Origin of the sequence: Micromonospora sp. CPCC 205554 (genome assembly GCF_036902745.1) — a bacterium.
In the GTDB taxonomy this organism is placed as follows: Bacteria; Actinomycetota; Actinomycetes; order Mycobacteriales; family Micromonosporaceae; genus Micromonospora; species Micromonospora tulbaghiae.
This window is the reverse complement of sequence record NZ_JBAKHP010000001.1, coordinates 337,279-394,251: the sequence shown is the minus strand read 5'-3', so window position 1 is coordinate 394,251 and position 56,973 is coordinate 337,279. Positions and strand designations below refer to the sequence as shown.

Here is a 56,973-nt window from a genome sequence, read left to right as displayed (position 1 = left end):
GCCGCCGGTGGCGGTACGTGCTGGCCGCCGCGCTCGCCGCCCTGCTCGTGGCGGCAATGCCGCCGGGGCGGGCCGCGCTCGCCGGTGCGGTGACCGGGCTGCTGCGGATCTCCGGGGTCGTCGTCGACACCGCGCCCGCGCCGCCACCCACCGGTACGCCCTCGCCGCTGCCCGCGCAGCACGAGGTCGCGCTCGCCGAGGCGCAGCGGCAGGTCCGCTTCCCGATCCGGGTGCCGGCCCGCCTCGGCCCGCCGGAACGCGTGCTCGTCGCCGATCCGGACGGCGCCGGCGCCCACCGGGTGGTCAGCCTGCTCTACCGGGGCGGGACGGTGCGGCTGGACGCGTTCGACGGCTCACTCGACATCGTGTTCCACAAGCGCTCCGCCGGGGCGGACGTGACGCTCACCCAGGTCGGCGGCGAGTTCGCGATCTGGGTGGGCGGTCCGCACGCGCTGGCGTACGTGGACCGGTCGGGGACGGAACGCGTCGCCACCGCACGGTTGTCCGCCGCCACGCTGATCTGGGAGCGGTCCGGGGTGAGCTACCGGCTGGAGGGCGATCTCACCCGGGAGCAGGCGCTGGACGTCGCGGCCTCGGTGGGGTGAGCGCGGCGGGAACCTCGCGACGCCGGGCGGTGTCCTGAAGACGGGAGTCGTCGACGGGGAGGCCGGATGTCCGTTCCGAGAAGAGTCCTGCTGGTGCCGGTCCTGCTGCTGGCCGGGTGCTCCGGCCCGGCCGCGCAACCGGCCGACGGGCCGGCCACGGGCACCGTGCCCGCCACCGGGCCGTCCGCGCCGACGGCCTGCGCCGAGCGGCTGGAGACCGGACGGCTGCCGGACTGGGCGGACGCCGGGTTCACCGGCGACACCCGGGTGCGGCACGTCTTCGGAACCGGGGGCGACATCGTGGCGATCCTGTTCGCGTACCCGCTGGTGCACGCGCGCGGCGACGGCGCGAACAACAAGATCCTCTGGGTGGCGCGGCCCGAGCCGGGCCGGTCCGAGCCGGCGCAGCGGACGCCTCTGGTGATCACCGCGACGCGGGACGGGACGGACACCCCGGTCGTCCGGGAGGTGGCGGGCGGACCCGGGCCGTCCATCGTCGACCTGCCGGCCGCCGGGTGCTGGCGGCTGCGGCTGGACTGGTCGGGGCGCGCCGACACGATGGATCTGGTCTACCGGCCGGCGTCCGGCTGACCGGCATGGCCGCTGCCGGTCCGGGTAACGCTGCGTCATGGCGAAGTACACCGAGCCGGAACTGCGGGAGCGCCTCAAGGCCGAGATCCGCGCCTCCGACAAGGGCGGACGGCCGGGGCAGTGGTCGGCCCGCAAGTCGCAGCTGTTGACGAACGAGTACAAGAAGGCCGGCGGGGGATTCGAGGGCCCGAAGGACGCGCGGCAGCGCTCGCTGCAACGCTGGGGCGGCGAGAAGTGGCAGACCCGCAGCGGTGACACGCGCGCCCGCAACGGTGGCGAAACGCGCCGTTACCTGCCCGAACAGGCGTGGAAGGAGCTGTCGGAGAACGAACGGCGCGCCACCGACACCCGCAAGCGCCGCGCGTCGCGCTCCGGCCGCCAGTACGTGCCGAACACCGGCCCGGCGAAGCGGGCCCGCCGGGACGCCACGGCCGCCGAGCAGATCAACGAGCTGCCGGTGACCGAGGCGGTCAAGCTGGTCCGCGACCTCGACACCCGCCAGCTCGGCGCGGCGCTGCGCCGGGAACGCGGCGGCAAGGCCCGCAAGACGCTCATCGGGCGGCTGGAGTCGGAACTGGGCCGGCGCCGGGCGGCGTGAGCACGCACCCCCGTGGCGCACCGCGACGGCGGGGCCGGCTCGCAGGCCGGCCCCGCCGCGCGACGGTCAGCGGCGCGGGTGCTGCGGGATGCGCGGCAGCACGTAGGGCGGACCGGAGAAGATCAGGTCCGACTTCAGTTCGTGGTACGCGAGCTTCGGCTGGTAGTTCTCGTCGTACACGGTGGCCAGGCCCTCCGGCGGGTCGGAGAACGCGCCAGGCACCCAGGAGTGCTTGTCGGTGAAGCCCCAGAGGGTGAACGACAGGCAGTGCCGCTCGGCCAGGCAGGCCTGCATCAGCACGCTGAAGTTCGCCGCGGACGCCTGCAGGCGCGGGTTGATCTCCGCGGAGTCGCCGGCCTCCACCCCTTCGGTGATCTGGCTGCGCACGTCCACCTCGGTGAGGGCCGTGGCCAGCCCGAGCCCGGCGAACTTGCGCAGCGCCGCGGCCACCTGGAGCGTGCTGAAGTTTCCGTACTGGGTGCCCAGGTGGCCCTGTGCGCCCACGCCGTCGATCGGTACGCCCTTGGCCCGCAGGTCACGGGCCATGTTGTAGACGAACTGCGTCTTGTCGTCGGCCGGGTTGCCGGAGCCGAACGCCTCGATGTTGTAGTCGTTGTAGAACAGCAGCGCCTTCGGGTCGGCGGCGCGGGCCCAGCGGAACGCGTCGGCGATGTAGCCGGGCCCGAGGTTCTGCGCCCAGAACCCCTTGTAGTGCAGGGTGGACGGGGTGTCCCAGGGGTCGCTGACCGCCTCGTTCACCACGTCCCACTGCCAGATCTTGCCCTTGAAGTGGGTGACCACGGCGGTGATGTGGTTGCGCAGGATCTGGCGCAGCTCGGCCTTGCTGATCGAGCCGTCCGCGACTCCGCTGGTCAGCCACGCGGGCAACTGGTTGTGCCAGACCAGCACGTGGCCCCGGACCCGCTGGTTGTTCTTGCGGGCGAAGTCGATCAGCTCGTCGGCCGGGCCCCAGTTGTAGGTGCCGCGGGTGGGTTCGAGGCTCTCCCACTTCATCACGTTCTCGGCGGTGACCGTGGAGAACTCGGACGCGGCGATCTGGCGGTACTGCGGTTCGGCGGCGTCGTTGAGGGCGGCCATGTCCACTGCGGTGCCCACGTACAGGCCGTGGCGCTTGGCCAGCTCGCGCAGGCTCTGCGCGGCCGGGTCGTACGGCCGTCCGGCCGTCGCGGGGACGACGTTGAGGGCGGTGGCGGTCGCGACGGCGACGGCGCCGGCGGCGAGCCAGCGTCTCAGCTTCATGGTCGTTCCTTTCGGGAGGGTGCGCGCGGCCGGAGGGCCGGCGGTGGCGGTGCCGGGAACGCCGCGGCGTGGAACGGACCGGCGGGCGCCCGGGTGGACGGTCGGTGCGGGCTTCCGAAACTTCCGGTCTGACTTCCGGAAGTAGCCCGAAACCTTACGGACGCCGATAGCCGTCCGTCAATCACCCGGATCGGGAGGGTGAGGTGGCGTCTCAGCGCAGCGGGCGGCAGGAGGCCCGGACGACCAGTTCGGTCGGGAGCTGGATGTGCGTGTCCCGCTCGACGCCCGCGATGAGGTCGATCAGCAGGCGCAGCGACTCGGCGCCCATGCGTTGCAGCGGCTGCCGGATCGTGGTGAGCGGTGGGTCGACGAGCGCCGACTCCGGGATGTTGTCGAAGCCGATGACCGACAGGTCGTCCGGTACGCCGAGGCCGAGGCCGCGGGCGACGTCGACTGTGGAGATGGCCGAGAGGTCGTTGCCGGCGAAGATCGCGGTCGGCCGGTCGGGGAGCGCGAGCAGTTCGGCGGCCGTGCTGGCGGCGGTCTCGGTGCGGAAGCCGCCGACCCGGACGAGCTGCTCGTCCACCGGCACGCCCGCGTCGGCCATCGCCTTGCGGAACCCGGCCTCGCGCAGGCGGGCCGACTCCAGGTCGGGCCGGCCGCTGATGTGCGCGATCCGCCGGTGGCCGAGTGACAGCAGGTGGTCGGTGGCCAGCACCGCGCCGGCGAAGTTGTCGGAGTCGACGGTGGGCAGGCCGGACGGGCCGGTGTGCGGGTCGACGGCCACCACGTGGAAGCCGTGCTTGGTCTCGACCACTGTCGGTGTCACGATCACCGCGCCGTCGATGAGCGTGCCGGACAGTCGCGCGAGGGAGCGCCGCTCCCACCCTATGGCCGCGCCCTCGCCGTCACCGCTGGAGTAGGCGAGCAGCTGGTAGCCGCTGCCGGCGACCTCCCGGGACGCGCCCTTGAGCAGCTCGGTGGAGAACGGCTCGAACTCGGCGACCAGGATGCCCAGCACGTTCGTGCGGTGGCTGCGCAGGCTCTGCGCCCCGAGGCTGGCCTCGTACCCGAGTTCGTGGATGACCTGCTGGACGCGCTCGACGGTGGCCTGCGCGACGCCGTACCGGCCATTGACAACCTTCGATACGGTTGCCACCGAGACGCCGGCCGTACGTGCCACGTCCGACATCTTGACGCGCTGCTCGAACACCACGCCGACGATGATAGAGGGCTCTCCCGGGGCGATCGAAGACGATGTCGAAAACGTTATCGATACCGATTGACTTCACGTTACGGCCCTGTAAAACTCCCCCGCAGGTAACCCGGCTAAGTGGTCGAGGAGACATCTATGGCGATGAAGCGCCGTGCTGGTGCCGTCCTGGCACTGTTTGTGACAAGCGCTCTGCTGGCCTCCGCGTGCAGTGGCGGTGGCGAGGAGGAGAAGGCCGCCGAGAGCGAGCTGTACAAGAACCCGGTGACGTTGACCTGGTGGCACAACGCCTCGCAGGACGGGCCCGGCAAGACGTACTGGGAGAAGGTCGCCAAGGACTTCTCCGCAGCCCACCCGACCGTCAAGATCGAAATCGAGGCGATCGAGACGAACCAGCTCCAGCGCACCCGGCTCCCCGCCGCGCTGCTGAGCAACGACCCGCCGGACGTCTTCCAGGCATGGGGCGGCGGCGAGATGCGCGAGCAGGTCGAGGCCGACTACCTCAAGGACATCACCGACCAGGTGAAGGACGAGGTGGCCGACATCGGTAGCGCCTCGGAGATCTGGCAGGTCAACGGCAAGCAGTACGGCCTGCCGTACCGGATGGGCATCGAGGGCATCTGGTACAACAAGGACATGTTCGCGAAGGCGGGCATCACGGCGCCGCCGACCACCTTCGAGGAACTCAACACCGCGGTCACCAAGCTCAAGGCCATCAACGTCGTCCCGATCGCCCTCGGCGCCGGTGACAAGTGGCCCGCCGCGCACTGGTGGTACAACTTCGCGCTGCGTGCCTGCTCGGTCGACACGCTGAAGAAGGCCAGCACCGACCGGACCTTCGACGACCCGTGCTTCGTCAAGGCCGGCCAGGACCTGAAGGCGTTCATCGACACCAAGCCGTTCCAGAACAACTTCATCGCCACGCCGGGCCAGAACGACCCGACCAGCGCCAACGGCCTGCTCGCCAACGGCAAGGCCGCGATGGAGCTGATGGGCGACTGGAACCGGGGCACCCTGGACACCGTCGCCACCGACAAGGCGGCCCTGGGCAAGTTCCTCGGCTGGTTCCCGGTGCCGGCGATCTCCGGCTCCGCCGGTGACCCGAAGGCCGCCCTGGGCGGCGGCGACGGGTTCGCCTGCTCCAAGAACGCCCCGGCCGAGTGCGTCGAGTTCCTCAAGTACCTCGTCAGCCCCGAGGTGCAGAAGGGCTACGCCGCCACCGGCACCGGCCTGCCGGTCGCCAAGGGCGCGGCCGACGGCGTCACCGACCCGGCCCTGAAGTCCATCCTGGAGTCCACCTCCTCGGCCACCTACGTGCAGCTCTGGCTCGACACCGCCTTCGGCAGCACCGTCGGCAACGCGATGAACGACGCGATCGTCGCGATCTTCGCCGGCAACGGGACACCTGAGAAGGTCGTCTCGGCCATGAAGGCGGCCGCAAGCAAGTGACGTCCGCATCGCAGACCCGTATGCCCGCCGGCGGCGTGACCGCGCCGCCGGCGGGCCTCCGGCCCGGCGCACGAGCCGCCTCACGCCGTGCCGAGACCCGCCGCAAGTGGTACGAGATCATCGGGCTGACCACGCCGGCGGTCCTCATCTACGTCCTGTTCGTGCTGGTGCCGATGGGCTTCGCGTTCTACTACAGCCTGTTCCGCTGGCGCGGCGTCGGCCCGCCCACCGAGTACGTCGGTTTCCGCAACTACACGCTCGCGTTCCAGGATCCGATCTTCCTCGACGCGCTGCGCAACAACGCGATCATCGTCTTCGGGTCGCTGCTCATCCAGGGGCCCGTCGCACTCGGCATCGCCCTGCTGCTCAACCGCCGCTTCCGCGGACGCTCGGCGTTCCGCCTGCTGGTCTTCGTGCCGTACGTGCTCGCCGAGGTCACCGTCGGCATCATGTGGAAGCTGATCCTGACCGACGGCGGCACGCTCGACGCGCTGCTGCGGTCGATCGGACTGGGCGGCTTCGTGCAGGCGTGGCTGGCCGACCTCGACGTGGTCATCTGGACGCTGCTGTTCGTCCTCACCTGGAAGTACGTCGGCTTCGCCATCATCCTCCTGCTCGCCGGCCTGTCGAACGTGCCGCCGGAGCTGAACGAGGCCGCCGAGATCGACGGCGCGAGCTGGTGGCAGATCCAGCGTCACGTCACGCTGCCGCTGCTCGGCCCCACCATCCGGATCTGGATGTTCCTGTCGATGATCGGCTCGTTGCAGGTCTTCGACATGGTCTGGGTGACCTCCGTGCCCGCGGTGCGCTCGCTCGGCGCCTCGGCCACCATGGCCACGTACATGGTGGACAACGGCTTCTTCGCCCGGCTCTGGGGCTACGGCAACGCGGTGGCCGTGATCCTGTTCGTCATCTCCTTCGTCGCGGCGCTGCTGTTCCAGCGGTTCCTTCTCCGCCGTGACATCGAGGGCGCCATCACCCGGAAGGGGAAGTGACAGTGGCCGTGAACTCCGTACCCGCCCCCTCCGCCGGGCGCCGGCCGGTGCAGTGGAGCTCGCCGCTGACGTACGCGCTGGCGCTCGCGATCGCGGCCGTGTCGATCGCGCCCGTCGTGTACGTCATCGTCGGTGGTTTCCGGACCACGCCGCAGATCGTGGACGACCCGGCCGGCCTGCCGGACCCGTGGGTCTGGGAGAACTACGCCCGGGTGCTCACGCAGAGCGGGTTCTGGCGGCAGGCGTTCAACAGCGCGGTGGTCGCGCTCGGCACCACGCTCGGCGTGGTGGTGCTCGGCATGGCCGCCGCGTTCGTGCTGGCCCGGTACACGTTCCGGGGACGCGAGACGCTCTACACCTTCTTCACCCTCGGCCTGCTCTTCCCGGCCGGCGCGGCGATCCTGCCGCTGTACCTCCTGCTGCGTGACCTGAACCTGATCAACTCCTACTACGCGGTGATCCTTCCGCAGGTGGCCTTCTCGCTGCCGCTCACGATCGTCATCCTGCGGCCGTTCCTGTCGGCCATCCCGCGGGAGCTGGAGGACGCGGCCGCCATCGACGGCGCCGGCCGGCTCGGCTTCCTCTGGCGGATCGTGCTGCCGCTGTCGCGGCCCGCGGTCGTCACCGTCGGCATCCTCGCGTTCGTGGCGAGCTGGAACGCGTTCCTCCTGCCGCTGCTCGTCCTCGGGGACGTCAACCTGCACACCCTGCCGCTGGGCGTGCAGAACTTCTCCAGCCAGTACACCACCGACACCGCGGGGGTCCTCGCCTTCACGTCGCTGGCGATGTTGCCGGCGCTGCTGTTCTTCACCCTGGCGGAGAAGCAGATCGTGGGCGGTCTCCAGGGCGCGGTCAAGGGCTGAGCGGCAGCGGTACCAGCACAACCAGTGGAAAGGCACACCATGACAGAGGTCCACGCGGTGGTGGACGGGCCGGTACCGGCTCAGGCAGGTTCGGACCACGACCGGCCGGACGGACACGACCCCGAGACGCGCGTACGGGAACTGCTCGCTCGCATGACGATCGAGGAGAAGGTCGCGCAGCTCGTCGGGTTCTGGGAGAAGGAGGACGGTGAGGCGGTCGCGCCCCTGCAGGGCGAGTTCGCCGACAGCGGCCGGCTCGAGGACTTCTCCCGGCACGGGCTGGGTCACCTGACCCGCGCCTACGGCACCCGTCCGGTCGACGCCGCCGCCCGCGCGGCCTGGTTGTGGAAGTTCCAGCGGGACCTGGTGACGGGCACCCGGCTGGGCATCCCGGCCATCGTGCACGAGGAGTGCCTGACCGGCTTGTCGGCGTGGAAGGCGGCCACCTTCCCGACGCCGCTGGCCTGGGGCGCCGCGTTCGATCCCGACCTGGTCACCGAGATGGCGGCGGCGATCGGGGCCTCGATGCGCGCGCTCGGCATCCACCAGGGACTGTCCCCGGTGCTGGACGTGATCCGGGATCCCCGCTGGGGCCGGGTCGACGAGTGCATCGCCGAGGACCCGTACCTCGTCGGCACGATCGGCACCTCGTACGTGCGGGGACTCCAGTCGCAGGGCGTGCTCGCGACGCTGAAGCACTTCGCCGGCTACTCCGCCTCGCGGGCCGGGCGTAACTTCGGCCCGGTGCACGCCGGTCCCCGGGAACTCGCCGACGTGCTGCTGCCGCCGTTCGAGATGGCGCTGCTCGACGGCGACGCCCGCAGCGTCATGCACTCGTACGCCGAGATCGACGGCGTGCCGGTCGCCGCCGACCCGACCATGCTCACCGACCTGCTGCGGGACCGGTGGGGCTTCGACGGGACGGTGGTGGCCGACTACTACGGGGTCGCCTTCCTCAACCTGCTGCACCACGTCGCGGCCGACAACGCGGACGCGGCGGTGCAGGCGCTGAGCGCGGGCCTCGACATCGAGCTGCCCACCGGCGACGCCTACCTGACCCTGACCGAGTCGGTGCGGGCCGGCCGGGTCGACGAGGCGCTGGTCGACCGGGCGGTGCTGCGCGTCCTGCGCCAGAAGCAGGAACTCGGGCTGCTCGACGCCACGTTCGACGACGAGCCGCCGGGCGCGATCGATCTCGACTCGCCGGAACACCGGTCGATCGCGCGCCGGCTCGCCGAGGAGTCGGTCGTCCTGGTCGGAAACGAGGGCGTGCTCCCGCTGCCGGCGGGCCGGCGGGTGGCGGTCGTCGGGCCGAACGCGGACCGGCAGGGCGCGCTGTTCGGCTGCTACTCGTTCCTCAACCACGTGCTGGCCCACCACCCGGACGTGGAGACCGGCTTCGAGGTGCCGACCGTGTTGGAGGCGGTGCGCGCCGAGTTCGGCGCCGACTCGGTCACCTTCGCGGCGGGCTGCGCGGTGGACTCGGCGGACCGGTCCGGGTTCGACGAGGCGGTCGCCGCCGCGTCCGCCGCCGACGTGGCAGTGCTCGTGATGGGCGACCACGCCAGCCTGTTCGGCCGCGGCACCGTCGGCGAGGGCTGCGACCGGGACGACCTGGAGCTGCCCGGCGTGCAGCGCCAGCTCGTCGAGGCGGTGCTGGACACCGGCACCCCGGTCGTCCTGGTGCTGCTCACCGGCCGCCCGTACGCGCTCGGCTGGGCGCTGTCCCGGTGCGCGGCGGTGGTGCAGACGTTCTTCCCGGGTGAGGAGGGCGCCGGGGCGATCGCGGGCGTGCTCTCCGGGCGGGTCAACCCGTCCGGCCGGCTGCCGGTCAGCCTGCCCGGCTCGGCCGGCGCGCAGCCGTACTCGTACCTGCACCCCGAGCTGGGGGAGGGCATGAACGGCACCAACCTGCCGGCGACCCCGGTGGCGCCGTTCGGGCACGGGCTGTCCTTCACCACGTTCGCGTACACCGAGCTGACCGTGCCGGCCGAGGTGCCGACCGACGGGACGCTGCGGGTGTCGGTGCGCGTGACGAACACCGGCCCGGTCGCCGGTGACGACGTGGTGCAGCTCTACGGCCGCGACCTGGTCGCCTCGGTGACCCGGCCGGTCGCGCAGCTGCTCGGCTACCGGCGGGTGCGCCTGGAGCCGGGCGCCTCGGTCACGGTCGAGCTGACCGTGCCGACAACGCGGCTGGCGTTCAGCGACCGCACGCTGACCCGTGTGGTGGAGCCCGGTGAGGTCGACGTCTGGGTCGGCACGAGCGCCCGGCGCGACGCCCAGGCGCGGACGACGCTGACCGGCGACACCGTCGCGATCACCGCCGACTCGCCCCGCTGGACGACGACCGACCTTCGCTGAGCCGGGTCCGCCGGTCGTCCACGGGGCGGTCGGCGGACCCTTTCAGCTCATATTGGCGTTATGTCGTTTTCGACTCAGTAGGCTCCAGGATGTCATCCAGCCCGTGACCCGGGACGGTGCCGCCCGCCGCGCGCGGGTCGCGTCTCGCCGCCCGGCCGGCTGGTCCCGGTCGCCGGCACCCACAGGGATGCGTGAGTCACGATGATGGACGCGGACACCATGATCCTGCCCCGGCTCGGGGACGCCGCGGTCGAGGACCCGTGGGGCGAGGACCGGCCGCACCGGGCCGCCGCCGCCCGCGCCGCGACCGGCGTGCTCCGGTGGCGGATCGCGGCGTGGCTGGTGCCCGCGGTGCTGATGGCCGCGCTCGGCGCCGCCCGGATCGCCACATCGGGCCCGAGCGCCGGAGATTCGGCGACCCGGCGCGCGGCCACGTCGCCGTGGCCGGGGATCGCCGCCGCGCTGACCGGCGACGACGTCGCGCTCGGGCCGTACCACCTGCTCGTGTGCGGCTGGGCGGCGCTGTTCGGCGCGGCGGACCTCGCGCTGCGCGTACCGTCCCTGCTGGCCATGGTCGGGGCCGCCGCGCTCGTCGGCGCGCTCGCCGCCCGGATCGCCACGCCCGCCGCCGGCCTCTCGGCCGGGGTGATCTTCGCGGTCCTGCCGACCTCCGTCCGGTACGCGCAGGAGGCGCAGCCGTACGCCCCGGCGGTGTTCGCGGCGGTGCTCGCCACCTGGGTGCTGGTGCCCGCGCTCGACCGGCCGGGTCCGCGCCGGCTCGTGCCCTACGCGGGCGCGGTGCTGTTGCTGGGCCTGTGCCAGCCGGTGGCGTTGCTGCTGCTCGCCGGCCACGGCTGGGTCGTGCTGGCGTTCCGTCGCCGCGCTGCTCTCCGGTGGCTCGCCGCCGTGGCCCTCGGGCTGCTCCCGGTCGCCGCGCTGCTCGGCTACGCCCTGCGCGACGGCGGGCACCTGGGGTCCGGCGCGCGTCCCGCCGCCGCGGTGCTCGCGGCCACGCCGGGGGATCTGTTCGGCGTCGCCGCGCTCGGCGGTGTGCTGGCCGGGCTGGCCCTGTTCAGCCTCCCGCTGCGGTACGCGGCGGCGATCTGCACCGCCTGGGCGCTGGTGCCGGCGCTCGGCCTGCTGGCGCTGGCGCAGGCGGTGCCGGTCTGGTCGGCGGGGAACCTGCTGTTCACGGTGCCGGCCTGGGCGGTGCTCGGCGGGGTCGCCCTGTCCCGGGCGCGTGCCGCCGGAGCGCTCGCCGTGCTGACGCTCGTCGCGCTGCTCGCCGCGGCGGCCCAGCTTCCCGCGTGACCGTGCGACCCGTCGACGAACGGGCGATGTCTGCCTGATTCGACCTTTTTGCGGTTGATTGTCGGCTTAGCATTCGGTCGGCTCCTGAGCCGGATGCAGACCATGGGGGAAACGTGGCCGTCGCCGCCGATACACGCCCGTCCCGCGCCACGACGGCCGGGACACCGGGCGCCCGCCCGATCGCACCCGCCCCGCCCGGGGCGCCGGCCGATCCGGACCGCCGGCAGCGCAACGTCCGCGCCCGCCTCGCGTACGCGCGCTGCGGGGCCACCGCCGGCCCGCTGCGCCCGCCCCGCCGCCCCGACGCGGCGGTCGAGTTCCGCCCCACCGCCTCGGCGGCCGCGCGGCTGGTGCTGACGCTGCTGGTGCTCGTCAACAGCGCCGCCGGCCTGGTCTTCGTCGGCTGGCTGCTGCTGCCCCAGCACGTGCCCGGCCCCGGCGTCGTCGGGCTCGGCGGCTGGCAGACCGTCGCCGCCCGGCTCGCGTTCTGCGTCGTCGTCGGCGTCGAGCTGATCCGCCTCGCGCAGAACGTGGTGGTCTGGATCTTCGCGTTCCACGCCCGGGATCCGGTGCCGGTGGACCCGCCGGTCGGCCTGCGGGTCGCGCTGCTCACCACCATCGTGCCGAGCAAGGAGCCGATCGAGGTCGCCGAGCGGACGCTGCGCCGGTTGCGGGAGATCGTCTACTGCGGGCACGTCGACGTGTGGATCCTCGACGAGGGCGACGACCCGGCGGTACGGGCGATGGCCGCGCGGCTGGGCGTACGCCACTTCACCCGCAAGGGCCGGCCCGAGTACAACCGGCCCGGCGGCGAGTTCCGGGCCCGGACCAAGTCCGGCAACCACAACGCCTGGCGGGCCGAGCACGAGCACCGCTACGACGTGGTCGCGAACGTCGACCCGGACCACGTGCCGCTGCCGAACTTCCTGGAACGCACGCTCGGCTACTTCCGCGACCCGGACGTCGCGTTCGTGGTGACCCCCCAGGTGTACGGCAACATGCATCAGAACTTCGTCGCCCACGGCGCCTCGGTGCAGCAGTACCTCTACAACGGGCTGATCGCCCGGGGCGGCAACGGCCTGGACGCGCCGCTGCTGACCGGCACCGGGCACCTGTACCGCCCGGCGGCCTGGCGGACCGTCGGCGGCTACCAGGACTCGATCATCGAGGACCACCTCACCAGCATCCGCGTGCACGCCGCCGTCAACCCGGCCACCGGCAACCGGTGGAAGGGCGTCTACACCCCGGACGTGGTGGCCCTCGGCGAGGGACCGACCTCCTGGGCGGACTACTTCAACCAGCAGAAGCGCTGGGCGGCCGGGATCTGCGAGATCCTGCTCCGGCGCGAGCTGCGCACGCCGCGCGACCTGCCGTCGCGCCGTCGCTGGCAGTACCGGCTGCTCCAGTTCTACTACCCGAGCGTGGCGGTGAGCCTGCTGCTGGGCAACGCCGCCACCGCGCTGTACCTGCTGACCGGCGTCGACGCGGGCCGGCTCGACCCGCAGGTCTGGGCGACGCTGTGGGGCTCCACCATCGGCACCTGGTTCCTGCTCTGGCTGTGGCTGCGCCGCTTCAACATCGCCCCGCACGAGCGGGAGGAGGTGGGCATGGTCGGCATGGCGCTCGCGTTGTTCGCCGGACCGGTCTACGTGGCCGCGGCGGTGGGCGCCCTGCTGCGCCGCAAGCTCGGGTTCGTGGTCACCGCCAAGGGCGCGCTGCGCACCGTCGAGTCGCCGCGTACGTTCCGGCTGCACCTGTGCTGGGCGCTCGCCGCGGCCGGGCTGCTCGCGGCGAGCTTCGCGCTCGACCACGACTACCCGCTGCTGCGGGTCTGGCCGGCGTTGACGCTGCTGACCGGGCTCGCGCCGCCGCTGATCTCCTGGGTGGAGTGTCTGCGGGCCCGCCGGGACCGGACCGCCGACGTGGCCCGGGAGCCCCAGGTGGTTCCCCGGCCCGCAACCGAGGGCGGTGTGCCGTGCTGAGGCCGACGCTGCCCCGGATGGGCCTGGCGCTGGCCGGGTTGCTGCTGCTCGCGTACGCCTTCGTGGTGGCGCCGGGCACGTGGCGCGACCAGGGCACGGGCGCCTCGGCGCAGCGGTCCGCCCCGGCGACGCCGCAGGCGAGCACCGACGTGCCGGCGGCGGTCGTGCCGAGCCCGCGCGGCGGCCCGTTCCCTCCGGCCGGGCAGGCGTTCTTCGGGGTGATGACCGACAAGGGCCCGTACGACTTCGCGCCGGTGGACCGGTTCGCCGAGGCGGCCGGGCGATCCCCGCAGGTGATGCTCTTCGGCGCCGACTGGGCCTCGGCCGCGTTCGACCGGAGCCTGTTCGACCGGATCGCCGAGCGGGGCATGATGCCGATGCTCGGCTGGGAGCCCTGGGACCACACGGTCGACCGGGCGGCCCGTCGTACCGCCCTGACCGACCGGCAGATCGACCGGCTGCGCGCCACCCAGCCGGACTACCGGCTGGCCCGCATCGCGCGCGGCGACTTCGACGCCTACCTGCGCTCCTGGGCCGACGGCGTCCGGTCGCTGGGCTACCCGGTGGCGATCCGCTTCGCGCACGAGATGAACGGCGACTGGTACCCCTGGTGCGAGCGGGCCAACGGCAACCGCCCCGGCGACTACGTCCGTGCCTGGCGGCACGTGCACGACGTCTTCGCCGAGGCCGGCGCCACGAACGTCACCTGGGTGTGGAGCCCGAACGCCCGCTGGGACAAGACGACCGCCGGGCTCACCGGCCTCTACCCGGGTGACGAGTACGTCGACTGGGTCGGCGTCACCGGCTACTACGGCAGCGGCGCCTTCACCAAGACGTACTGGTCGTTCGACCAGATCTTCGGCCCGACGATCGCGGAGATCCGCAAGGTCAGCGGCAAGCCGCTCGTGGTCACCGAGACCGGCGCCGCCGACGCCGCCGGGCACAAGGCGCGGTGGATCCGGGACACGTTCCGCGCCCTGCCCCGCTACCCGGACCTGATCGGGCTGATCTGGTTCGAGGTGGACAAGGAGAAGGACTGGCGCATCGCCGGCTCACCGGCGGCGGCGACCGCGTTCGCCGAGGCGGTGGCCGCCGAACGCTACGACGTGACCTGGTCGGCGGCGTCGAGGCCGCGCGCCGGGCCCTGACCCCGTCCGCTGCCGGCCACCCTCCATGTCGGACGGCGCGGCTACTCTCCACGATCATGAACGAGAGAGATCAATTCCGGCGGGCGGCGATCGAGCAGGGCGTGCCCGAGGACGAGGTGGCCCGTTTCGCGGAGCTGATCCGGTTCCAGATCCACGCCTGCCGGCGTGCGGAGGGCGTGCACGCCGGGCGGCGGGGCGGGCGGCCGCGGCTGCCGGTGGGCATGCCGTGGCCCACGTGCTCGGAGGGGTTCCCGTTGCCGTTCCTGCTCCGGCTCGACTGCGCGGCGCTGCCCCGGGTTCCCGACCTCGCCCTGCCGGCCGACGGCACGCTGCTGTTCTTCCTCGACCAGGAGAGCGCACTGGACGCCTGCGGTATCGAGGCCGAGCAGGAGTTCGCGCGGGTCGTGTACGTCCCGGCCGGCGCCGAGACGGTGGACGGTGAGTACGTCGTGCCCGCCGACACCGAGATGGAGCCGTTCCTCGCCCCCGAGCACGAGATGTACGCCGGGCTCCAGGCGGAACTGCCGGACTGGCTCGACCGCTCCGAGACCTGGCTGAGCGCCACCGAGATCCAGCTCCTGCGCGACATGCCGCACCTCAAGGAGATGAGCGCGCTGGTCGAGCGGCTCTGGCCGGAGCGGAACGGATGGCTGGCGGAGGACGTCTTCATCGGCGGCTACACCGTCTCGGCCCAGGACCCGCCAGAGGTGATCATGATGGACGCGGAGCGGAGGCGGCAGGCGAGGTCCCTGCCCCGCGCCGAGCAGATGGTGGCCCTGTACGAGGAGCGGCAGCGGGTGATGCGCGAGTGGGTGCCACTGGCGCAGTTCGGCGTACCGGACGAGGAGTTCGTCAACGCGCGGTTCCTGATCCGCCACGAGGACCTCGCCGCCCGGCGGTTCGACAGGGCGCTGTCCTTCTGCGAGTTCACCGAGTGAGGGCCGGTCCGGCTCAGACCAGCGTGCGGACCGCCCGCAGCGCCGCCTCCACGTCCTGCTCGCCGTTGGCGATCGTCGCGCCGAAGCGCAGGTACGACGGCCGGTAGGGGGTGCTGCTGGCGACCACGCCGGCCGACCACAGCCGGCTCACCGCCTCGCCCACCGGCACGCCGGGCACCTCGCAGCAGACCACCCCGGCCGACAGGTCGGCGGAGCGCGGCGTGACCAGCCGGACGCCCCGGATCCCGGCCAGCCCCTCCTTGAGCCGGTCGGCCAGTTCCCGGGTGCGTTCGGCGACCCGGTTCCGGCCGATGCGCCGGTGGAACGCGAACGCGTCGGCCAGCGCCCAGCGGTGCTCGAAGCTGTGGTAGCCGCCGGGCGTGTGCGCCAGGCCCGGCGGGACCGGCGCCCCGCCGGTCCCGCCGGCCATCCAACGTCCGATGGCCCGCCCGTCGAAGGTCGGGACCACCGGCGTCATCCGCGCCCACGCCCGCTCGGCGGCCCAGACCAGGCCGGTGCCGCGCGGCCCGAGCAGCCACTTGTGACAGCCGGAGACCAGCACGTCGCAGCCGAGCTGCTCGGGTGTGGACGCGTCGGCGCCGAAGCCGTGGACCGCGTCGAGGCAGAGCAACGCCTCCGGGCTGCGCTCGCGTACCGCCTCGGCCAGCCGCCGTACCGGCAGCTTCACGCCGGTGCCGGAGTGCACCCAGGTCAGCGCCACCACCCGGGTACGCGGGGTGAGCGCCGCGGTCAGGCCCGCGACCATCTCGTCCGCCCCGGCCGTGGCCGCGTCCCGGTAGAGGCGGGCCCGGCGCACGGTGACGCCGTCACGTTCGGCGCGCAACCGCAGCGACTCGTGGGTGGCGTAGAAGTCGTGCTCGGTGGTCAGCACCTCCTCGCCCGGTCGCAGCCGGATCGCGCTGTAGACCAGGCCGAGGCCCATGGTGGTGGAGTCGGTGAGCGCGATGTGGTCCGAACGGGCGTCGAGGTGCCCGGCCGCCGCGGCGAGCACCGCGCGGTCCAGCCGTTCCTCGTTCGCGGCCAGGTAGCCGGAGGCGTCCCGGTCGAGGCCGGCGCGGTGGGCCGCCACGGCGGCCCGTACCGGGGCCGGGTGCGGGGCGAAGACGAACGTGGCCAGGTGCGCCCGGGAGCGGTCGAGTGCGAACTGGGCGCGGACGCTGTCCCAGCTGGCCGGATCCAGGGCGGGCGCGTCGCCGGACGCATCGGTCCCGCCCGCCGGGCGGTCCGGTTCGCAACCGGTGGCCAGGCCCGTGACGCCTGCCGCCGCGGTCGCGCCGAGCAGGTGCCGCCGGGTCAGGCGCCGTCGGGTCGGATGCATGCAGCCCATCGTCCGCCCCGCATGTCACGACCGGATCACCGCCCGGGACCGGTGATTTCACCGATGCGCGCCGGCGGCCCGGACGCGGATGCTGACGCATGTCGATGTAATTCCGGCGCAAGGAGTGACCGACGTGCCCACCACCCGTTCCCGTACCCCCGTCCGTGCCCTCGCCCGCCTCGCCGTGGCGGCACTGCTCGCCACCGGCGGCGCCCTCGCCGTCCCGGCCGCGGCGAGCGCCGCCGGCCCCTACGAGCGCGGCCCGGCGCCCACGAGCGCCATCCTGGAGGCCAGCCGCGGCCCGTTCGCCACCTCGTCGATCAACGTCTCCTCGTTGAGCGTGACCGGCTTCGGCGGCGGCGTCATCTACTACCCGACCAGCACCGCCGAGGGCACCTTCGGCGCGGTCGCCATCTCGCCCGGCTACACCGCCTCCTGGTCCAGCCTGAGCTGGCTCGGACCGCGGATCGCCTCGCACGGCTTCGTGGTGATCGGCATCGAGACCAACACGCGGCTGGACCAGCCGGACAGCCGGGGGCGCCAGCTCCTGGCCGCGCTGGACTACCTGACCCAGCGCAGTTCGGTGCGGGGCCGGATCGACTCCTCCCGGCTCGCGGTGGCCGGGCACTCGATGGGTGGTGGCGGCAGCCTGGAGGCCGCGGCGGCCCGGCCGTCGTTGCAGGCCGCCGTCCCGCTCGCGCCGTGGAACCTGGACAAGACCTGGTCCGAGGTACGGGTGCCGACGCTCATCATCGGCGGCGAGACCGACAGCGTGGCGCCGGTGGCGACCCACTCGATTCCGTTCTACAACAGCATCCCGGCGTCCTCGGAGAAGGCGTACCTGGAGCTGGACGGCGCGAGCCACTTCTTCCCGCAGACGACGAACACGCCGACGGCGAAGCAGATGGTGGCCTGGCTGAAGCGGTTCGTCGACGACGACACCCGCTACGAGCAGTTCCTCTGCCCGGGCCCGAGCGGGTCGGCGATCCAGGAGTACCGCAACACCTGCCCCAGCTCCTGAACCCCACATCTGTCGGGGTGGTCGCCGCGCGGCGACCACCCCGACAGCGTGTCCGCCTCTTTTCCGACGGGTTGCCCATAGGTGACACTGGATGCATGGTTTCTGCATCGACAGTGCATATAGCCTTGTGGGGCCGGGACGACGAGTGCGACGCGATCCGCCGCCTCCTCGACCGCGACGACGGCGGCGCGCTGCTGTTCCACGGGCCGCCCGGCTCCGGGCGCAGCGCCCTGCTGGCGTACGCCCGCCGGTGGGCCGAAAGGCGCGCGGTGCTCGCCGGCGCCGGTCTGGCCGACGAGGCGACACTGCCCTACGCCGGGCTGCACCGCCTGCTCGACCCGGTGCTGGACGCGGACGCGGCGCTCCCGGTGCGGCAGCGGCGGCTGCTGCGCCGCGCGCTCGGCGGCGACGGGTGCCCGGCCGAGCAGCGCCTCGCCCTGGCCGCGGCGGTGCGGTCCCTGCTCGCCGCCGTGGCGGCGGACCGGCCGCTGCTGTGCACCGTGGACGACCTCGACGCCGGCGATCCGCAGAGCGCCTGGACGCTCGCCGTGGTGGCGCGCCGGCTGCGCCGGCTGCCGGTGGCGATGCTGCTGACCGCGACCGCCCCGGCCACTGTCGACGGCGTGCCGGCCCACGGGCTGCGCCCGCTGGACGCCCACGACTGCCACGGGATGCTCGCCGGGCTGCGGGAGCGGCCACCCGCGCCGGTGGCCGCCGCGCTGGCCGCGCTCAGCCGGGGCAGCCCGGCCGCGCTGGCCGACCTGGCGGGCAGCCTCACCCCGGCCCAGTGGCGGGGCGAGGCGCCGCTGCCCGACGCGCCGCCGGTGGACGGCGCGCTCGCCGCCGCGTACCGGGCCCGCCTGGACCGGCTGCCGGTGCCGACCCGGCGGATGGTGCTGCTCGCCGCGCTCGACCCCGGCGACGACCCGGGCACCCTGGTCCGCGCCGCGTGGGCGGCCGGACTGACCGTCGAGGCGCTCGCCCCCGCCGAGGCCGCCGGCCTGTTGCGCACCGGGCCCGGCGGGGTGACGTTCCCGCACCCGCTCGCCCGCACGATGATCACCGCAGTCGCGCCGCTCGCCGACCTGCGCGCGGCCCACCTGCTGCTGGCCGGCACGCTCGCCGAGGGCGCGCTTGGCCGGGCGCTGCGCCACGCCACCGCCGCCGGCTGCCCGTCCGACGTGCTCGCCGCCGAGCTGACGGCAGCCGTCGACGAGGTGCCGGACCGCGCCGCCGCAGCGGTCGTGCTGCGCCGCGCGGCCGAGCTGAGCCCCGACCCCGGCCGCGCCGCCGAGCTGACCGTCGCTGCCGCGCGGTGCGCCTGGACCGCCGGTGACCCGGACCAGGCCCGAGGGCTGCTACGCCGCCTGACCGCCGGACCGGCGCACGGCCGGGCCGACCTGCTCCGCGGCGACATGCAACTGCGCTGCGACGCGCCCGCCGCCGCGGTCGCCACGCTGCTGGCCGCCGCCGACGCGGTCGCGCCGGCCGACCGGCGGGCCGCGCTGCTGGCGCTGGTCCGGGCCGGCGAGGCCATCTGCGTCACCGGCGACCAGTACCGGTACGCCGAGGTGGCCCGCCGGGCCGAGGCGCTGCGGCGGCCCGCCGACCCGCCCGAACTCGACCTGCTGGCCACGTTCGCCACGGGCGTCGGCGCCACACTGCGGGGCGACCACGCGCGCGGCGGCCCGGCGCTGCGCCGGGTCGTCGTCATCGGCGGCCGGCTGACCGGGCCCGCGCTGACCCCCGGCGCGCTCGTCTGCGCCGCCGCGGCCGCCCTGCTGGTGGCCGTGGACGGTCCCGCGCACCGCCTCGCCGGCCGGGCGGTGGAGGTGGCCCGCTCGCGCGGCGAGCTGTCCCTGCTGCCCCGGGCGCTGGAGCTGCGGGCCGTCGCCGAATACTGGCTGGGCCGGCACGAGGCCGCGGCGGAGACCGCCCGCGAGGGCGTGCGCGCCGCCCGCGCCGGCGGCCAGCACGTGTGCGCCCAGGTGCACCTCGGCATCCTCGCCGTGCTGGCCGCGGTGCGCGCCGATCGGGACGCCGCGCTGGCCCGGATCGCCGAGATCGGTGACGGGGCCGCACCGGGGAGCCGGCCGGACGCGTACGCCCGCTGGGCACTGGGCGTGCTGGACCTCATCGACGGCCGGTACGCCGACGCGGTGGCCCGGCTGTCCGCGCTGGCCCGCACCGGCACCGGCCGGGGGCAGGTGCTGGTCCAGGTGATGGCCACGCCGTACCTGGTGGAGGCCGCCGCCCAGGACGGCGGGCGGCCGGCCGCCGCGCTGGCCGTGTTCGACCACTGGGCCAGCAGCACGGCGAGCCCGTCGCGGCGGGCGCTCGCCGCGCGCTGCCGGGCGCTGCTCGCGCCGCGCGGCGGCCCGGAGGCCGAACGGGAGTTCCACGCGGCGCTGCGGCTGCACCCGGCCGACACCGACCGGTTCGAGCGCGCCCGCACCGAGCTGCTGTTCGGCCGCGAGCTGCGCCGCCGGCGCCGGCCCCGGGACGCCCGCGCGCACCTGCACCGGGCCCGGGAGGCGTTCACGCTGCTCGGCGCGACCGTCTGGGCCGACCGGGCGGGGGAGGAGCTGCGCGCGGCGGGGGAGTCGGTCGGGCCGGTGCGGCACGGTCCGGAGCAGTTGCTGACCGGGCAGCAGCTGCACATCGCAAGGCTGGTCGCGGAGGGGGCGACCAACCGGGAGATCGCCACCCGGATGTGCCTGTCCACCCGGACCGTCGACCACCACCTGCGCAACGTCTTCCACCGGCTCGGCGTGCGCTCGCGTACCGAACTGGCCCGCCTGTTGTCCTGATCGGGCGGGCCGGTTCGGTGCGTCGTGTCGCGGCGGTGGCCGGGCCCGGTCACGCAAGGGCTGTGCCGAGCCCCGGCGGCGGGTCGGGCCGGGCCGCGGGGCGAGCGGGGTCCGGCCGCGACGCCGTCAGCGCAGCGCGGCCACCGCGGCGTCCCCGCCGCCGCGCCAGAGCACGCCGGCCTCGGCGAAGCCGGCCGCGCGCAGCGCCTCCAGGTGCCACGCCGCGGGCGGGGTCCACTCCGGGCTGTGCCCGGTCGGGTAGATCTGCCGCCGCTTCTCCACCAGCGGACCGAGCACCGGATCGTCCCCGGCCCGAGCCCACCAGTCCGACCAGGACAGCGCCGCGCCGGCGCGGTGCCGGGCGGCCCGCAGCTCGACGGCCCGCGCGTGCAGCCGCTCGGCGAGCGCCGGCATCGCGTCGTCGGGCATGTGGTCGGCGTTGACGAACACGCCGCCGGGGCGCAGCACGTCGCGGATCTCGCCGTACAGCTGCGCCAGGCGCGGCCCGTCGAGCCAGTGCAGCGCCGTGGCGGTGAGCACCGCGTCGTAGTCGCGGTGCGGCAGCGTGGCGGCCCAGTCGGACCGGTTGAGGTCGGCGGTCACCACAGAGGCCCGTCCGGCGAGCGCCGCCTCGGCGAGGGTGAGCAGCACCGGGTCGAGGTCGAGCACCGTCACCTCGGCGTCGGGCCGGCGGGCCAGCGTCCGCAGGCTGATCGAGCCGGTGCCGCCGGCCAGGTCGAGCACCCGTGGCGGCGGGTCGTCGGTGACCGCCTCGACGGCGTCGAGCATCGCGTCGAAGCGGTGCTCCCGGTCCGGCATGAACGTCTCCTGCTGCCGGTCCCAGCTCTCCTGCCAGGCGCGCACATCCAAGTCGTAAGGAGTCATGACGCTCACGATAGTTACCGGTAGGCGACCCTGTCGAGGCTTGTTGCCAAACTTTTGCAATAAGCGCGGGCGTCCCGGCGGCGTCACCGGGACCGGACGTGCGGCGGGTCGACGGTGACGAGCGGGTGACGCGCGCTGCGGCAGGGTCGCGGCACGACGACGGCACCGTTCGAGGGGGCTGCATGATCAGGACGATGCTCCGGCTGCGCGCGCGCACCGGCTGCGAGCCCGCGGTCGGACCGGCCTTCGAGACGGTCGCCGGGCAGCTCGGCGCATTGGCCGGCAACCTGCGGCACGAGCTGCTGCGCGACGCCCTCGACCCGCGCGGCTTCGTCGTCGTCACCGAGTGGGCCGACGAGGCGGCGCTGCGCGCGTACCGGCGCGGGCCGGTGGCGGCCCGCCTGGCCGGCCTGCTCCGGCCGCTGACCGAGCCGGCGGGCGGCCCCGAGTACCCGCTGATGCGCGAGACCGGGGACGGAACGGGCCCGGTCTACGTGGACGTCGAGCTGACAGTGCCGCTCGACCGGCTCGCCGAGTTCCACCGGGGCTACCCCGAGGTGGTCCGGCGGATGACCGCGATACCCGGCTACCGCCGCGAACAGCTGCTGCGCGAACCCGGCTCGGACATCCACCACATCTTCGCCGAGTGGGACGGCGCCGCGCCGTTCCTCGCCTGGATCGGCGACCCGGCCCACGCCTCGGCGCAGGCCGGACCGATCGCACCGTTCCTTCTCGACATCCGGCGCCGGCTGTTCCACGTCGTGCCCGACGCGGACGACCGCCGACACCCCACCACGGGCTGGGAGGCCGACGTGCACAGGACAACAGACGTACTCGTCGTCGGGGCGGGGCCCACCGGGCTGACCGCCGCCGTCGAACTGGCCCGGCGGGGCATCGACTGCCTGGTGATCGACAAACAGGTCACCCCGCCCGGCCACGCCGACAAGGCGATCGGTGTGCACTGCCGCACCATGGAGATCTGGGAGGAGCAGGGCGTCGTCCGGGAGGCCATGGACGCCGGCATCTGGCTCACCGGCAACATGGTCTTCGTCAACGGCGAGCAGACCCACCGGATGAGCTGGGAGCTGCCCGGCCTGCCGTACGCCCACCTCGGCCTGCCGCAGTACGAGACCGAGCGGATCCTCACCACCCGGCTGGCCGCGCTCGGGGTGCGCCCGCAGCGCGGCGCCGAACTCGTCGACTTCACCCAGGACGCCGACGGCGTGACCGCCACCGTCCGGACCGCCGACGGCGGCACCGAGACGGTACGCGCGGCGTACCTGGTCGGTGCCGACGGCGCGCACAGCCGGGTACGGGAGCGGCTCGGGCTCACCTTCACCGGCGGGCTGGGCCGGTTCCCGCAACTGTTCATGCTGGTGGACGTCGACGTGAACTGGGACATGCCGGACGGGCACCTGCTGCGGTTCCTGCACATGACCGACGGGCAGATGGACGGGATGCTCGTCTGCGTACCGCTGCGCGGCGAGCACCGCTACCGCATCGCCACGCTCGCGCCGCCCCGGTTCTTCGCCCAGACCGGCGGGCGCGACGCCCCGCCCGGGTTCAGCGAGGAACTCGACGAACCGACCATCGAAGACGTGCAGGCCGCGCTGGACCGCCTCGCGCCGGCCGGCACCCGGGCGAGCAACCTGCGCTGGTCCTCGGTGTTCCGGATCAGCCACGGCATCGTCGACCGCTACCGCGACGGCCGCGTGTTCGTCGCCGGGGACGCCGCCCACCTGCACCCGCCGGCCGGCGGGCAGGGCATGAACACCGGCATCCAGGACACCTGGAACCTGGCCTGGAAGCTGGCCCTCGCGGTACGCGGGCTCGCCGCGCCCGGCCTGCTGGACAGCTACGAGACCGAGCGGCGCCCGGAGGGCGAGGAGATCGTCGGCCGGGCGGTACGGATGGCCGGCACCGAGGAGGTGGACCGCGCCGACCTGGAACGGCAGTTCCTCCAGGAGATGTCCATGCTGCTCAGCTACGCGGGCAGCCCGCTGGTCGGGGAGACGGTCGCCGACCCGGCCGCGCTCGGCGACGCCCCGCGCCCCGGCGACATCGCGCCGGACGTCGACGGGCTGCGCCGGCGCGGCGTCGGCCACCCGCTGCGGCTGCGCGACCTGACCCGGGGCACCCGGCACACGCTGCTGCTCTACGCCGACCGCACGGCCGGCGCCGGGGACCTGGCCGCGTTCACCGGGCTGTGCGCCGACGCGCGGCGGCTGGCCGGCGGGGAACTCGACGCGTACCTGCTGCTCGACCCGGACGCCGACGAACCGCGACTGCTCGACCCGCCGGTGGTGCGCGACGCCGAGCGGCGCTTCCGCGCCGCGTACGGGCTGGACGGCACCGGCCTGTACCTGATCCGGCCGGACGGGCACGTCGGGTTCCGGGGCGCGCCGGTCGACCCGGACGCGCTGCGCAAGCACCTGCACCTGGTTTTCGGGAGCGCCAGGTGAGCCGGGTCCGGACCGTGCTGTCGATGCGGACCCGGGAGGGCTGCGAGGAGCGCTTCGAGGCCGAGTGGCTCACCGCCGCCGAACAGATCCGCACGCTGGACGGCTGCCTGCACCAGGACCTGGTCCGCGACGCCGACGACCCGCGCAGCTACCTGATCATCAGCGACTGGGCGGACCGTGAACGGCTCGACGCGTTCGGCCGCAGCACGCACCGGGACCGGCTGCTGAGCATCATCCGCGAGCTGCGCGAGTCCGCCGACCGGCACACCTACCAGGTGCTGCACAGCGTGGCCGGCGAGCCGGGGGAGGGGCGATGACCGACGACGTGATGCCCGCGAGCGAGCTGTACACCGACGCGTTCGCCGCCGACCCGTACCCTGCGCTGGCCCGGCTGCGCGCCGAACGGCCGGTCTGCCCGGTCGGCTCGCCGCGCTTCGACTCCTGGCTGATCACCCGCTTCGACGACGCGCGCACCGCGTTGACCGACCCGCGCCTGTCGAAGGACCTGTACGGCCCGGAGCAGCACTATCTGAAGATCTTCGGCCCGAACTCGGAGGGCCTGAACCGCAACATGCTCAACTCCGACCCGCCGGAGCACACCCGGCTGCGCCGGGTGGTGTCGCAGGCGTTCGCGCCCCGGCGGATCGAGGCGTTGCGCCCCCGGGTGGCGTCGATCGTCGACCAGCTCATCGACAAGATGGCGCCGCACGGCGAGGCGGACCTCATGCACGACTTCGCCATCCCGCTGCCGATGACTGTCATCTGCGAACTGCTCGGCGTACCGCCGGCCGACCACGGACGGGTGCTCGACTGGACCCAGGTCATCCGCACCTCCGGCTCCACCAGCCGGCCTCCGGCGCAGGAGCGGGCGGCGGTGCAGGAGGCCCAGCTCCGGCTGCACCAGTACCTGGCCGGGCTGGTCCGCGCCAAGCGCGACGACCCGGCCGACGACATCATCGCCGCGCTGATCAAGGCCGTCGACCAGGACGGGACGCTGTCCGAGGCGGAACTGGTCACCACCACGTTCCTGCTGCTGTTCGCCGGACACCAGACCACCGCCGACTTCCTCGGCAACGCCGTGCTGGCCCTGCTGACGCATCCCGAGCAGATGGAGCTGCTGCGCGCCACGCCGCGCCTGCTGCCCGCCGCGATCGAGGAGCTGTTGCGCTTCGACGGGCCGCTGCCGGTGGCCAGCCCGCGCATCGCCACCGAGGACGTCGACTACCAGGGGGTACGCATCCCGCGCGGCGCGATCGTCGGGGTGGCGATCAACGCGGCCAACCACGACCCGGCGCACTTCGCCGACCCGGACCGGCTGGACCTGCGCCGGGTCCGGGGCCCGCACCTCGGGTTCGGTCACGGCGTCCACTACTGCCTGGGCGTCTCGCTGGCCCGGATGGAGGCCGAACTCGCGCTCGGCGCGCTGCTGCGGCGGCTGCCCGGGCTGCGTCTCGGCGTACCGCTCGCCGAGGTGCGCCGGCTCCCCGCCGCCTCGCCGTTCCGTGGCCTGCTGGAACTGCCGGTCACCTTCACCGCCTGACGGCGCCGCCGCCTCGCGCCGCCGCCCCCGTCGCAACCATCAAGGAGCAGTCATGGTCTTCCGCAACGTGATCGTCTGTCACATGGTCCCCGGCAGCGAGCAGATCGTCGGCGGCGTGTTCGGCCACTACGACCAGGCCACCAGGCCGCAGGACCTGGGCGTCATCGGCCGGTACCTGCTGTCGCACCACGACCTCTACATCCACGTGATCGAGCGGGAGCAGGACCCGCGGATCTCCGGGCAGACCCGTGGCCTGCCCGCCTTCCAGAAGATCGCCGAGGAGATCGGCCCGTACGTGACGCCGTACCCGCGCTACTGGAAGAACCCGTCGGACTCGGTGGCCAAGGAGTTCTACCACTGGGCGCCCGAGGGCGAGCCGCCCGCCGACACCACGCTCACCGTGATCGTCGGCCGGATCAAGCCCGGCGCCGAACCGGACGTGGCACGGGTCTTCGCCGAGTCCGACGCCGGGTCGCTCCCGGCCGACCTCGGCGTCACCGGGCGCTGGCTCTACTCGATCGACGACGTCTACGTGCACCTGCTCGAACAGGAGTCGCCGGCGGCCGAGGCCACCCGCGACCGGCACGGCGACAAGCCCGCCTTCGGCAAGGTGATGCAGGACCTGGGCCCGTACATCGAGCCGTACCGGCCGGAGAAGTGGCAGGGCCCGCAGGACTCCGTCGCCGGCGTCTTCTACCGCTGGCAGGCCCAGGACTGACCCGATCCGCGCCCCCGCCCACCGGGTGGCGGGGGCGCGGAAACGCCGCCCCCGCGACCGGCCGTACGCCAGGCTGGTGCGGGGGTGCCGGTGTCGACGAAGGAGATCGTCCAGCACGTCGGGGCGCTGCTGGACCTGGCCGGGGTGCTCGTCATCGCGGTCGGCGTCGCGGTCGCCACGGCGGTGTTCGCGGTGCGCTGCGCCCGGACCCGCCAGGTGGTCGCCCACTACCGAGCGTACCGGCAGGGGGTCGGCCGGGCCATCCTGCTCGGCCTGGAGTTCCTGGTCGGCGGCGACATCATCCGGACGGTCGCGGTGTCGCCCACGTTCACCAGCGTCGGCGTGCTGGCGCTGATCGTGCTGGTCCGTACGTTCCTCAGCTTCTCGCTGGAGGTGGAGCTGGACGGCCGCTGGCCCTGGCAGGGCCGGACTCCCGCCGACCGGCCGAGCGTCGGCGCCCGCCCCCAGCGCTGAACGTCGTACCCCTGCGGCAGCATGCCGGGCATGGCGGAGTTCCGGATCGTGCGCGGCGACGCGACGAGCCCGCAGGCGAAGGGCCCCAAGATCGTCGCGCACGTCTGCAACGATCTGGGCGGCTGGGGAAAGGGCTTCGTCCTCGCCGTCTCGCGGCGGTGGCCCGAGCCGGAACGCGACTACCGGGAGTGGCACCGGCACCGGGCCGGCAACGACTTCGGGCTGGGCGCCGTCCGGCTGGTCCGGGTCGCGCCGGACCTGTGGGTGGCCAACATGGTGGGCCAGCGCGGGATGCGCCGGGGCAGCGCCGGGCCGCCGATCCGGTACGACGCGGTGGAGCGTTGCCTCACCGCCGTGGCCGACCGCGCCGAGGAACTGGGCGCGTCGGTGCACATGCCGCGCATCGGCTGCGGGCTGGCCGGCGGCTCGTGGCAGCGGATCGAGCCGTTGATCCGGCGGGCGTTGTCCGAGCGCGGCATCCCGGTGACCGTCTACGACAGGTAGTCACCTCCGCTGTTGCCCACGCCACTTCGCCGAGTCGATGTGGACAGGTACCCCCAGGGGGTATGGTGAGGTCATGGAGCACGGATCCGGTCACGACACCGGCGACCACGGCGGCGGACACGGCTCGCACGCCGGGCACGACCCGGAACAGTTCCGCCGCCGGTTCTGGCTGAGCCTGGCGCTCACCGTGCCGATCGTCGCCACCAGCCACATGGTGATGGACTGGTTCGGCTACTCGCTGGACTTCCCGGGCGTGCGCTGGGTCGGCCCGGTGCTCGGCACCGTGGTCTTCCTCTACGGCGGCTGGCCGTTCCTCACCGGCGGCCTGCGTGAGCTGCGCGAGCGTACCCCCGGGATGATGCTGCTGATCTCGATGGCGATCGTGGTCGCGTACCTCGCCTCGGCCGCCACCAGCATCGACCTTTTCGACCTGGACTTCTGGTGGGAGCTGGCCGCGCTGGTCACCATCATGCTGCTCGGCCACTGGCAGGAGATGCGGGCGGTCGGGCAGGCGCGTGGCGCGCTCGGCGCGCTCGCCGCGCTGCTGCCCGACGACGCCGAGCGCCTGGACGACGCCGGGCGGCCGCATCCGGTGCCGGTCGGCGAGCTGCGGGTGGACGACCTGGTGCTGGTGCGCCCCGGCGGGCGGGTGCCGGCCGACGGGCGGATCGTCGAGGGCGCCGCCGAACTGGACGAGTCGATGATCACGGGAGAGTCGCGGCCGGTGGCCCGCGCCGCCGGGGACCGGGTGGTCGCCGGCACCGTCGCCACCGACTCCACCCTCCGGGTACGCGTCGAGGCGGTCGGCGCGGACACCGCGCTGGCCGGCATCGGGCGGCTCGTGGCGCAGGCGCAGGCGTCCGGCGGACGCGCGCAGGTGCTCGCCGACCGGTTCGCCGCGCTGCTGTTCTACCTGGCGGCGTTCGCCGGCCTGGCCACGTTCGCGGTCTGGGCGCTGCTCGGCGACCCCGACCAGGCGGTGGTACGCACCGTGACGGTGCTGGTGATCGCCTGCCCGCACGCGCTCGGCCTGGCGATCCCGCTGGTGGTGGCGCTGTCCACCGCGCTGTCGGCCCGCGCCGGCATCCTGGTCAAGGACCGGCTCGCGCTGGAGCGGATGCGCACCGTCGACACCGTCCTGTTCGACAAGACCGGCACGCTCACCACCGGCCGGCACACGGTCACCGGCGTGGCCACCACCGGCGGGCTGGACGAGACCACCGCCCTGGCCCTGGCCGGTGCGGTGGAGGCCGACAGCGAGCACCCGCTGGCCCGGGCGCTCGTGGCCGCCGCCGACGCCCGCGGCGCCCGTCCCGCCGCGCGCGGCTTCCGGGCGCTGACCGGCCGGGGCGTGCGCGCCACTGTGGACGGCGTCGACTGGGCGGTCGGCGGGCCGGCGCTGCTGCGCGAACTCGACGCCCCGGTGCCGGACGACCTGGCCCGGGCCGCGCAGGAGTGGTCGGGCCGGGGCGCCGCGGTGCTGCACCTGGTCCGACTGCCGGAGGGTGGCCCGCCGGAGGTGACCGCCGCGTTCGGGATGGAGGACCAGGTCCGCCCGGAGGCGCGGGCCGCCGTGGCCGAGCTGCGCGACCTCGGCGTACGCAAGATCGTGATGATCACCGGCGACGCGCGCCCGGTGGCCGAGGCGGTGGCCGCCGACCTCGGGTTCCGGCCCGGCGTCGACGAGGTCTTCGCCGAGGTGCTCCCCGCCGACAAGGACAAGGCGGTGGCCGAGCTGCGCGATCGGGGACTGACGGTGGCGATGGTCGGCGACGGCGTGAACGACGCACCGGCGCTGGCTCGTGCCGACGTCGGGCTGGCCATCGGTGCCGGCACCGACGTGGCGATCGAGTCCGCCGGGGTGGTGCTCGCCGGCTCCGACCCGCGCGGTGTCGGCGGCGTGATCCGGCTGTCCCGCGCGTCGTACCGGAAGATGCGGCAGAACCTGGCCTGGGCGGCCGGCTACAACGTGGTGGCGATCCCGCTCGCCGCCGGGGTCCTCGCGTGGGCGGGCGTCGCGCTGAGCCCGGCGCTGGGCGCGGTGCTGATGTCCGTCTCCACGATCGTGGTCGCGCTCAACGCCCAGCTGCTGCGCCGGGTCCGGATCACCCCGGCCGACTGAGCCGCAGTTCCGGGCCGGCGACCGCCCGGAGGCTCGCGGCTGCGAGCGAGAATGCCCCTTCCGGCCCGCACCTGCGGGCCGCTAGGGTGGGCGCGTGACGGTGTTCCGGATCGGCGAGGCGGCCGAGCTGCTCGGGGTCAGCGCGGACACCGTCCGCCGGTGGATCGACGCCGGCAAGCTGCCGGCCACCCGCGACGAACACGGCCACCGGGTGCTCGACGGCGCCGACGTGGCCGCGTTCGTCCGCGCCCCCGGCCACCCCGAGCTGTCCTCGGCCCGCAACCGGCTGCGCGGCATCGTCACCGCCGTCGTCAAGGACACCGTGATGGCCCAGGTCGACATTCAGGCCGGGCCGTTCCGGGTGGTGTCGCTGATGAGCCGCGAGGCCGTCGACGACCTCGGCCTCCAGGTCGGCTCCGTCGCCGTCGCGGTGATCAAGTCGACCACCGTCGTGGTCGAGCGCGCCTCCACCCCCAGGGGAAGGACCAGTCCGTGACCGTACGGCGGATCCGCGCCGCGCTCGCCGCCGCGCTGGTGGCGGCACTCGGCCTGACCGGCTGCGGCGGCGCGGACGAACCGGCCGGGCCCGACGGCGCCGGCCCGGTGACCGTGTTCGCCGCCGCCTCGCTCACCGAGTCGTTCACCCGGCTCGGCGAGGAGTACGAGGCCGCCCACCCGGGCCGCACCGTCACGTTCAACTTCGGCGGGAGCTCCGGGCTCGCCACCCAGATCACCCAGGGCGCGCCTGCCGACGTGTTCGCCGCCGCCTCCCCGGCCACCATGAAGACGGTCACCGACGCCGGTGACGCCGCCGGCGAACCGGCCGTGCTGGTCCGCAACCAGCTCGTCGTCGCCGTGCCCCGGGGCAACCCGGCCCGGGTCGGCGCCCTGGCCGACCTCACCCGCCCCGGCGTCAAGGTGGCGCTCTGCGCCGAGCAGGTGCCCTGCGGCGCCGCCGCGCGCACCGCACTCGACGCGGCGGGTGTGCGGCTCACGCCCGCCACGCTCGAACAGGACGTCAGGGGCGCGCTGGCCAAGCTGCGCCTCGGCGAGGTCGACGCCGCGCTGGTCTACCGCACCGACGTACGCGCCGCACCCGGGCTCGACGCGGTCGAGTTCCCCGAGTCCGCCCGTGCGGTGAACGACTATCCGATCGTGGTGCTGCGCGCCGCCGGCAACCCGGCCGGCGCCCGCGCCTTCGTCGACTTCGTCCGCTCCGACGCCGGGCTCGCCGTGCTCACCGCCGCCGGGTTCCAGGCGCCGCCCGGCGCATGAGCCGCACCGTACGCCGGCAGCGGGTGCCGATCGCCCTGCTCGTGCCCGCCGGGCTCGGACTCGCCTTCCTCGTCCTGCCGCTCGCCGGTCTGCTGCTCCGGGCGCCCTGGACCACGCTGCCCCGGCGGCTGACCGAACCGGGTGTGCTCACCGCGCTGCGGCTGTCGCTGGAGACCGCCACCGTCGCCACGCTGCTCTGCGTCGCGCTCGGCGTACCCCTGGCGTGGCTGCTGGCCCGGGTGGAGTTCCCCGGGCGGCGGCTGGTCCGGGCGCTGGTCACGGTGCCGCTCGTGCTGCCGCCGGTGGTCGGCGGCGTGGCGCTGCTGCTCGTCTTCGGCCGGCGTGGGCTGATCGGGTCGTGGCTGGACGAGACGTTCGGCGTGACGCTGCCGTTCACCACCGCCGGGGTGGTGCTGGCCGAGGCGTTCGTGGCCATGCCGTTCCTGGTCATCGCCGTCGAGGGCGCGCTGCGCGGCGCCGACCCCCGGTACGAGGAGGCCGCCGCCACGCTCGGCGCCGGGCGGTTCACCACCTTCACCCGGGTCACGCTGCCGCTCGTCGCCCCGGGCGTGGCGGCCGGTGCGGTGCTCTGCTGGGCTCGCGCGCTGGGTGAGTTCGGCGCCACCATCACGTTCGCCGGCAACTATCCCGGCCGCACCCAGACCATGCCGCTGGCGGTCTACCTGGCGCTGGAGACCGACCTCCAGGCCGCGATCGTGCTGAGCCTGATCCTGCTCACCGTCTCCGTGGTGATCCTCGCCGCGCTGCGCGACAAATGGGTCGGCAGCACATGACCGAGCTGCTGGACGCGCACCTGGTCGCCGAGCGGGACGGCTTCACCCTCGACGTACGGCTGCGCATCGCCGCCGGTGAGGTGGTGGCGCTGCTCGGCCCGAACGGTGCCGGCAAGACCACCGCGCTGCGGGTGCTCGCCGGGCTGCACCCGCTCGCCGCCGGGCACCTCACGCTCGACGGCGCCGACCTGGACCGGCCCGGCCGCCGGGTGTGGACGCCGCCGGAGCGGCGGCCGGTCGGCGTGGTGTTCCAGGACTACCTGCTGTTCCCGCACCTCAGCGCGCTGGACAACGTGGCGTTCGGGCCGCGCCGCCGGGGCGCCGGCAAGCGTGCCGCCCGCGCCCGGGCCCAGGAGTGGCTGGACCGCGTCGGCCTCGGCGACCAGGCCGGGCGCCGGCCCCGGCAGCTCTCCGGCGGGCAGGCGCAGCGGGTCGCGCTGGCCCGCGCGCTCGCCGTCGACCCGGCGCTGCTGCTGCTCGACGAGCCGCTCGCCGCGCTCGACGCGCGGACCCGGCTGGACACCCGCGCCGAACTCCAGCGCCACCTCGGCGCGCACCCCGGCGCGACACTGCTGGTCACCCACGATCCCCTCGACGCGCTGGTGCTCGCCGACCGACTGGTCATCGTGGAGCACGGCCGGGTCGTGCAGGAGGGCGACGCGGCCACCGTCACGGCGCGGCCACGCACCGACTACGTGGCCCGGCTGGTCGGCCTCAACCTGCACCGCGGCCGCGCCGACGGGCACACCGTCACAGTCGGTGAACTGACGCTCACCACCGCGGACACCGTCCACGGTGACGCGTTCGTGGCGTACCCGCCGTCCGCCGTCGCGCTGCACCCGTCCCGGCCGGAGGGCAGTCCGCGCAACGTCTGGGCGGCCACCGTGAGCGGCGTGCAACGCCACGGCGACAACCTGCGGGTGCAACTGGCCGGGCCGGTGGAGGTCGCCGCCGACGTCACGCCCGCCGCCGCGGCCCACCTCGGACTGATCCCCGGCCGGCCGGTATGGGCGGCGGTCAAGGCAGCCGAGACTCGCTCCTATCCGGCGTGACGTACACCGCTGGTCACGGCATGTGCGCAGGTGAGAGGTTTGATCTGCGCTCAACCGGTCACTGGGACGGTAGCGACGACGCAAAGGGGGACACGGTGCCGGACACGATCCGCAACAGGTCCAGTCAGGACGCCGACCTGCCACGGGGCGTCACCGACCCGTTGCTCTGGCGGGCCGCGTACGACGTGGCCGCCGCGCACCGGCCCGACGAGTCCGGACGGTGCGAGAGCCTGCTGTGTGAGGGGCAGGTCGCGCCGTGTGACGCGCTGACCGCGGCCCACCGGGCCATGGAACTGGCCGGCGACCGGCACGACGACCGGGCCGAGCCCGAAGCGTGGCGTCCGGAGCAGCGCCGGCGCGCCGCCTGAGCATCGGGTCGCGGGCGGTTCGAACCGTGGACGCCCCGCTTCCGTGTTTATGATCGACAACTCGGTCGGAATGCGGGGAAGAGGAGAGTTCGTGACGGTCGACGCCCACGCGTTCTGGCTCCGCGCCCCCGGCCAGGGCGAGATCCGGCCGGTCCGGCTCGCCGCGCCCGGCCCCGGTGAGGTGCTGGTCCGCACACGCTTCTCCGGCGTCAGCCGTGGCACCGAGACGCTCGTGTTCACCGGCCGCGTACCGGCCGACCAGCACGACGCGATGCGAGCGCCGTTCCAGGAGGGCGACTTCCCGGCCCCGGTCAAGTACGGCTACCTGAGCGTCGGCACGGTCGAGGCGGGCGACGAGCGGCTGCTCGGCCGTACCGTGTTCTGTCTCTACCCGCACCAGAGCGCGTACGTGGTCCCGGCCGACGCAGTGACCGTCGTGCCGGACGGTGTGCCGGCGCAGCGCGCGGTGCTGGCCGGCACCGTGGAGACCGCGGTGAACGCGCTCTGGGACGCCGCGCCGCTGGTCGGCGACCGGGTCACGGTGATCGGCGGCGGGATGGTCGGCTGCGCGGTCACCGCGCTGCTGGCCCGTTTCCCCGGCGTCCGGGTCGAACTCGTCGACGCCGACCCGGCCCGCGCCGAGGTGGCCGCCGCGCTCGGCGCCGACTTCGCCGTCCCGGCCGACGCGACCGGCGGGCGCGACCTCGTGGTGCACGCCAGCGCCACCGCCGACGGGCTGCAACACGGCCTGGAGCTGCTGCGCCCCGAGGGCACGGTGCTGGAGCTGAGCTGGTACGGCGACCGGCCGGTCACGCTGGCGCTGGGCGGCGCGTTCCACTCCCGACGGCTGGGCATCCGCAGCAGCCAGGTCGGCACCGTGTCGCCCCGGCGGGCCGACCGCAGTTACGCCGACCGGCTCGCGCTCGCCCTGGACCTGCTGGCCGACCCGGCGTTCGACGCGCTGCTCACCGGCCGGTCCCGCTTCGACGACCTGCCCGACGTGCTGGACCGGCTCGCCTCTGGTGAGCTGCCGGCGCTGTGTCATCTCATCACCTACGGCGAGGAGTGAACGTGTTCAGCGTGACCGTCCGGGACCACATGATGGTCGCCCACAGCTTCCGCGGCGAGGTCTTCGGCCCGGCCCAGCGGCTGCACGGGGCGACGTTCGTCGTCGACGCCGGCTTCCGCCGCGCCGAGCTGGACGACGACGGGATCGTGGTCGACATCGGGCTGGCCACCGAGCAGCTCAGGGCCGTGCTCGCCGAGCTGAACTACCGCAACCTCGACGACGAGCCCGCCTTCGCCGGGGTGAACACCACCACCGAGGTGCTCGCGCGGACGATCGCCGACCGGCTCGCCGACGCGGTGCACGACGGCCGGCTGGGGGAGGGCGCGCGAGGGCTCGCCGGGATCACCGTCACCCTGCACGAGTCGCACATCGCGTGGGCGAGCTACGAGCGGTCGCTCTGACCGGATGACAGTCGTCCACGTGGTGCTGCCGGGCGACATCGACGACCCGGCGGAACCCAGCGGCGGCAACGCCTACGACCGCCACGTCTGCCGGGGCCTGGCCGGGCGCGGCTGGACGGTACGCGAGCACCAGGTGCCCGGCGGCTGGCCGCACCCGGGGCCACGGGAACGCGCCGACCTGGCCGGGCTGCTCGGCGGGCTGCCCGACGGCGTGCCGGTGCTGCTCGACGGCCTGGTCGCCTCGACCGTGCCGGACGTGCTCGCCCCGCACGCCGCGCGGCTGCGCCTGGTGATCCTGGTGCACCTGCCGATCGAGGGCGAGACGGAGGCGCGGTCGCTGGCGACGGCCACCACGGTGGTCGCCACCAGCGAGTGGACCCGCGATCGGCTGCTCGACCGCTACCGGCTGCCACCCGGACGGGTGACCGTCGCGCCGCCCGGCGTCGACCCGGCGCCTGTCGCCTCCGGCACGCCCGGCGGCGGACGGCTGCTCTGCGTCGCCGCGGTCACCCCGCTCAAGGGCCACGACGTGCTCGCCGCCGCGCTCGCCGAGGTGGCGGACCTGGACTGGACCTGCGACTGGGTGGGTCCGCCGGACCGGGACCGGGCGTTCGCCGACCGGCTGCGCGGGCGGCTCAGCGCGACCGGTCTCGGCGGCCGGGTCCGGCTGACCGGTCCGCGCACCGGCCCCGACCTGGCCGCCACGTACGCCGCCGCCGATCTGCTGGTTGCGCCCTCCCGGCGGGAGACGTACGGAATGGTGGTCACCGAGGCACTGGCCCGGGGCGTACCGGTGCTGGCGAGCGACACCGGCGGCCTGCCGGACACGCTCGGGCACGCCCCCGGCGGCGACCGGCCCGGCCTGCTGGTGCCCCCGGGCGACCCGGGCGCGACCGCCGCGGCCCTGCGCCGCTGGCTCACCGACCCGGGCCTGCGGGACCGGCTGCGCCGCGCCGCCCGGCAGCGGCGGCACACCCTCACCGGCTGGCCGGTCACAGTGGACCGGCTGGCGACGGCGCTGAAGGAGGCGACCGAGGCATGACCACCTCACTCCCGCCCGGCTTCGCGGACTGGCTGCGGCTGCGCGAGCCCGCCGACGCGGCGGCCCGCAGCGCCGAGCTGGCCGACGCGGTCCGCGACCGGCTGCCCGCCGGCCGTCCGCTCGTCGTGCACGACCTGGGCAGCGGCACCGGCTCGATGGCCCGCTGGCTCGCGCCCCGGCTGCCCGGCCCGCAACGCTGGGTGCTGCACGAACGCGACGCGGACCTGCTGGCGCTGGCCCGGGCCGGACGGCTCACCGCCGCCGACGGCGCCGAGGTCACGGTGACCACGCGCAGCTCCGACGTCACCCGGCTGACCGCCGCCGACCTGGCCGACGCCCACCTGGTCACCGCGTCCGCGCTGCTGGACATGCTCACCGCCGAGGAGGTCGAGCGGATGGCGGCGGTGTGCGCGGGCCACCCGACGCTGTTCGCGCTCACCGTGACCGGGCGGGCCGAGTTCACCCCGCCGGACCCGCTCGACGCCGAGCTGACCGCCGCGTTCAACGCCCACCAGCGCCGTACCGTCGACGGCCGGGTCCTGCTCGGACCCGACGCGGTGGACGTCGCCGTGGCCGCGTTCCGCCGCCACGGCGTCGAGACGCGCGTGCGGCCGACCCCGTGGCGGCTCGGCCCGGAGCAGGCGGAACTGGCCGCCGAGTGGCTCACCGGCTGGGTCGACGCGGCGGTCGAGGAACGACCGCATCTGTCCGGGCCCGCCGCGACGTATCAGAAGTGGCGGCTCACCGAGGCCGCCGCCGGCCGGCTCGATGTGGTGCTGCATCACGCCGACCTGCTCGCCGGCTGAACCGTACCGGCCGTCGGCACGTGACAACCGGTGGGAACAAGGGAGGACCGTTTGTCACACGTCGCCGTCGCCGGACCCGTACCGTCCGTCACGCCCGCGCCGCGCCGGACCCGGACCGGCCGGGCATGGGTACGCCCGCTGCTCGGGCTCGCGGTGCTCGCCGCGCTCGTCGCCTCGGTGGGCGCCGGCCCGTTCCTGGCCGGGCTGCGGCTGATCGACGCGCCGGCGCTGGCCGCCGCGCTCGGCATCGGCGTGGTCACCACCGTCTGCTGCGCCTGGCGCTGGTCACTCGTCGCCGGTGGGCTGGGCGTACGGCTGCCGATGCGCGCCGCGGTGGCGCACTGCTACCGGGCGGTCTTCCTCAACTCCACGCTTCCCGGTGGCGTGCTCGGCGACGTGCACCGGGCGGTACGCCACGGCCGCGACGCCGGAGACGTGGCCCGGGGCGTCCGGGCGGTGGTGTGGGAGCGCACCGCCGGGCAGGTGGTGCAGGTGGTCATCGCCGTGGCGCTGCTGGCCGCGTTCCCGTCGCCGGTGCGCCGGTACCTGCCGGCCCTCGCGGCCGTACTGGCAGTGGTCGCGCTGGCGCTGGTGCTGGCCGCCCGCGCGGTGCCCCGCTCCGGGGCGTCCCGCTTCGCCCGGGCGGCCCGGACCGCGCTCGCCGACGTGCGCTCCGGAGTGCTGGGCCGCCGGACCTGGGCCGGTGTGGTGATCGCCTCGGCAGTGGTGTTCGCCGGTCACCTGGCCACGTTCGTGGTGGCCGCCCGCACGGCCGGCGCGGACGCGCCGCTGTCGCACCTGCTGCCGCTGACGCTGCTCGCCCTGCTGGCCATGGCGGTGCCGCTGAACGTGGGCGGATTCGGGCCGCGCGAGGGGGTGGCCGCCTGGGCGTTCGCCTCGGCCGGGCTGACCGCCGCGCAGGGTGTGGCGACCGGCACGGTGTACGGCGCGCTGGTCCTGGTGGCCAGCCTGCCCGGCGCCGCGGTGCTGCTGGCACGGCGGATGCCCCGGCGCGAGCCCGGCAACTGTCGGTGATCCCGCCTACGGTGGGGGAGCGAGGTGTGCGTCGCCGGGTCCGCCCGGCGACCGGACGACAGGAGAACCATGGACGAAACGCTGCCCACCGCGACGGTCCGGACCCGCGTGACGGTTCCGCTCCGGTTCCCCGACGGCTATGTGACCACGGCCCGCGTGCACACCTTCCACGGTCTCGTCGACGGCCGCGAGCACCTGGCGTTCGGGCTCGGTGAGCACGCCGACGCCGACCCGCCGCTGGTCCGTCCGCACAGCGAGTGCCTCACCGGGGACGTGTTCGGCAGCCAGCGCTGCGACTGCGGCCCGCAGTTGCGCGAGGCGGTGGAGCGGATCGCCGAGGCCGGTGGCTACCTGCTCTACCTGCGGCAGGAGGGGCGCGGCATCGGCCTGTACGCCAAGCTCGACGCGTACGCCCTGCAGGACGGCGGTCTGGACACGTACGAGGCGAACCTGGCGCTCGGGCGCGGCGCGGACGAGCGCGACTACACGGTGGCCGCGCAGATGCTCGCCGCGCTGGGCGTGGACCGGGTGGCCCTGCTCAGCAACAACCCGGACAAGGCGGCCCAGCTCGAACGGCTGGGCGTGACGGTGGCCGACCGGGTCTCCACCGGCGTGCACCTGTCGCCGGCCAACGCGGGCTACCTGGCGGCCAAGGTGACCCGCGCCGACCATGCCCTCGACCTGCCGTTCGTGCCGTGACCACCCGCCCGTACGTGCTGCTCAGCTGCGCGATGTCGATCGACGGCTACATCGACGACGCGACCGCCGAGCGGCTGCTGCTGTCGAACGACGACGACCTGGACCGGGTGGACGCGACCCGGGCCGGGTGTGACGCGATCATGGTGGGGGCGGCCACCGTCCGCCGCGACGACCCCCGCCTGCTGGTGCGCAGCGAGCGCCGGCGCGCCGAGCGGGTGGCGCGCGGGTTGCCGCCGTCGCCGGTGAAGGTGACTGTGACCGGCAGCGGTGACCTCGATCCGCGGGCCCGGTTCTTCACCGCCGGGGACGGGCTCAAGCTGGTGTACTGCCCGAGCGGCGTGGTGGACAAGGCCCGCGAGCAGGTGGGCGCCGTGTCGACGGTGGTCGACGCCGGTGACCCGGCCACTCCGGAGGCGATGGTGGCCGACCTGGCCGGGCGCGGGGTGACGCGCCTGATGGTGGAGGGCGGCGGCTCGGTGCACCGCCAGTTCCTGACCGCCGGCCTGGCCGACGAGTTGCACCTGGTGGTGGCGCCGTTCTTCGTGGGGGATGGGCGGGCGCCGCGCTTCGTCGGCGACGGCCGCTTCCCGTGGCACCCGGGTCGTCGGGCCCGGGTGGTCGAGGTGCGCCAGATCGGCGACGTGGTGCTCACCCGCTACGCGCTGTCCGACCGCTGCCCGGCCTGACCGCCGTGTCGATCCGGTCCGCCCTTGTGCAAGCTCATCGACGTGATTAGTTTGTTGACCATCCATACGAACTAATCCACTGTGCTTCCCTTCCCGAAGGGGGACCGATGACCGCGCACCACCCCGACCCGGGCTCCTCGCGCCGCCGCTTCCTCGGCCTGGTCGGCCTCGGCGTGGCCGCCACCACCACCGGCCCGCTGCTCGCCGGCTGCTCGGAGAAACCGGCCGGCTCCGGCGCCGCCCAGGACCTCGACGCCGTCTCCGGCCTGCTGCCCACCCGCAAGGACCTGCCCGGCGGCATCACACCCGACATCACGGGGACGCGCCCGGTGCCCGACGGCTACACCCGCTACCCGGCGAATCTGATCGACGCCGTCACCGACAAGCCCGGCACCAGCGGCAAGCAGGTCACCGCGATGACCCCCGCCTGGGGCCCGGCGCCACCCGGAGTCGCGCAGAGCGCCTATCTCCAGGCCGTGAACGCCGAGCTGGGCACGCCCGTCAACTTCACCATCCAGGACGGCAACACGTACGCCGACAAGCTCAACGCGATGCTCGGCGCGCGGGACGTGCCGGATCTGCTGTGCGTGCCGGGGTGGGAGGTGGAGAAGATCCCGCGCTTCGCCGAGGCGATCAAGGTGCTCTTCGAGGACCTGACCGACCACCTGAAGGGCGACGCCGCAGCGGCGTACCCGATGCTGGCGAGCTTCCCCACCGGGGCCTGGCGGCGTGCGGTCTGGAACGAGCGGATCATGTCCGTGCCCAACCCCACGGACGGGCCGTTCCCCTGGGCGCTGTTCACCCGCAAGGACATCCTCGACGCCCGCGGCCTCGCCGTGCCGGCGAACCTGGACGACCTGCTCGCCGTGGCCAAGCAGGTGACCGACCCGGCGCGCAAGGTGTGGGCGTTCAACGACGTCTTCGCCATGATCCAGATGTTCCACCGGGTGCCGGGCCACAAGGGCGGATGGCGGGTCAAGTCCGACGGCACCCCCGAGTTCAAGTACGAGACCCCGGAGTTCCGCCGCGCGCTGGAGGTCATGGCCAAGATCTACGCCGACGGCCTGGTCCACCCGGACATCGTGGCCAGCAAGGGCGCGGACGCCAAGCAGTTGTTCGCCAAGAACGGCGCGATCGTGTTCCTCCAGGACGGCTTCGGCTTCTGGCAGGGCGCCCAGGCCGAGCACCAGAAGACCAACCGCGCGCTGAACATCCAGCCGGTGCCGATCTTCTCCGCCACCGGTGGCGACCCGCTGGTCTGGGGCGACGACGAGCCGGTCTCCTACACCTTCGTGAAGAAGGGCCTCGGCAAGGACCGGGTCCAGGAACTGCTGCGGATCATCAACTGGTGCTCCGCGCCACTGGGCAGCCAGGAGGCCCAGCTACGGGACTTCGGCGTCGCGGGCAAGCACCACACCCCGTCGCCGAACGGGCCGGTGAAGACCGACCTGGCGTTCAAGGAGATCGCCAACCAGTACTTCTTCATCAGCGGCCGCAACCCCACCATCGGCCCGTTCCCGGACACCCCGCGCTTCGTGCCGGACGCGCTCGCCTACTCCAACGAGATGGTCAAGCACATGGAGCCCAACCCCTGGGCGGGGGTGAAGCTGGAGATGCCCGCCGCCTACAAGGCCAACCAGGTGCCCACGGAGGACAAGTTCACTGACGTGCTGCGCGGCCGCCGTCCGCTCGCCGACGTGGACGCCATCGTCAAGGAGTGGAAGGCGAACGGCGGCGAGGAGGCCCGCAAGCTGCTCGCCGACTCGCTGTCCAAGGAGGGCCGGTGAACGAGCCGGCCGTCCTGGCCGGGCCCGAACGGGCCCGGCCGGACGCGCCGGCCCCACCGGGCCGCCCGCCCCGCCGTCGCCCGTCCCGCCGCCGGGTGCCGCTGCGCACCCGGCTGCGCCGGGACTGGCAACTGCTCGCCATGGTGGCGCCCGGCTTCCTCGTCCTGCTGATCTTCAGCTACCTGCCGATCGCCGGCAACGTGATCGCGTTCCAGGACTACAACCCCTACCTGGGCGACAACCCGTGGCAGGCGTTCCTGCACAGCGACTGGATCGGCTTCGGGCAGTTCCAGCTGCTGTTCGACGACCCGGCGTTCTGGGACGCGTTCCGCAACACGCTCGCGATCACCGCGTTCCAGCTCGTGTTCTTCTTCCCGCTGCCGATCCTGCTGGCCATCGCGCTGCACAACCTGCTGTCCAGCCGGCTGCGCGGGCTCATCCAGACCGTCGTCTACCTGCCGCACTTCTTCAGCTGGGTGCTGGTGGTGACGTTCTTCGTGGCGATGCTCGGCGGCGCCGGGCTGCTCGCCCAGAGCATGCGCGAGGCCGGGATGCAGCCGTGGAACGTGATGACCGACCCGGACACGTTCATCGTCCTGGTCACCGTCGAGGCGGTGTGGAAGGACGTCGGCTGGGGCACCATCGTCTTCCTCGCCGCGCTGTCCACCATCGACCAGAATCTCTACGAGGCCGCCGCCGCCGACGGCGCCGGCCGGTGGCGGCGGCTCTGGCACATCACGCTGCCCGGCCTGCGCCCGGTGATCGTGCTGCTGCTCATCCTGCGCCTGGGCGACGCGCTCTCGGTCGGCTTCGAGCAGTTCCTGCTGCAACGCGACGCCGTCGGCCGGCAGGCCGCCGAGGTGCTGGACACCTTCGTCTACCACTTCTCCATCGCCACCGGGAACTACGGCTACGGCGCGGCGGCCGGACTGTTCAAGGCCGTCATCGGGCTGGTGCTGATCCTGGCCGCGAACCGCGTGGCGCACATGCTCGGCGAACGAGGGATCTACTCGAAGTCATGACCACGCTCATCCGCCGGGCCGCCGGCGACCGATCCCGCCGGCCGGTGTGGCAGGAACCGCCCACCCGCCTCGGGCAGGGGCTCAAGGCCGTCGTCCTCACCGCGCTGGTGGCGGGCGTGCTCTTCCCGCTCTGGGTGATCCTGGTGACCAGCCTCTCCTCCCGGGAGACCATCGCGCGGGCCGGCGGACTGGTGGTCGTACCCCGCGGCGTCGACACGTCCGCGTACGAGACGATCTTCGCCGGTGGCGCGGTCACCCGGGCGCTGTGGATCAGCACGCTGGTCACCGTCTGCGGCACCGCCATCGCGCTCACGGTCACGGTGCTCGCCGCGTACGGGCTGTCCCGGCCGGGCACGCTGGGCCACCGCTGGCTGCTGGCGTACTTCCTGATCCCGTTCCTGGTCTACCCGCCGCTGGTGCCGCGCTACCTGGTGGTCACCGGCCTGGGCCTGAAGGACACCATCTGGGCGCTGGTCCTGCCGCCGGCGATCAGCGTGTTCAACCTGGTCGTGGTGCGCGGGTTCTTCCAGGGCATCCCGTCGGAACTGCTGGACAGCGCCCGCATCGACGGCGCGAGTGACTTCCGTACGCTCGCGCGCATCGTGCTGCCGTTGTCCCGCGCGGTGATCGCGGTGGTCGGCCTGTTCTATGCGGTCAGCTACTGGAACGTGTGGTTCGACGCGCTGCTGTTCATCGACCGCAACGACATGTACCCGATCCAGCGGGTGCTCCAGAGCTACCTGCTGGCCGGGCAGGCCCCGCACACCTCCGGCGCCAGCAGCGGGGTGACCATGCCGCCGACCGAAGCGATCAAGATGGCGGTGGTGGTGCTGACCGTCGCGCCGATCGTCGCGGTCTACCCGTTCATCCAGCGGCACTTCGTCAAGGGCGTGCTGATCGGCGCGGTGAAGGGCTGAGGTCGCGCCCTTTTCCGCGCGTCAGAGCACCTGGGACAGGAAGCGCCGCAGCCGTGGGTGCTCGGGCGCCTCGAACACCGCCTCCGGCGGCCCGGCCTCCAGCACCACGCCCGCGTCCATGAACGCGACCGTGTCGGCGACGCTGCGCGCGAACCCCATCTCGTGCGTCACCACGACCATGGTCATCCCGGCGGCGGCCAGGTCCGCCATCACCGCGAGCACACCCTTGACCAGTTCCGGGTCCAGCGCGCTGGTCGCCTCGTCGAACAGCATCACCTGCGGGCGCAACGCGAGTGCCCGCGCGATGGCGACGCGCTGCTGCTGGCCGCCGGAGAGCTGAGCCGGCCGCGCGTCCGCCTTGGCGGCCAGGCCGACCAGGTCGAGCTGGGCGCGGGCCAGCGCCACCGCCTCGTCCTCGCCGAGCTTCTTCAGCCTGCGCAGCGCCAGCGTGATGTTGCGCAGCACGCTCAGGTGCGGGAACAGGTTGAACTGCTGGAACACCATGCCGATGCGCTGGCGCAGCGCGTCCGGGTCGTCGCGCAGCACGCTGTGCCCGTCCAGCAGCACGTCGCCCCGGTCCGGCTCGATCAGCCGGTTGATGGTGCGCAGCAGTGTCGACTTGCCGGATCCGGACGGGCCGATCACGCAGGCCGCCCGGCCCCGGGCCACGTCGAGGTCCGCGCCGCGCAGCACCCGGTGCGCGCCGAAGGCCAGGTGCACGTCACGGACGGCCAGGCTGACCGAGGTCGTGGTGGTGGTCATCGCGGGTCCTTTCCGGACGGAGTGAGATCCGCCGGCTCGGCGTCCGGCTCGGGCTCGGGCGGCGCGGCCGGCCGGCCCTGCCGCAGGCGCCGGTCCAGCCAGTTGACCGCGTGGGTCAGCGGCACGGTCAGCAACAGGTAGAACAAGCCGGCCAGCAGCAGCGCGGACTGGTTGCCGGTGTTCGCCGCGTAGTCCTGCCCGATCCGGAACAGCTCCCGCTGGCTGGCCAGCAGGCCGAGGAAGTAGACCAGGCTGGAGTCCTTGATCAGCGCGATGAGCTGGTTCACCCAGGCCGGCAGCACCCGGCGTACGCCCTGCGGGATGATCACCAGGCGCATCGCCTCGCCCCAGGAGAAGCCCAGCGCCCGCGCGCCCTCCAACTGGGCGGCCTCCACGCTCAGGATGCCGGCCCGGAAGATCTCACCGAGGTAGGCGGCGGCGATCAGGGACAGCGCCAGCACGCCCAGCGGATAGGGGTTCGGTCCCCACACCTGCATGCCGAGCGGCGCCAGGCCCACGCCGATGAGCAGGATGGTCGCCGCGGCCGGCAGGCCGCGGAACACGTCCGTGTAGACCCGCGCCGGCCAGCGCAACCATCGGGTACGCGAGATGCCGGCGACGGCCAGCAGCATGCCCAGCACCGAGCCGAGCAGGGCGGCGGAGACCGCCAGGGTGAGCGTGTTGGGCAGCCCGACGGTGAGCATCTCGGGCAGCGCCTCGCGCATCGAGTCCCAGTCGAAGAAGGTCTCCCACAGCGTGCTCAGTGGATCCATGTCCGCTCCGTCCGCCCCGCTCGTGCTCGGTTACCGGTTCAGGAGGCGGCCGACGGCGACGGCACCGCCACCGACCCGCTGCCCGGCGTGAAGTCGGCCGGGATCGGCCGTCCCGGGTAGTACTCGGCCTGCAGGCGGCTCCACGTGCCGTCGGCGATGACCTCGTCCAGGCCCTTGTTCAGCGCCTCGCGCAGCTTGTCGTCGCCCTTGGCCACCGCGTACGCGGTCGGGGTGGGGCTGAGCTGCTTGGCCGCGACCTTGATCTTGCCGTTGCTGTCGGCGGCGGACTTGTCGCCGATCTCGGCCGGGGCGATCCAGGCGTCGGCGGTGCCGGCCTTGAGCTGGTTGATCGCGCTGTTGTAGTCGGGCACCCGCACCGGGTCGAGGTTCTGCTTGGTGGCGTAGTCGTCCTGCACGGTGCCCTGGACGACCACCACCCGCTTGCCGGCGAGCTGGTCGAAGCCGGTGATCGAGGAGCCCGCGGGCACGTCCAGGCCGAAGTAGCCGAAGTCGTAGCCGTTGCCGAAGTCCACAGTCTTCTTGCGGGCCTCGGTGATCGTGATCGAGGAGCTGCCCACGTCGAACTTGCCGCTGTTGACCTGGGCGAGCAGGCCGGAGAAGTCGGTGCCGACGAACTCCACCTTCAGGCCGATCTTGCCGGCCACCGCGCGCAGCAGCTCGTTGTCGAAGCCGGTGAACTTCCCGTCCTTCAGGAAGACGTTCGGCGGGGCGTCGGTGAGCGTGCCGGCGCGGATCACGCCGGGCTGGAGCAGGCCGTACGGGTTGTCGGCCGCGGCGGTGTCGTCGTTGCCGCAGGCGGTGAGCGCGGTGACGGCGAGCAGGGCGGCCGCGCCGACGGCGGCGGCACGGGTCAGGACGGTACGGAAACGCACGATGTCTCTCCAGAGTGGATGGACGCGCGGCGCGCGTCGACGCCGGCCCGCCCGGCGGACGGCCGGGCCGGAGAAGGGTGGATCGGGGAAAGGAGGGTGGCGTTCGCTCAGCGCGCGAGGCGACAGGCGTCGCTGCACACCCGCATCAGGTCGACGTGACGGCGCTTGACCAGCGCGAAGCGGGCCGGGTACGCGGCGACGTCGCCGGAGGGGGTGGAGGGTGGTGCGGACATCGGTCTCCCTGGTCTGTTGCTGACCTGGGTGCCAGGCCACGCTTGCACCGGCGGCTGCCGGTGCCTGGTCTTCACCCGGGGCACCCCACCGCGGAGGAGGGTTGCCGGCCAGCGAGCCGGGGCTTCGCGCTGGCGCTCATGACCTGCCCAGAAGGCTAGCAGCACTGCCGCGGCTGCCGTCCAGCCGTTATGACCACCCTCACGCGCGGCGCCTTCACGCCGGTTCCGTCCCGGCCGGACCGCGGAGCCGGTCCTCGATGTCCGGGATGACGAAGCAGATCTCCAACGTCTTCAACTCGGCCCAGAACCGCAGCACGACGCTCCGCCAGGCGGCGCCACCCGCTACGGCGAGCAGAGCCGGCCCGGCGAGGACCGCCGCGGCCCCGCCGAACCCGCGACCGGCCTCGACCACGGCCAGCACCGCGCCCAGAAGCAGCGGCACCGTGGCGTTGCGCATCATCAGGCCGATCGCCCGCATACGTGTCGCCTCGGCGGCCACCTCCCGGTTGTGCAACTCGGCCGCGGCGAGCAGCACCCCCCAGGGCGCGGCGATCATCCGCGAGCCGGCCGCGCCGGGGCCCTGCTGCGCGAACACCCGGCGGGCGTCGAATCGGTCCCAGCTCCAGAACGGCAGCGCCCGGTCGACGACACGACCCAGGCCGTACGTGGCATTGCCCAGCACGTAGGCGAGCAGCAGGGCCAGGACCAGGAGCAGCGGGGTGGGCTGCCGGCTCAGGTCGTCCACCCGCACCCAGTCCTGCCGGACCGCGAGGTAGGCGGTCAGTGTGAGGTAGAGCGACCCGGGGGTGAGGTAGGTGAAGAGGTCGAAGATGCCGACGCTGAAGGTCATCAGTCCTCGCAGGGCCCGGAGGTGGCGACGCCGGCAGGGGCCGGTCCCGGTCCACGCTAGGTGACCGGCGCAACGCCGGACGTCACGACGACCTCAGGGGGGAGCCTCACCGCCGGGCCGGGACGACCGGCGCGTCCCGGCCGGTGCCGTGCCGCGACGGGCTGCGCTGCTCGTGGTAGTCCTGCTCCACGTTGACGGTCCAGACGTCGTGCTCCGCGCCGTGCGCGATGTTCTCCGCGGTCAGCATCGCGGTGAGCATCGAGTGGTCGGCGTTGTTGTACCGGTGCATGCCGTTGCGGCCGACCGGGTGCACGTTCGGCACGTTCGCGGACAGCCAGTCCCGGATCACGTCGACGTTGCGCTGGTACCGCTCGTCGTAGACCGGGTACGCCTTCGGCATCCGGACCACGTAACCCGCCTCCACACACCCGGGCTTGACCAGGCCCAGCCGCTCCAGCTCGGTGGTGGCGAACGCCACCAGTTCGGCGTCCGGCATACGCCACATCTCGTCGCCCTCGAACACGAAGTACTCCAGCCCCAGGCAGGTCCGCCCGTCCTTGACCAGGTACGGCGACCAGGAGCCGAAGTTCTGGATCCGGCCCACCCGGGCCGCCGGGTCGTGCACGTAGATCCAGTTGTCAGGGAACGAGAACTCCTCCGGCACCACGAGCGCCACCGTCAGGAAGTCCCGGTACCGCAGGTCGTCGGCGGCGGCCCGCACCTCGGGCGGCGCCTGCGGGCGCATCGCGCGCACCAGCGCGGAGATCGGCATCGAGGAGATCACGTGCGCGGCCGGCTCGGTGCGCTCCCCGCCGGCGTCGGCCACCGTCACGGCGGTGGCCCGCCGCGCGGCCGGATCCCGGTGCACCTCCGTCACCCAGGCGCCGGTACGCACCGTGCCGCCGCGCCTGGCGACCTCCTCGGCGCAGCGCTCCCACATCATGCCCGGGCCGTGCTTCGGGTACTGGAACTCCTCGATCAGGCTGGTCACGTCCGTGCGGTTGCGGCGGGGCAGCAGCGCGTTGCGCATCGCCGTCGCCAGCGACAGGTTCTTGATCCGCTGGGCGGCCCAGTCGGCCTGCAACCGGTCCGCCGGCATCCCCCAGACCTTCTCCGTGTACGTCTTGAAGAAGATCGAGTAGAGCCGCCAGCCGAACCGCGCCGACACCCACCCCTCGAAGTGCGACTGGTCCTTCGGCGGGCGCAGCCGGGCCCGGCCGTACGAGCCCAGACAGCGCACCGCCTCCAGCAGCCCGAGGTTGCGCAGGGCGTTGCCGGCGCTGAGCGGGTAGTCGAACAGCGCGCCCCGGTAGTAGATCCGGCTCATCCGCGGCCGGAGCAGGAAGTCCTCGTCCGGCAGGATCTCGTGCCAGAAGTCCTCGACCCGAGCCACCTTGGTGAAGAAGCGGTGCCCGCCGATGTCGAAGCGCCAGCCGTCGCGCTCCACGGTCCGGCTGATCCCGCCCACCACGTCGTCGGCCTCGTAGACCCGGACCGGCTCGCCGTGCCGCAGCAGCTCGTACGCGGCGGTCAGCCCGGCCGGTCCCGCCCCGATGATCACGGTTCCGTCGCCGTCGTCCATGCCGTCTGCGCCCCCCGCCTGCCGATGCGGCAGCGCGCTTACCCACCCTGACGCCGTCCTCACCTGCCGGTCCGCGCCGATCCACCCCGGCCCGGCGGGTGTGAGCCCGCCCGGACCGGGAACGCCCACCGGGTTTCCGGCCGGGGGAGTTCGGTCGACGGCCGAACGGTGGGAGCACGATGGCGGACGAGCGGCGGGTCGACCCCGGCGGCGGTGCCCGCTCCGGGCCTACCCGATGGTGGTCGCGGGGCGCGGCGGTCGCCCGCCGGCTGCCCGAACCGTGGGGATTCGTGCTCGCCGTCTTCGTCGGCTCGAAGCTCGTGCTCACCCTGGTCGGCGTGCTGGTGCTCGCCGCGTGGGACGGGGTACCCGGCGCGCCGCCGGCCGACGAGACCGGGATGCGCGCCCAGCAGGAGTCGATCTCGTCGCACCGCTGGATCTCGCTCTGGTTTGCCTGGGACTCGTTCCTCTACGACCACCTGGCCGGCCTGCCGCTGGACCGGCCCTGGCCGGACTTCGGCTTCCCGCTGCTCTACCCGTTCCTCGCCCGGCCGCTCGCGCCGCTGCTCGGCGGGCACACCGCATGGGCGCTGCTGCTGGTGAGCAACGTGGCGCTGGTGGTCCAGCTCTACTACGCGTACCGGCTGGGGGGCCGTCTGCTCGGCGGCGCCGGACCGGACGACGGCCGGCGAGCGGTCCGGTACCTGCTGCTCCTGCCGACGGCGTTCCTGTTCCAGGCGGCGCTCACCGAGTCGCTGTTCGTCTGCCTCGCGCTGGCCGCCTTCTGGTACGCCGAGCGGAGCCGCTGGCTGCTCGTCGGCGTGATCGGCTACTTCCTGGCGATGAGCCGCTCGGTCGGCTTCCTCGTGGTGGTGCCGCTGGCGCTGGTGCTGCTGCGACAGCACGGCTGGCGGGCCGGACCTCGGGCATGGCCGCGCCTGCTGCGGCAGGGCTGGCCGCTGCTGCTGGTTCCGGCGGGCTGGCTCACGTTCATGGCGTTCTGCCGCTGGCAGAGCGGCGACTGGTTCGCCTACCAGCACGCCCAGGAGACCGGCTGGGGGATCCGGCTGCAGAACCCCCTGGCCGTGGCCGGTTCCGCGCTGTCCGGCGGCCACTCGGCCGACGCGCTGCGGGTCTGGATCGCCGTGGCGGCGCTGGCGGTGGCGGTCGTCGGGCTGCGCCGCCGCGCCGACTGGCCGTACCTGGTCTACACGCTCGTCATGGTGCTGGTGCCGCTTTCGATGGGGCCGCCGGTGTACAAGAGCCTGCTGCGCTACCTGCTCGCGGCCTTCCCGGTCGCGTTCGTGCTGGCCCGATGGGCGCTGCGGCCCGGCCTCGACGGCTGGCTCACCGCCGCACTGGCGTTGGTGCAGGGCGCGTTGTTCGCGGTGTGGCTCACCTACTGGACCCACCTGATCATCTGACCGCGGTCGCCGGCGGGCGCGGCGGCCGGGTGGGCCGCAGAATGGGCGGATGACCGACCGGCGGGTGACCCTGGACGACCTCGGCGCGTGGTTGCTCAAGGGCAACGCGGACGCGACGGACCTGGCGGCCCGCTTCGCCGCCGACCCGCGCGTGACCGGCTGGTGCGTCCGCCCCGGCTACCGGGTACGCCTGATGCGCGCCGGCCAGCCGGTGGTGTTCTGGGCCGGCGGCAGCCGGGGCCGGGCGCCGTACGGCGTATGGGGCGTCGGCCGGATCGCCGCCGCTCCCGAGCCCGGTGCCCCGGGCCGGCCGTGGACCGCACCGCTGGACCTGACGATCCTGGACGAGCCGCTGCGGGTACGCCGCGACCTGCTGCGCGCCGACCCGCGGCTGGCCGGGGCGGAGGTGTTCCGGCAGCCGCAGGCGGCGAACCCGTCGTACCTGACGGTGACCCAGTTCGAGGCGCTGCGCGGCTACCTGCCCGACCGGGCGCATGGGCCGGGAGCTGCGGGGTAGATCGGAGCCACCTTCAGAGGCGAGGTGGGCGATGGCCGGGACGTGGTTGATGGGCGACGCCGCCGCGACGGCGGGACGGCGGCCGACGGCCGTGCTGGTCGCGGTGCACCCGGAGCAGAGCGACGGCAGCGGCCCGGGCAGTGACACCTCGCTCGCGGAGCTGCGGCGCCTGGCCGACACCGACGGGCTCGCCGTCGCCGGCGCGGTGGTGCAGAACCGCGCCAAGCCGGACCCGGCCACCTTCGTGGGCGCGGGCAAGGCGGACGAGCTGGCGGAGGTGGCCGCCCGCAACCGGGCCGACGTGGTGATCGCCGACGGGGAGCTGAGCCCCGGCCAGGTGCGCAACCTGGAGGAGCGGACCGGGGTACGGGTGGTGGACCGCACCGCGCTCATCCTGGACATCTTCGCCGAGCACGCCCGCACCAGCGAGGGCCGGCTGCAGGTCGAACTGGCCCAGATCGCGTACCAGTTGCCCCGGCTGCGCGGCGACGGCCGGTCGATGTCCCGGGTCGGCGGCGGCCGGATGGCCGGCGGCTCCGGCATGGGCGTGCGCGGCCCCGGTGAGATGAAGCTGGAGACGCAGCGACGCCGGCTACGGCAGCGGGCCACCCGGCTGCGCGGCAACGTGGCCGAGCTGTCCCGGCGCCGGGAGCGCCGACGAGGGCGGCGGGCCCGCAACCGCGTGCCCTCGGTCGCGATCACCGGCTACACGAACGCCGGCAAGTCCGCCCTGCTCAACCGTCTGACCGGCGCCGACGCGCAGGTGCAGGACGTCCTGTTCGCCACGCTCGACCCGACGGTCCGACGGATCTCCACCGGCGATCTCACCTACACCGTCACCGACACGGTCGGCTTCGTCCGGCACCTGCCGCACCAGCTCGTGGACGCGTTCCGTTCCACGCTGGAGGAGGTGACCGGCGCCGACCTCGTGCTGCACGTGGTCGACGCCTCGGCTCCGGACGCGCTGGAGCAGATCACCACCGTGCACGGCGTCCTGCACGAGATCGGCGCCGGGGACCTGCCCGAGCTGCTGGTGCTCAACAAGATCGACATTGCGCCGCCGGAGTGGGTGGACGCGCTCTGCCGGGCCTGCCCGGAGGCGGTACCGGTGTCGGCGGTGACCGGTGAGGGCGTCGACCGGCTGCGCGCCGACCTGGCCGCCCGGCTGAGTCGCTGATCTCGATCCGGGGATCCGGGGGATTTCGGCTTCCCGGCCGCCGTGACCGCGGAAGACTTTCTCAACGGAGGTGTCAGTCATGGCCGGTTCTTCCCGCGTCGCCCGTACCGCGCCCGCGTCCCCGGTACGCCGGGCCGCGCTGGTGGTCGGCATCGTCTTCCTGGTGGTGGGCGTGCTGGGGTTCATCCCCGGCATCACCACGAACTACGACACGATGATGTTCGCCGGGCACGAGTCTCGGGCGAAGCTGCTGGGCCTGTTCCAGGTGTCGGTCCTGCACAACATCGTGCACCTGCTCTTCGGCGTGGCCGGGCTGGCGCTGTCCCGGACGGTCTCCGGCGCCCGGGCGTACCTGATCGGCGGCGGTGCCGTCTACCTGGTGCTCTGGCTCTACGGCCTGGTGATCGACCACGACAGCGGCGCCAACTTCGTGCCGCTCAACGGCGCCGACAACTGGCTGCACCTGTTCCTCGGCGTCGGCATGATCGCCCTCGGGGTGGCGCTCACCCGCCGCCCGGGGCGCCGCGCCTGACAGCCGACGACCAGCATGTACGAGTACTGCTGAGACAGCGGCCGGCGCGTTTCCGCGCCGGCCGCTGCCCGCTCGGGTGACGAGGCGCCGGTTCAGGCGGTCAAGGCGCCGGCGAGCCGCCGGGCCTCGGCGACCAGCCGGCTACCGCCGCCCCGGGCCACCACGTCGGCCAGTCCGGGCACCTCGATCCGGACGCCCGTCGCGGTCGCCGCCTCCGCCGCCAGCGCGAGCAGGTCCGGCGTGCCCCGGGGTGGCGTCGGGGCGGCCAGCAGCGGCGGCAACGCCGCGGCGAGCAGCCGCCACACGCTCAGCCGGGCACCCGCCGCGACCGCGTCGCGCAGCGGGGTGACCGCCCGGGTCAGCGTCACCTGCCCGCCGGCCGCCAGCGCGCCGAGATGCCCGCCGGTCGAGGGCGCGTCCAGGTCACCGGCGGCGGCCAGGATCAGCACCGCGTCGAGCGCGGCCACCCGGTCCGCCTCGTGGCGGGCGCACAACCCGTAGGCCAGCGCCAGATCGAGGGCCGGGCCGCCCGCGCCCGTGCACTCGGCCAGCACCGGCAGGACCGCGCCGTGCTCGAGGGTGTCCTCCTGCGCGGCGCCGGCCACCTCGGGCAGCAGGTGCGCGGCGACCACGCCCCGGTGCCCGGGCAGGACGGCCGGCCAGACGTCACCCCAGCCGTCGGTCCACCGGCCGATCGGCGTGGGCGTCAGGGTGAGCAGGCCGAGCCGGTCCTCGACGCCGTCCGGCGGAGTCAGCGCGACGAGCGTCCGCCCCTCGGGCAGCTGGTCGTAGCCCCAGTCGTACCCGGCCGACCGCGCCCGCCGGCCCACCGTCACCACCTGCTGCGCCGGGGCCGGTACGGCCTCACCGCGCAGCCAGCGGGCCAGCTCGTCACCGGCCGCCGTACGCAGCGCCGCGGCGCGTTCGGCCAGCCGCTCGTCCACGCCGGCCGGCAGGCGCAGCAGAGCCTGGGCGAGGTCCCAGCGCCACACCGGACGGTCACCCAGCGCGGCCAGCCGTTCGTAGAGCGCCACCGGCTCGATCGCCCCGGTGACCGAGGTCGGCGCGGACAGCAGGCCCGGATCGTCGCGTCCGTCCAGCCGCTGCCCGATCTCGGCCAGCCGGGTGCAGGCGAGCTGGACGGGCACGGGCCGACGCGTGGCCGGAACCGGCGGACCACCCCGCAACGGCAGCGGCGCGCGCGGGCGGGACTCGGCCAGCAGGGTGCTCCACTGGTCGCGGCGGGTCGTCGCCGACTCCGGTTCACCGCAGACAGCCAGCAGGAGCCCGTGCATCTGCACCGACCGGTTGAACACCGACCAGGGATGGTCGTACGCGCCGACCCGCTCCCGGCGTACCACCGGCAGCAGCGCCGCCGCGAGCCGCTCGCGGTCGGCGGTGCCCAGCCGGACCAGGCCGTCCATGACGCGTTCCGCAGTCAGCGCGGGCCAGCGCCGGCCGAGCGACGCCGCGATCTCCTCCACCAGTTCGTCCACCCCGGCGATCGGCGGCGGCGCGGCCGCTGCCGGCAGCGGCGGCGGCAGGTCGTCGCGGGCCTCGACCACCGTGGCCACCGCCACCGGCCGGTGACCGTGCCGCTGCGCCAGCGTCAGCGCGCGCTCGCGCAGGGCGGCGTCCGGGTGGTCGGCAGCCACGGCGAGCACCGCGCCGATCTCCGGGGCCTGATCCGGGTGCTGCCGGGCCAGCCGGTCGAGCCACGACACCTGCGCCCGGACCAGCGCCTTCTCCGGCCGGGCCAGCACCGTCCGGGCGGCCTCCCACAGCGCCTCCGGCTCGGCGGCGTCACCGGCGTCGCGCAGCGTCCGCTGGGCGGTGCGGGCCACCGGTCCCGGGCCGTCGGCGAGCAGCCGCAGATAGGCGCTCGACCGCACCGCCACCTCGTCCGGGGTCGGCGCCAGCAGGTCGTGCAGGATCAGGAACGGGCGCAGCGCGCCCGGCCGGTCGCCGCGCAGCAGCCGGCCGAGGACGCCGTTGAGCAGGACCGCCCGGTCGAGCCGGCCTTCCGCCGCCAGCGCCGCCAGTGCCCGTGGCAGCGCCTCCGTGCCGGTGCCGTCGCCGCGGGCCAGCTCGGCGCCCACGCCGTCGACCTCGAACAGGCGCGGCAGCAGCGGGTCCAGGAACGGGTCCGCGCGTAGCCGGTCCACTGTCGGCGGACGGGTTCCGCGCGGGCCCGGCGAACCCTGCGCGGTGGCCCAGCCCCGCACGAAGTCGTCCCCGGTCGGTGGCGGCGCCTTCTCCGCCAGCAGGAGACCGGCGACGAACGGCCAGCCCGCGACCATCCGGTCCCGGGGCAGCCGGTCGGCCAGCTTGTGCGCCACGTCGGCCAGCCAGGTCACCCCGCGTTCCCGGGCGGTGTCGACCACCGGCGCGGCGTCGACGCCCGCCAGCCAGACCGAGCGGCGGCCGAGCAGCGCGGCCACCTTCGTCGGGGTGCTCAGCGTGCCCACCGCGGCCACCGCCAGCGTCGCCGCCTCGCCCCGCCACCACCAGTCGTCCCGCCTGCGGCGGACGACGGCGACCAGTTCGTCGCCCAGCGCCCGCCTGGCCGGCTCGTCCAACCCGGCCAGGGCCGACCGGACCTCGGACATCCGGCCGCGCACCGCCGCCTCGGCGAAACCGGTCACGACAGTGCCCCCACCGGCGCCGCGACCATCGACACGGCAAGCGCGTGCCGGCACGGCCCCCGCTGCCCGCGGTGCCGCGCCCACCAGCGGCAGGAACAGGAGTACGCGCCGTCCGGGTGGCGGCGTACCCGGTAGGTCTCGGCGTCGGTGCGTACCGTCGCGTGCTCGCCGTCGCGCTCGACCGCGCCGCGTTCGACGAGCGCACGCGCGCCGACCAGGCGCGGGTTGTCCCGCTCCGCGCGGCCCGCGTCGTAGGGCATCACCCGGTGGAAGTACGCCCCGTCCGCCACGTCGTAACCGACCCGCCCGGCGGTGCCCAGCTGGGCGAGCGCGGCACGCACCCGCTCGTCGGGCAGCGCGGCGGCGTCGGCCAGCGCGGCCACGTCGATGGTCGGATCCCAGTTGAGCAGCGCGCCGACCAGCTCCGCGTCGTCGACCACGTCGTCACCGGCGAGCGCCGCCAGGGCCGCGCCCTCACCGGAGAACCCCCGGTACGGCTCGGGGGACAGCGTCAGCGACACCCGCAGCGCCCCGGTGTCCAGCTCCCACGTGCTCGGCACGGCGGGGGAGCCGGCCTGCACCGCCGGGCCGTACACCCGCAGGGTGCGCGCGTGCCGCAGCAGGCCGCGCAGCGCCGCGAGCCGGCCCGCGCCGGCCAGGCAGACCGCGCCCGGCGCCGGGCGGGAGGTCAGCCGCAGCGTACGCCCGGCGGGCACCGCCCACAGCACGCTCCGGTCGCCGGCGGCGGGCAGCCGCCGCAGGAACGCCGCGGCCTCCGCCGCCGCGATCTCGGCGCGCGGCTCGAAGCCGGCGGTGAGCACGTGCACCTCGGCGAAGCCCCGCAGCCAGCGGCCGGGCAGCGGCACCTTCCGCTCGACCACCGCGCCGTCCATGGTGGAGACGGTCAGGTCGTCCGGGCCGACCGCCACGTGCAGCGGCTCGATGCCGCCCACCCGGGCCAGCGCCTCGCGCAGCGGCGGGTTCACGTCCACGTTCGTGGTGCCGTGGCCGCTGATCTCCCCGTCCAGCCCGGCCGGCAGGACGTCCATCCGCGCGTACACCCCGCAGCAGCCGGAGAACGACTCGAAGCGCAGGCGGCCCCGGCTGCCGGTCACCACCGGGTCCAGGCTGGCCGGGCTGACCGGCTGGTGGTAGCGGGTGCGGGCCACCTCGGCGACGGCGAGCAGCCCGGCCGCCGCCGCGGCCGGGGCGGTGAGGAACCCGGCGAAGAAGCGCGGGTTGGCCGCCGGGCCGCCGCAGGTCTGCAGGTCGAGACCGGCGGCGCGCAGCGCGGACGGCTGGAGATATCGGTACGTCTGGACGGCGTTCACGGCGCAGACCGTAGAGGGACCGACCGACAAAAGCGCGACGGTCCTGCTAGCTTCCTCGGATGTTCGCCCACGCCCTCACCGACGACGCCGAGCTGCGTCCACTGTCGCCCTGGCACGCCGACGAGTTCCTGGCCAACCTCGACCGCTGCCGCGACCACATCGCACCCTGGGTCGGCGCGTCCTTCGTCGCCACCGACGCCGAGTCGGCCCGCAAGGTCCTCCAGGCGTACGCCGACCGGTGGGCCCGCGACGACGGCGGCATCTGGGGCATCTGGCAGGGCGGCACGCTCGTCGGCGGCGTGCTGTTCGTGTCGCTGAGCACCGATCGGGGGGTGTGCGAGGCCGGCTGCTGGCTGGAACCGGGCGCCGAGGGACAGGGCCTGGTCACCCGTGCCGCCCGCTTCGTCATCGACTGGGCGGTCCGGGAGCGCGGCATCCACCGCGTCGAGTGGGTCACGAAGGCCGGCAACGATCGCAGCATCGCTGTCGCGCGACGGCTCGGCATGCGCCGCGACGGGGTCATGCGCGGGGCCGCACCGACGCCCGACGGCCGGGCCGACCTGGAGGTCTGGTCCGTGCTGGCACCGGAGTGGACCGCCTGACCGCCGAATTTGTCGTACCCGGACGTGAACATGTGTCCATGGCTGTCCCCGCACTGGCCGACCGGTCCCCCCAGCCGCGCGCCCTGCCGCTGCGCGAGGTCCGCACCCGGCTCACCCAGCTCGTCTCCCTGGCCGAGCTGACCGACACCGTCACCCTCGTCACCCGCGACGGCGATCCACGGCCGGTGGCCGCGATCGTGTCCGCGTCCGCCGCCCGCACCGGCGCCCAGGCGCGCGCCGACGCCGAACGCGTCGCCGCGATCAGTGCCGGGTGGGCCCGCCGCCTGGAGGAGCTGCACCGGCAGTCCGGCCGGCGGCACGCCGCCGAGCTGCGGGTGCTGGCCGACGCGCTCGCCGAGGCGTGGGCCGAACTCGACCGCCGCGCGCCGGCCGGCGACCCGGCGCTGGCCCGGCTGCGCGCCGCGCACGCCGACCTGCTGCGCCGCTGACCCGTGGCGTCCCGCCCGGTGTACGCGGGACGCCACGAGTGACGGTCAGCTCCGGCCGCGCTCGGCCCGGTAGCGGCGGATCAGCTCGGCGGTCGAGGTGTCGACGTCGGCCAGGTCCGGGTCCGGTCCGGTGAGCTTCGGCGCGAGCTGGTTGGCCATCACCTTGCCCAGCTCCACGCCCCACTGGTCGAAGGCGTTGATGTCCCAGATCGCGGCCTCGGTGAACGTGATGTGCTCGTAGAGCGCGATCAGCTGGCCCAGCGTCGCCGGGGTGAGCTTCGGCGCCAGGATCGACGTGGTCGGGTGGTTGCCCGCCATCACGCGGTGCGGCACGACCTCGGGCGCGGTGCCCTCGGCCTCCACCTGCTCCCGGGTCCGCCCGAACGCCAGCGCGGCGGTCTGGGCGAAGAAGTTCGACATGAACAGGTCGTGCATGTCGCCCAGGTCGTGGTTGGGCCGGCTGAACGCGATGAAGTCCGCCGGGATCAGCCGGGTGCCCTGGTGGATGAGCTGGTAGAAGGCGTGCTGGCCGTTGGTGCCCGGCTCACCCCAGAAGATCTCCCCGGTCGGGTACGTCACGGGCGAGCCGTCGACGCGTACCGACTTGCCGTTGCTCTCCATGGTGAGCTGCTGGAGGTAGGCGGGGAACCGGTGCAGATACTGCGAGTAGGGCAGCACCGCGTGGGTCTCCGCGCCGAGGAAGTCGGTGTACCAGACGTTGAGCAGGCCGAGCAGCGCCGGCACGTTGCGTTCCACAGGGGCGGACCGGAAGTGCTCGTCGACAGCGTGGTAGCCGGCCAGCATCTCGCGGAACCGGTCCGGGCCGATCGCCAGCATCACCGACAGGCCGACGGCCGAGGGCAGCGAGTAGCGTCCGCCCACCCAGTCCCAGAAGCCGAACATGTTCTCCGGGTCGATGCCGAAGTCCCGGACGCGCTGCTCGTTGGTGCTGACCGCGACGAAGTGCCGGGCCACGGCGTCGTCGTCGGCGTCCAGCCCGGCGAGCAGCCAGCGCCGCGCCTGGTCGGCGTTGGCGAGCGTCTCCTGGGTGGAGAACG

54 protein-coding genes and 1 riboswitch (2 of these 55 cut by a window edge) are annotated in these 56,973 nt (G+C 74.1%); of the genes, 41 read left to right on the top strand and 13 right to left on the bottom strand.

Translation table 11 applies throughout. The features are described 5' to 3' along the window. The 3 genes from V6U82_RS01880 to V6U82_RS01870 form a co-directional block, all read left to right on the top strand. Nucleotides 1–605: the 3' portion of a hypothetical protein gene (locus tag V6U82_RS01880; RefSeq protein ID WP_334458786.1), read on the top strand. The gene continues 109 nt to the left of window position 1, outside the view; only the last 605 of its 714 coding nucleotides appear in the window; its start codon lies beyond the left edge, outside the window; its stop codon occupies nt 603–605. 66 nt (nt 606–671) lie between these two features. Next, entirely contained in the window at nt 672–1,196 is a 525-nt protein-coding gene (locus V6U82_RS01875; protein WP_334458785.1) for a hypothetical protein, read from the top strand. A 37-nt stretch (nt 1,197–1,233) separates the two neighbouring features. Beyond that, nucleotides 1,234–1,794: a DUF5872 domain-containing protein gene (locus V6U82_RS01870; protein WP_334458784.1), complete on the top strand. Its 561-nt coding sequence runs from the start codon at nt 1,234–1,236 to the stop codon at nt 1,792–1,794. Between the two features lie 66 nt (nt 1,795–1,860). On the opposite strand, the gene V6U82_RS01865 is transcribed toward V6U82_RS01870, so the two are convergent. Together V6U82_RS01865 and V6U82_RS01860 are read right to left on the bottom strand one after the other, a co-directional pair. Then, nucleotides 1,861–3,054 (bottom strand): endo-1,4-beta-xylanase, encoded by a 1,194-nt coding sequence (locus V6U82_RS01865; protein ID WP_334458783.1) that lies wholly within the window; start codon nt 3,052–3,054, stop codon nt 1,861–1,863. A 211-nt stretch (nt 3,055–3,265) separates the two neighbouring features. Next, on the bottom strand, nt 3,266–4,270 hold the full coding sequence (locus tag V6U82_RS01860; protein WP_120569507.1) for a LacI family DNA-binding transcriptional regulator: 1,005 nt from the start codon (nt 4,268–4,270) through the stop codon (nt 3,266–3,268). 177 nt (nt 4,271–4,447) lie between these two features. On the opposite strand from V6U82_RS01860, the gene V6U82_RS01855 reads away from it, so the two are divergent. The 8 genes from V6U82_RS01855 to V6U82_RS01820 all read left to right on the top strand — a co-directional run bounded on the left by V6U82_RS01855 (nt 4,448) and on the right by V6U82_RS01820 (nt 15,317). After that, nucleotides 4,448–5,716 (top strand): ABC transporter substrate-binding protein, encoded by a 1,269-nt coding sequence (locus tag V6U82_RS01855; RefSeq protein WP_258544822.1) that lies wholly within the window; start codon nt 4,448–4,450, stop codon nt 5,714–5,716. Then, the gene (locus tag V6U82_RS01850) at nt 5,713–6,711 is read left to right on the top strand and encodes a carbohydrate ABC transporter permease (RefSeq protein WP_334458780.1); all 999 of its coding nucleotides are present in this window, start codon (nt 5,713–5,715) and stop codon (nt 6,709–6,711) included. Before V6U82_RS01855 ends, V6U82_RS01850 begins: the two co-directional genes overlap by 4 nt. Continuing rightward, complete coding sequence (locus V6U82_RS01845; protein ID WP_334458778.1) at nt 6,708–7,574, top strand: carbohydrate ABC transporter permease; 867 nt, start codon at nt 6,708–6,710, stop codon at nt 7,572–7,574. The genes V6U82_RS01850 and V6U82_RS01845 overlap by 4 nt, the downstream gene beginning before the upstream one ends. A gap of 39 nt (nt 7,575–7,613) precedes the next feature. Beyond that, complete coding sequence (locus V6U82_RS01840; RefSeq protein WP_334458777.1) at nt 7,614–9,938, top strand: glycoside hydrolase family 3 N-terminal domain-containing protein; 2,325 nt, start codon at nt 7,614–7,616, stop codon at nt 9,936–9,938. Nucleotides 9,939–10,139: 201 nt separating this feature from the next. Next, nucleotides 10,140–11,249 (top strand): glycosyltransferase family 39 protein, encoded by a 1,110-nt coding sequence (locus V6U82_RS01835; protein ID WP_334458775.1) that lies wholly within the window; start codon nt 10,140–10,142, stop codon nt 11,247–11,249. 113 nt (nt 11,250–11,362) lie between these two features. Beyond that, entirely contained in the window at nt 11,363–13,231 is a 1,869-nt protein-coding gene (locus V6U82_RS01830; RefSeq protein WP_334458774.1) for a glycosyltransferase family 2 protein, read from the top strand. Next, the gene (locus V6U82_RS01825) at nt 13,225–14,379 is read left to right on the top strand and encodes a glycoside hydrolase family 26 protein (RefSeq protein ID WP_334458771.1); all 1,155 of its coding nucleotides are present in this window, start codon (nt 13,225–13,227) and stop codon (nt 14,377–14,379) included. The genes V6U82_RS01830 and V6U82_RS01825 overlap by 7 nt, the downstream gene beginning before the upstream one ends. Nucleotides 14,380–14,435: 56 nt before the next feature. Beyond that, on the top strand, nt 14,436–15,317 hold the full coding sequence (locus tag V6U82_RS01820) for a YwqG family protein (RefSeq protein ID WP_334458770.1): 882 nt from the start codon (nt 14,436–14,438) through the stop codon (nt 15,315–15,317). A 13-nt stretch (nt 15,318–15,330) separates the two neighbouring features. Here the strand turns inward: V6U82_RS01820 and V6U82_RS01815 are convergent, their stop codons facing one another. After that, a complete protein-coding gene (locus V6U82_RS01815; protein WP_334458769.1) occupies nt 15,331–16,656 on the bottom strand; it encodes an aminotransferase class V-fold PLP-dependent enzyme in 1,326 nt (441 codons plus the stop codon). Nucleotides 16,657–16,789: 133 nt separating this feature from the next. Here V6U82_RS01815 and V6U82_RS01810 point away from each other — a divergent pair, with 133 nt between their 5' ends. Next, the gene (locus tag V6U82_RS01810) at nt 16,790–17,677 is read left to right on the top strand and encodes an alpha/beta hydrolase family protein (RefSeq protein ID WP_334458768.1); all 888 of its coding nucleotides are present in this window, start codon (nt 16,790–16,792) and stop codon (nt 17,675–17,677) included. A 95-nt stretch (nt 17,678–17,772) separates the two neighbouring features. Beyond that, entirely contained in the window at nt 17,773–20,487 is a 2,715-nt protein-coding gene (locus V6U82_RS01805) for a helix-turn-helix transcriptional regulator (RefSeq protein WP_334458767.1), read from the top strand. A 126-nt stretch (nt 20,488–20,613) separates the two neighbouring features. On the opposite strand, the gene V6U82_RS01800 is transcribed toward V6U82_RS01805, so the two are convergent. Beyond that, nucleotides 20,614–21,372, bottom strand: a complete 759-nt coding sequence (locus V6U82_RS01800; protein WP_334458765.1) for a class I SAM-dependent methyltransferase — start codon at nt 21,370–21,372, stop codon at nt 20,614–20,616. A 182-nt stretch (nt 21,373–21,554) separates the two neighbouring features. Here V6U82_RS01800 and V6U82_RS01795 point away from each other — a divergent pair, with 182 nt between their 5' ends. The 22 genes from V6U82_RS01795 (at nt 21,555) to V6U82_RS01690 (ending at nt 42,145) form a co-directional block, all read left to right on the top strand. After that, a complete protein-coding gene (locus V6U82_RS01795; RefSeq protein WP_334458763.1) occupies nt 21,555–23,834 on the top strand; it encodes an FAD-dependent oxidoreductase in 2,280 nt (759 codons plus the stop codon). Next, nucleotides 23,831–24,151 (top strand): putative quinol monooxygenase, encoded by a 321-nt coding sequence (locus V6U82_RS01790; protein WP_120569519.1) that lies wholly within the window; start codon nt 23,831–23,833, stop codon nt 24,149–24,151. Before V6U82_RS01795 ends, V6U82_RS01790 begins: the two co-directional genes overlap by 4 nt. Continuing rightward, nucleotides 24,148–25,374, top strand: a complete 1,227-nt coding sequence (locus V6U82_RS01785) for a cytochrome P450 family protein (RefSeq protein ID WP_334458761.1) — start codon at nt 24,148–24,150, stop codon at nt 25,372–25,374. Before V6U82_RS01790 ends, V6U82_RS01785 begins: the two co-directional genes overlap by 4 nt. A gap of 52 nt (nt 25,375–25,426) precedes the next feature. Then, entirely contained in the window at nt 25,427–26,092 is a 666-nt protein-coding gene (locus V6U82_RS01780) for a TcmI family type II polyketide cyclase (RefSeq protein ID WP_334458760.1), read from the top strand. Between the two features lie 90 nt (nt 26,093–26,182). Beyond that, nucleotides 26,183–26,566, top strand: coding sequence for a DUF1622 domain-containing protein (locus V6U82_RS01775; RefSeq protein ID WP_128138377.1), 384 nt, complete (start codon nt 26,183–26,185; stop codon nt 26,564–26,566). A gap of 30 nt (nt 26,567–26,596) precedes the next feature. Continuing rightward, nucleotides 26,597–27,070, top strand: a complete 474-nt coding sequence (locus V6U82_RS01770) for a macro domain-containing protein (protein WP_334458758.1) — start codon at nt 26,597–26,599, stop codon at nt 27,068–27,070. Between the two features lie 73 nt (nt 27,071–27,143). After that, on the top strand, nt 27,144–29,192 hold the full coding sequence (locus tag V6U82_RS01765) for a heavy metal translocating P-type ATPase (protein ID WP_334458757.1): 2,049 nt from the start codon (nt 27,144–27,146) through the stop codon (nt 29,190–29,192). 94 nt (nt 29,193–29,286) lie between these two features. Continuing rightward, nucleotides 29,287–29,688, top strand: coding sequence for a TOBE domain-containing protein (locus V6U82_RS01760; RefSeq protein ID WP_128139013.1), 402 nt, complete (start codon nt 29,287–29,289; stop codon nt 29,686–29,688). Continuing rightward, the gene (modA, locus tag V6U82_RS01755; RefSeq protein WP_334458756.1) at nt 29,685–30,467 is read left to right on the top strand and encodes a molybdate ABC transporter substrate-binding protein; all 783 of its coding nucleotides are present in this window, start codon (nt 29,685–29,687) and stop codon (nt 30,465–30,467) included. The genes V6U82_RS01760 and modA overlap by 4 nt, the downstream gene beginning before the upstream one ends. Continuing rightward, nucleotides 30,464–31,261: an ABC transporter permease gene (locus V6U82_RS01750; RefSeq protein ID WP_334458755.1), complete on the top strand. Its 798-nt coding sequence runs from the start codon at nt 30,464–30,466 to the stop codon at nt 31,259–31,261. The genes modA and V6U82_RS01750 overlap by 4 nt, the downstream gene beginning before the upstream one ends. Next, entirely contained in the window at nt 31,258–32,313 is a 1,056-nt protein-coding gene (locus V6U82_RS01745) for an ABC transporter ATP-binding protein (RefSeq protein ID WP_442933413.1), read from the top strand. The genes V6U82_RS01750 and V6U82_RS01745 overlap by 4 nt, the downstream gene beginning before the upstream one ends. 95 nt (nt 32,314–32,408) lie before the next feature. Then, complete coding sequence (locus V6U82_RS01740) at nt 32,409–32,681, top strand: hypothetical protein (protein ID WP_128138938.1); 273 nt, start codon at nt 32,409–32,411, stop codon at nt 32,679–32,681. A 49-nt stretch (nt 32,682–32,730) separates the two neighbouring features. Beyond that, nucleotides 32,731–33,750 (top strand): zinc-dependent alcohol dehydrogenase, encoded by a 1,020-nt coding sequence (locus tag V6U82_RS01735; RefSeq protein ID WP_436970484.1) that lies wholly within the window; start codon nt 32,731–32,733, stop codon nt 33,748–33,750. A gap of 2 nt (nt 33,751–33,752) precedes the next feature. Then, entirely contained in the window at nt 33,753–34,151 is a 399-nt protein-coding gene (locus V6U82_RS01730; RefSeq protein WP_128138937.1) for a 6-pyruvoyl trahydropterin synthase family protein, read from the top strand. Between the two features lie 4 nt (nt 34,152–34,155). Next, on the top strand, nt 34,156–35,193 hold the full coding sequence (locus V6U82_RS01725; protein WP_334458750.1) for a glycosyltransferase family 4 protein: 1,038 nt from the start codon (nt 34,156–34,158) through the stop codon (nt 35,191–35,193). Continuing rightward, nucleotides 35,190–35,999, top strand: coding sequence for a class I SAM-dependent methyltransferase (locus V6U82_RS01720; RefSeq protein WP_334458748.1), 810 nt, complete (start codon nt 35,190–35,192; stop codon nt 35,997–35,999). Before V6U82_RS01725 ends, V6U82_RS01720 begins: the two co-directional genes overlap by 4 nt. 51 nt (nt 36,000–36,050) lie before the next feature. After that, a complete protein-coding gene (locus V6U82_RS01715; RefSeq protein WP_435123632.1) occupies nt 36,051–37,034 on the top strand; it encodes a lysylphosphatidylglycerol synthase transmembrane domain-containing protein in 984 nt (327 codons plus the stop codon). 69 nt (nt 37,035–37,103) lie between these two features. Beyond that, entirely contained in the window at nt 37,104–37,733 is a 630-nt protein-coding gene (locus V6U82_RS01710) for a GTP cyclohydrolase II (protein WP_121684974.1), read from the top strand. After that, nucleotides 37,730–38,419, top strand: a complete 690-nt coding sequence (locus tag V6U82_RS01705) for a RibD family protein (protein ID WP_334458744.1) — start codon at nt 37,730–37,732, stop codon at nt 38,417–38,419. Before V6U82_RS01710 ends, V6U82_RS01705 begins: the two co-directional genes overlap by 4 nt. A gap of 107 nt (nt 38,420–38,526) precedes the next feature. Further along, complete coding sequence (locus V6U82_RS01700; protein ID WP_334458742.1) at nt 38,527–40,206, top strand: extracellular solute-binding protein; 1,680 nt, start codon at nt 38,527–38,529, stop codon at nt 40,204–40,206. Further along, nucleotides 40,203–41,228 (top strand): ABC transporter permease, encoded by a 1,026-nt coding sequence (locus tag V6U82_RS01695; RefSeq protein WP_334458741.1) that lies wholly within the window; start codon nt 40,203–40,205, stop codon nt 41,226–41,228. The genes V6U82_RS01700 and V6U82_RS01695 overlap by 4 nt, the downstream gene beginning before the upstream one ends. Continuing rightward, a complete protein-coding gene (locus V6U82_RS01690; protein ID WP_334458740.1) occupies nt 41,225–42,145 on the top strand; it encodes a carbohydrate ABC transporter permease in 921 nt (306 codons plus the stop codon). The genes V6U82_RS01695 and V6U82_RS01690 overlap by 4 nt, the downstream gene beginning before the upstream one ends. A 21-nt stretch (nt 42,146–42,166) precedes the next feature. Here the strand turns inward: V6U82_RS01690 and V6U82_RS01685 are convergent, their stop codons facing one another. The 6 genes from V6U82_RS01685 to V6U82_RS01660 all read right to left on the bottom strand — a co-directional run bounded on the left by V6U82_RS01685 (nt 42,167) and on the right by V6U82_RS01660 (nt 47,238). Then, nucleotides 42,167–42,907, bottom strand: a complete 741-nt coding sequence (locus V6U82_RS01685) for an amino acid ABC transporter ATP-binding protein (protein WP_334458739.1) — start codon at nt 42,905–42,907, stop codon at nt 42,167–42,169. After that, nucleotides 42,904–43,680, bottom strand: a complete 777-nt coding sequence (locus V6U82_RS01680) for an amino acid ABC transporter permease (protein ID WP_120569537.1) — start codon at nt 43,678–43,680, stop codon at nt 42,904–42,906. The genes V6U82_RS01685 and V6U82_RS01680 overlap by 4 nt, the downstream gene beginning before the upstream one ends. A gap of 38 nt (nt 43,681–43,718) precedes the next feature. Next, nucleotides 43,719–44,573, bottom strand: a complete 855-nt coding sequence (locus V6U82_RS01675; RefSeq protein ID WP_334458737.1) for an ABC transporter substrate-binding protein — start codon at nt 44,571–44,573, stop codon at nt 43,719–43,721. Between the two features lie 107 nt (nt 44,574–44,680). Next, nucleotides 44,681–44,806, bottom strand: coding sequence for a hypothetical protein (locus V6U82_RS01670; protein WP_013286752.1), 126 nt, complete (start codon nt 44,804–44,806; stop codon nt 44,681–44,683). 33 nt (nt 44,807–44,839) lie between these two features. Further along, nucleotides 44,840–44,950: riboswitch (SAM riboswitch) on the bottom strand. A gap of 70 nt (nt 44,951–45,020) precedes the next feature. Then, nucleotides 45,021–45,656 carry a hypothetical protein gene (locus V6U82_RS01665; RefSeq protein WP_128137466.1) on the bottom strand — a complete coding sequence of 212 codons (636 nt, stop codon included), beginning with the start codon at nt 45,654–45,656 and terminating at the stop codon, nt 45,021–45,023. Between the two features lie 106 nt (nt 45,657–45,762). Then, entirely contained in the window at nt 45,763–47,238 is a 1,476-nt protein-coding gene (locus V6U82_RS01660; RefSeq protein ID WP_334458734.1) for an NAD(P)/FAD-dependent oxidoreductase, read from the bottom strand. 179 nt (nt 47,239–47,417) lie between these two features. On the opposite strand from V6U82_RS01660, the gene V6U82_RS01655 reads away from it, so the two are divergent. From V6U82_RS01655 to V6U82_RS01640, 4 genes are all read left to right on the top strand, one after another. Beyond that, complete coding sequence (locus V6U82_RS01655) at nt 47,418–48,662, top strand: hypothetical protein (RefSeq protein WP_334458733.1); 1,245 nt, start codon at nt 47,418–47,420, stop codon at nt 48,660–48,662. A 49-nt stretch (nt 48,663–48,711) separates the two neighbouring features. Next, nucleotides 48,712–49,179, top strand: a complete 468-nt coding sequence (locus V6U82_RS01650) for a hypothetical protein (RefSeq protein ID WP_128137463.1) — start codon at nt 48,712–48,714, stop codon at nt 49,177–49,179. Between the two features lie 31 nt (nt 49,180–49,210). Next, nucleotides 49,211–50,356, top strand: a complete 1,146-nt coding sequence (hflX, locus tag V6U82_RS01645; RefSeq protein ID WP_334458732.1) for a GTPase HflX — start codon at nt 49,211–49,213, stop codon at nt 50,354–50,356. A gap of 79 nt (nt 50,357–50,435) precedes the next feature. Further along, a complete protein-coding gene (locus V6U82_RS01640) occupies nt 50,436–50,888 on the top strand; it encodes a DUF4383 domain-containing protein (RefSeq protein ID WP_334458731.1) in 453 nt (150 codons plus the stop codon). Nucleotides 50,889–50,980: 92 nt separating this feature from the next. On the opposite strand, the gene V6U82_RS01635 is transcribed toward V6U82_RS01640, so the two are convergent. Beyond that, entirely contained in the window at nt 50,981–53,533 is a 2,553-nt protein-coding gene (locus tag V6U82_RS01635; RefSeq protein WP_334458730.1) for a hypothetical protein, read from the bottom strand. Beyond that, nucleotides 53,530–54,864 (bottom strand): SWIM zinc finger family protein, encoded by a 1,335-nt coding sequence (locus tag V6U82_RS01630; protein WP_334458729.1) that lies wholly within the window; start codon nt 54,862–54,864, stop codon nt 53,530–53,532. The genes V6U82_RS01635 and V6U82_RS01630 overlap by 4 nt, the downstream gene beginning before the upstream one ends. Before the next feature lie 59 nt (nt 54,865–54,923). Between V6U82_RS01630 and V6U82_RS01625 the strand changes: the two genes are divergently transcribed. Together V6U82_RS01625 and V6U82_RS01620 are read left to right on the top strand one after the other, a co-directional pair. After that, nucleotides 54,924–55,466, top strand: coding sequence for a GNAT family N-acetyltransferase (locus V6U82_RS01625; protein ID WP_128139312.1), 543 nt, complete (start codon nt 54,924–54,926; stop codon nt 55,464–55,466). A 38-nt stretch (nt 55,467–55,504) separates the two neighbouring features. Then, nucleotides 55,505–55,915, top strand: coding sequence for a type II toxin-antitoxin system Phd/YefM family antitoxin (locus V6U82_RS01620; RefSeq protein WP_334458727.1), 411 nt, complete (start codon nt 55,505–55,507; stop codon nt 55,913–55,915). 45 nt (nt 55,916–55,960) lie between these two features. Here the strand turns inward: V6U82_RS01620 and pgi are convergent, their stop codons facing one another. Further along, nucleotides 55,961–56,973: the 3' portion of a glucose-6-phosphate isomerase gene (gene pgi / locus V6U82_RS01615; RefSeq protein WP_334458725.1), read on the bottom strand. 622 nt of this gene lie beyond the right edge of the window; 1,013 of the gene's 1,635 nt are visible here — the last part of the coding sequence; its start codon lies beyond the right edge, outside the window — the gene reads right to left on this strand; its stop codon occupies nt 55,961–55,963.

Coding starts and splice junctions, on each gene's coding strand:
- V6U82_RS01875 (WP_334458785.1), top strand. CDS start 672: ATGTCCGTTCCGAGAAGAGTCCTGCTGGTGCCGGTCCTGCTGCTGGCC.
- V6U82_RS01870 (WP_334458784.1), top strand. CDS start 1,234: ATGGCGAAGTACACCGAGCCGGAACTGCGGGAGCGCCTCAAGGCCGAG.
- V6U82_RS01865 (WP_334458783.1), bottom strand. CDS start 3,054: ATGAAGCTGAGACGCTGGCTCGCCGCCGGCGCCGTCGCCGTCGCGACC.
- V6U82_RS01840 (WP_334458777.1), top strand. CDS start 7,614: ATGACAGAGGTCCACGCGGTGGTGGACGGGCCGGTACCGGCTCAGGCA.
- V6U82_RS01835 (WP_334458775.1), top strand. CDS start 10,140: ATGATGGACGCGGACACCATGATCCTGCCCCGGCTCGGGGACGCCGCG.
- V6U82_RS01820 (WP_334458770.1), top strand. CDS start 14,436: ATGAACGAGAGAGATCAATTCCGGCGGGCGGCGATCGAGCAGGGCGTG.
- V6U82_RS01815 (WP_334458769.1), bottom strand. CDS start 16,656: ATGCATCCGACCCGACGGCGCCTGACCCGGCGGCACCTGCTCGGCGCG.
- V6U82_RS01805 (WP_334458767.1), top strand. CDS start 17,773: ATGGTTTCTGCATCGACAGTGCATATAGCCTTGTGGGGCCGGGACGAC.
- V6U82_RS01800 (WP_334458765.1), bottom strand. CDS start 21,372: ATGACTCCTTACGACTTGGATGTGCGCGCCTGGCAGGAGAGCTGGGAC.
- V6U82_RS01795 (WP_334458763.1), top strand. CDS start 21,555: ATGATCAGGACGATGCTCCGGCTGCGCGCGCGCACCGGCTGCGAGCCC.
- V6U82_RS01785 (WP_334458761.1), top strand. CDS start 24,148: ATGACCGACGACGTGATGCCCGCGAGCGAGCTGTACACCGACGCGTTC.
- V6U82_RS01780 (WP_334458760.1), top strand. CDS start 25,427: ATGGTCTTCCGCAACGTGATCGTCTGTCACATGGTCCCCGGCAGCGAG.
- V6U82_RS01770 (WP_334458758.1), top strand. CDS start 26,597: ATGGCGGAGTTCCGGATCGTGCGCGGCGACGCGACGAGCCCGCAGGCG.
- V6U82_RS01765 (WP_334458757.1), top strand. CDS start 27,144: ATGGAGCACGGATCCGGTCACGACACCGGCGACCACGGCGGCGGACAC.
- V6U82_RS01750 (WP_334458755.1), top strand. CDS start 30,464: ATGAGCCGCACCGTACGCCGGCAGCGGGTGCCGATCGCCCTGCTCGTG.
- V6U82_RS01745 (WP_442933413.1), top strand. CDS start 31,258: ATGACCGAGCTGCTGGACGCGCACCTGGTCGCCGAGCGGGACGGCTTC.
- V6U82_RS01735 (WP_436970484.1), top strand. CDS start 32,731: ATGATCGACAACTCGGTCGGAATGCGGGGAAGAGGAGAGTTCGTGACG.
- V6U82_RS01725 (WP_334458750.1), top strand. CDS start 34,156: ATGACAGTCGTCCACGTGGTGCTGCCGGGCGACATCGACGACCCGGCG.
- V6U82_RS01720 (WP_334458748.1), top strand. CDS start 35,190: ATGACCACCTCACTCCCGCCCGGCTTCGCGGACTGGCTGCGGCTGCGC.
- V6U82_RS01710 (WP_121684974.1), top strand. CDS start 37,104: ATGGACGAAACGCTGCCCACCGCGACGGTCCGGACCCGCGTGACGGTT.
- V6U82_RS01700 (WP_334458742.1), top strand. CDS start 38,527: ATGACCGCGCACCACCCCGACCCGGGCTCCTCGCGCCGCCGCTTCCTC.
- V6U82_RS01690 (WP_334458740.1), top strand. CDS start 41,225: ATGACCACGCTCATCCGCCGGGCCGCCGGCGACCGATCCCGCCGGCCG.
- V6U82_RS01685 (WP_334458739.1), bottom strand. CDS start 42,907: ATGACCACCACCACGACCTCGGTCAGCCTGGCCGTCCGTGACGTGCAC.
- V6U82_RS01680 (WP_120569537.1), bottom strand. CDS start 43,680: ATGGATCCACTGAGCACGCTGTGGGAGACCTTCTTCGACTGGGACTCG.
- V6U82_RS01670 (WP_013286752.1), bottom strand. CDS start 44,806: ATGTCCGCACCACCCTCCACCCCCTCCGGCGACGTCGCCGCGTACCCG.
- V6U82_RS01665 (WP_128137466.1), bottom strand. CDS start 45,656: ATGACCTTCAGCGTCGGCATCTTCGACCTCTTCACCTACCTCACCCCC.
- V6U82_RS01660 (WP_334458734.1), bottom strand. CDS start 47,238: ATGGACGACGGCGACGGAACCGTGATCATCGGGGCGGGACCGGCCGGG.
- V6U82_RS01655 (WP_334458733.1), top strand. CDS start 47,418: ATGGCGGACGAGCGGCGGGTCGACCCCGGCGGCGGTGCCCGCTCCGGG.
- V6U82_RS01650 (WP_128137463.1), top strand. CDS start 48,712: ATGACCGACCGGCGGGTGACCCTGGACGACCTCGGCGCGTGGTTGCTC.
- hflX (WP_334458732.1), top strand. CDS start 49,211: ATGGCCGGGACGTGGTTGATGGGCGACGCCGCCGCGACGGCGGGACGG.
- V6U82_RS01640 (WP_334458731.1), top strand. CDS start 50,436: ATGGCCGGTTCTTCCCGCGTCGCCCGTACCGCGCCCGCGTCCCCGGTA.
- V6U82_RS01625 (WP_128139312.1), top strand. CDS start 54,924: ATGTTCGCCCACGCCCTCACCGACGACGCCGAGCTGCGTCCACTGTCG.
- V6U82_RS01620 (WP_334458727.1), top strand. CDS start 55,505: ATGGCTGTCCCCGCACTGGCCGACCGGTCCCCCCAGCCGCGCGCCCTG.